Below are 55002 nucleotides of genomic sequence, written 5' to 3' on the forward strand. Positions count from 1 at the left end.
GGGGCTGCAGCCGCGACGGGTAGCGTGGCGAAGCCGGCTGGCACTGAGGCGGCTGCGTCCAGCGGTGCGGCGAGCGGCGCGTCGACGGCTTCGGCGCAGGTGGCCGGGCAGGCTGCGAATTCGGCGGCCGGTGCAGCATCGAGTGCGCCGGTGCGGGATCGTAGCAAGCCGGCGCCGTTGCCCTCGGTGCATGAGTCGGAAACTGGCGTGCCGGGCGAGGTCAAGGCGGCGGGGCAGGCGCGGCGGATTGCGGGCGTGTGGGTCGGCGCGGATGGCAAGGTTTTGAAGACGCCGCCACGCGAGGAAGCGGCCGAGGTGCCGGTAGGCGTGGCGCAGGCGTTGTTGCCGTTGGCGCCGCTGCCGCTGCCCAAGGGCGTCAAGCGGCCAGCGCCGGTTTCCTGCGCGCCGAGCGGCATCAGCGCCAAGGAATGCGTGGCGTTGGATAACCATAATGCCGAGCTGTCCAGCAAGCTGCTGGAGTTGGAAGGCAAGATGAAAGCCTTGCAGGGCGCGCTGGGTGGCGCAGCGCCGGCGGCTATTAGCGTCGCTGCGCAGCCGGGCAAGGCGGCTGCGGCGCATGGCGAGTCAGCCGCCAAGGCTGCATCTTCGCCGGCTGGCGCGGCGTCGCATGGCGCTTCGGCGGCTGCTAGTTTGTCGGCGCAGGGCGTCACGGAGATGAATGCGGCGAAGGCGGCTGCCGGAGTGGAGGGGAGTGCGTCGGCCTCGGCAGCCGCTGCATCCGCTTCGGCCTCTTCGTCGGCTGCTTCGGCAGCCGCGTCGAGCGAGGCGGCCAGTGTGCCGACCGGGCCGGTCAAGCAGATCCGCGTCTTACCCAAGCTGAAGTACAAAAAGGAAAAGCCACCTGAAACGCAGACCGATTACACCATGCCACTCGTCGCCGGCGCGGTCGGCCTGCTGGCGCTGCTGGGCGCTGGTTTCCTCTGGTGGCGCAAGAAAAAATCCGGCCGTGGCCCGCTGCAAATCTGGCAGGGCTTCCGCAAGAAAAAGCCAGCCACGCCTGATGCCGCCGCACCCGCCGCCGAGCCGGCGCCTGCACAGGCAGCCGAGTCGGTGGCCTCGTAATGCGCTAAACGCATAAGCTTATTGCTGGAAGCTCTGTCTTCACTCAAACGATCTGGGGTATAGTGTTTGGCGCTATTTTCCCACCATTGAAAGAGTCCCATGAGCGCAGCAGAACAATATCAGGCCTTCAAACAACTCGGCCTCAAACTCGACATGTCACGCGGCAAGCCAGCGCCGGAGCAGTTGGACCTGTCCAACGCCCTGGCCGAGGCGCTGCCGACCTACAAAGCGGCCGACGGCACCGATGCCCGCAACTACGGCGGCACCATCGGCCTGCCGGAAGCGCGCGCGCTGTTCGCCGAGTTGCTGGACGTGCCGGCCGCGCAAGTCGTGGTCGACAGCAGCGCCAGCCTGTCGCTGATGCACGATGTGATCGTCTACAGCCTGCTGAACGGCGTGCCAGGCCATGCGCCATGGGTGCAGAATCCAGTGACCTTCCTGTGCCCGGTACCGGGCTATGACCGTCACTTCGCCATTTGTGAGGCGCGCGGCATCAAGATGATCAATGTGCCGATGAACGCCGACGGTCCGGACATGGACCTGGTGGAAAAACTGGTGGCCGAAGACGCCAGCATCAAGGGCATGTGGATTGTGCCGAAGTACAGCAATCCGGGCGGCGTGGTGTACTCGGACCAGGTCGTGCAGCGCCTGGCGGCGATGAAGACGGCGGCGCCGGACTTCCGCCTGCTGTGGGATGACGCTTACCGCTTCCACCATCTGGGCGAGAAAAACCTGGCCGTGGCCAACATTCTGGCGGCGTGCGAGACCGCCGGCAATCCGGACCGGGCGATTGTGTTCGCGTCGTCGTCCAAGATCAGCTGGGCTGGTTCGGGCGTGGCGGCGCTGGCGGCTTCGCCGGCCAATATCGCCTGGTGGACCAAGCTGTCGGGCATCCGCAGCATCGGCCCGGACAAGATCAACCAGCTGCGCCATGTGCGCTTCCTGAAAGACCTGCCGACGGTGGAAGCGCTGATGGAACAGCATCGCCAGCTGCTGAAGCCGAAGTTTGACGCGGTGCTGGCGCAGTTCCAGGCGCTGCTGGGCGACGTGCCGGGCGTGTCGTGGACCCATCCGGACGGCGGCTATTTCATCGACCTGATTACGCCGGATGGCGCCGCCAAGCGCACCGTGGCGCTGGCCAAGGAGGCTGGCATCGTGCTGACGCCGGCTGGCGCGGCGTTCCCGTACGGCCTCGATCCGCTGGACCGTCATATCCGTATCGCGCCGAGCTTCCCGTCGCTGGCGGAAATCAACCAGGCGGCGCAGGGGATTGCGTTGTCGCTCAAGCTTGCGTTAGCCGGCTGAGCATAAAAAAAAGCGCCTTACGAGGCGCTTTTTTATTGGGGCGGCGGCTGCGCTTATTGGCGGGCCATGCCTGGGACGTTGTTCATCCAAGGATCGGTCACGTCGCGGATTTCGCGGTCGTTGGCCAGGATTTGTTTCAGCAGATCGATCTTGCGCAGGCGTTGGCCGCCGTTCAGGGCAGTCACGCCGGTGCTGGCAGCGCGTGCTTCCGTGGCGCATTGACCTTCCAGCTGGCTCAGACGGTCCATATCTCCCATGCGTGCAGCGGCAGCCATTTGATTGGTCAAACCGGCAATGTTTTCGTACATCGAGAGGACTTCGGAAGAGGTCATAATTCCACCTGGGCTAGTTAGCGCGGAGTACCGCATGTCTTGATTAACGTCGCCTTGAGCGGGAACTTTAGGGTTTTTTGAAAAAAAGTGAAAAAAAATCCGCCTGCGGTAAAACAGGCGGATTTTAATGTCGAAAGATTACCTTATTTGACCAGTTCTTCCAGGCCGGCGCTCAATTCGTCCGGCGGCGGCATGTCGTCGATCAGGGCGTTGTCTTCCAGGCCCAGCTCTTCAGCCAGGTCGGTTGGGTAGCAGGCGGCGATTTCTTCGTCGGTCAGCTCGGCCTGGGCCACGCGGGCGCGCCAGGCGGCCAGCGAGACCACGGCGGCCAGACGGTTCAGTTCGCCGTTGTGATGGGGTTCCGGGAAGGCCACGATGGTTTCCGAGAACGCGACCGGGAATTTCCAGCGCTTGGCCAGTTCGGCGCCGACGTCGGCGAAGGTGTAGCCCAGCGAGGCGCGCTCGGCGTCCAGGCGGCGGGCGTCCATCGGACCGGCGACTTTATCCAGCGCCATCGCCTGTTCCGGCGCGGCCGAGTGGATCACCAGTTGGCCGATGGCGTGCATCATGCCGATGGTGAAGGCGAGATCGGTGTTTTCCTTGGTCTTCTTGGCGATCCATTTGGCCGACACGGCGGTGTGCAGGCTGTAGCGCCAGAATTGCTTCAGGTCGAGGCCGGGCACGGTCTTGAAACCACTGACCAGGCCGGAGCTGATGACCAGCGTGCGCACAGTAACGAAGCCGAGCATCAGCACGGCGTCTTCGACGGTGCCGATGCTGCGCGAGACGTGGTAGTAGGCCGAGTTGGCCAGACGCAGCAGCTTGGCGCTCAGTACCGGGTCCGTCGACAATTTCTTCGCGATCTCTTCGGTCGAGACGCTGGCCTTGTCGAAACTGCTGATCAGCTCTTCCACGACTTTCGGCGCGGTAGGCAACGCAGTTGGATTCTGGAACAGGGCATCAAGTTTCATATTTAATCTCCTCGGTGTTAATTGCGTTGCTATAAGCTAACTATATAGGGAAACTTCGTATACCAGAAGAGATTTGGGGGCTTTCGTCGCTTTTCAGTGTAGCGGTATACTCGCAGCATGAAAATTGAAGACATTACCCAGACCACGCTGCGACATTACGAGCGGACCGCCGAGCAGTTTTTTGCCGGCACGATCGATCATGATGTGAGCCAGAATATTGCGGCTTTGCTGGAGGCGATCGAAGCGCCGACGCCGTATCGCTTGCTGGACCTGGGCTGCGGTCCGGGCCGCGATTTAAAGACTTTCAAGACGATGGGGCATGAGCCGATCGGCATCGATGGCTCGGCGAAGTTTGTCGAGATGGCGCGCGCCTACAGTGGCTGCGAAGTGTGGCAGCAGGATTTTGTTGAGCTCGATTTGCCGACGGCGTTTTTCGATGGCGTCTACGCCAATGCTTCGCTGTTCCACGTGCCCAGCGCCGCGCTGCCCAAGGTGCTGCGTGACTTGCATGCGGCATTGAAAACCGGCGGCGTGTTATTCAGTTCCAATCCGCGTGGCGATAACAGTGAAGGCTGGAACGGTCCGCGCTATGGCAGCTACTACGACTATGAAACCTGGCTGCGTTATCTAACCGAAGCAGGCTTTGCTGAGGTCCAACATTACTACCGTCCAAGTGGTCTGCCGCGTGAGCAACAGCCTTGGTTGGCCAGTGTATGGCGCTGCGTTCGTCAGCGCACGGAAGCATCGACTTGAGCGGCCTATAGTAGAACCCATGCACACAACACTGGGTTGTGTCACTAGCTACGAAGGAGTTCATCATGAACAAGGATCAAGTCAAAGGTACTCTGAAAGACGTCGGCGGTAAAATTCAGGAAGAAGCCGGTAAACTGGTCGGCAGCTCCGAGCAGCAAGCCAAGGGCCTGAACAAACAGGCTGAAGGTAAAGTCCAAAAGGGCTACGGCGACGCTAAAGAAGCCGTTAAAGATACCGTGAACGACATCAACAAAGGCAACCGCTAATTTTTAGCTGATGCCCCAAATAAAACAGCCGCTTTTCAGCGGCTGTTTGCTTTTTTACTTGGCAGCTTCAGGCTGCAAGTTCTTCTTGAAGAAAGCCTCGATGTTGCCGTACACATGGCGCTGCGGCGCGCGGCCGGAGATGCCGTGCTTGGCGCCTGGGTAGGTCATCAGATCGAAGTGCACGTTACGCTTGACCAGCGCGTCGATCATGCGCGTGGTGTTGGTGAACAGCACGTTGTCGTCCGCCATGCCATGCATCAGCAGCAGCGGCGATTTCAAACCATCCAGATGCGAGTACACGCCGCTGTATTCATAGCCAGCCGCGTTTTCTTTCGGCGTGCCCATGAACTGCTCGGTGTAGTGGGTGTCGTACAGCGACCAGTCGGTCACCGGCGCCACCGATACGCCCATGGCGATCTTGTCCGACGCTTCCGCCAGCAGGCGCAAGGTCATGAAGCCGCCGTAGCTCCAGCCGAACACGCCGATACGCTTGGCATCCACGAAGCTCTGCTTGCCCAGCCACTCAACGCCGGTCAGTTGATCTTCCACTTCCACGCGGCCCAGCTGGTGGTAGTTGGCGTCGGTGAAGGCGCGTTCGCGGCGCGACGAGCCACGGTTATCCAGGCGCCACACCACGAAGCCTTGCTGCGCCATGTACTGGTCGAAGAAGTTGCCCCATTTACGCGACACGTGTTGCGAGTGCGGGCCGCCGTAGGTCGACAGGAACACTGGATATTTTTTCGACGCGTCAAAGCCGCTTGGCTTGATGATCGAGTAGTACAGCGTCTGGCCGTCCTTGGCTTTCAGCGTGCCGTATTCGGTTTTCAGGTGCGCGTCCTGATACTTGGCGTATGGATGGCTGGCGTTCAGCTCGTTGTGTTCCAGCCATTCGATCATGGCGCCGTCCGGTTTGCGGATGCTGACTTGCGGCGGCGTGTCCGGGCTGGAATAGGTGTCGACAAACACTTCGCCGTTGCGGGCGAACGACGAATCGTGCCAGCCGTCGCCTTGCGTCACGCGGGTTGGCTTGTCGGCGGTGCTGCCGTCCAGCTTGAGCACATAGGTCTGGCTGTCGATGACAGCGTCGCGGTTCGACTGCACGAACACGCGGCCGCTTTTCTCGTCCAGCGCCAGCAGGCGGTCGATGCCCCACTTGCCTTTTGTGATGGCGTGCTTCAGCTTGCCGTCCAGACCGTACAGGTACAGGTGCTTGTAACCGTCGCGTTCGGACGACCAGATGAAGCTCTTGTTATCCGACAGGAAGCGCAGATCGTCGAAGATGCTGACCCAGGTCGGCGAGGTTTCGGTGATCAGCACTTTTTGCGCCAGCGTGCCAGCATCCACCGACACCAGTTCCAGTTTCTTCTGGTCGCGGCTCTGGCGCTGGAACAGCAGCGCCTTGCTGTTGGCGCTCCAGTCGGCGCGCACCAGGTAGATGTCCTTGTTGGCACCGAGTTCGACGTCGCGGATCGCGCCGGTCTCAGGCGAAACAATTTTCAGCTCGACCAGCACGTTCGGATCGCCGGCGGCAGGGTAGCGCTGCTCAACCACTTCGGTACGGTCGGCGAAGATTTCAAAGCGGCGCACCACTGGCACCGGCGCTTCGTCGTAGCGTTTATAGGCGATGGCGGAATCGTCCGGCGCCCAGTAGTAGCCGGTGGTTTGCGCCATTTCTTCCTGCGCCACGAATTCGGCTTCGGCATTGTGAATGGTGCCCTTGCCGTCGGTGGTCAGCTGCTTTTCCTTGCCGGTGTTGAGGTCGATGACGAACAGGTTCTGGTCGCGCACGAAGGACACATAACGGCCTTGCGGCGAAATCTTCGGATCGAGTACGTTGCCGGAAGCGACCATGCGCGCGCTGTCCGGTTTGGCGACGTCGATCAGGTACAGGTTGCCGGCGATCGGCACCAGCAGGCGCTTGCCGTCCGGCGACCAGCTGTAGCTCAGAATGCCTTTCAGGCTGGCGGTGCGGGCGCGCTCGCGGCGGGCCTTCTCGGCGTCCGACAGGTTTTCTTCCGGCACCAGCACTTTGGAATCGACCAGGCGGTGCGTGGTTTTGTCCTTGAGGTTGTATTCCCACAGATCCAGCTGGAACTGGTTGTCGTCACGGCCGCGCAGGAAGGTGACGCGGGCGCCGTCCGGCGACACTTTCAGGTTGCGCACGCCGGGGCCGCTCAGCGACGGATCGCTGTGAATGCGGTCCAGGGTCAGTTTTTCTGCGGAGGCGTTGGCGCCGGCCAGCAGGGCAAGGAAGCAAAGAATGAATCGCATGGTCTCTCTCTAATAGGCAGAATCCAAGACGATACCAGACGCACACGCCTGTGGCGAGACAGCAAGATTGGGAATCCGTACCGGAAAACCGTTTTTCCTTCGGCGTCAGGCTGCCTGCACGGCCGGCTAGGACTGCGCTGCCCGCACGCGCGCCAGCGACAGGCGGTGCAGCGACCAGCTAAGCAGCACCGCCGCCACCGTCAGGCCGATGGTCAGGCCGATCCAAAAACCGGCCGCCGCCATGTCGTGACCGAGTCCCAGCCAGCAGCCGAGCGGCAGCGCGAAGCCCCAGAACGCCAGCAGCTGGATCTGCATCGGCTGGCGCGTCACCTTGTAGCCGCGAATCGCGCTGGAGGTGGCCACCTGGGTGGCGTCCGATAATTGGAACAGCGCGGCAAACACCAGCAGATGGGCGCACAGCGCCTGCACCGCCAGGTCAGAGGTGTAGGCGGCGGCGATCTGGTGGCGCCAGGTCACCATCAGCAGCGCCGACAGCACGCCGAACGCCAGCGACATGCCGACGCCGACCCAGGCGACAAAGCGCGCCCGCACCGGGTCGCCTTCACCGACCGCCTGGCCGACGCGGGTGATCAGCGCGATGCCAAAGCTGAGCGGCACCATGAAGGTCAGCGAACTGAAATTCAGCGCGATCTGGTTGGCGGAAATTTCCACCACGCCGTAGCGCGCCACCAGCAGGCTGACCAGGCCGAAGGCGCTGACCTCGGCAAAATAGGTGATGCCGATCGGCAGGCCAAGGCGCAGCATCGGCTTGATCGCCGCCCACTGCGGGCCTTCCCAGTGGCTGAACGGGTAGGTGGCGCGGTAGGCCGGCGCGCGGCGTATCCACAGCAGCATGGCCCCGAGCATCAGCCACATGCACAGGCCGGTCGACACCGCGCAGCCAAGGCCGCCCAAGGCCGGCAAGCCCCAGTGGCCGAACACCAGCAGCCAGTTGACGAACACGTTGAACAGCAGGCCGAGGATGGCGATCACCATCACCGGCTTGGTTTCGTTGATGCTGGTGCTGTAGCCGTACAGCGCGCGGTAGGCGGCCAGCGGCGGCAGGCCGATGCTGATGATGTGCACGAACAGTTCCGCCTGCCGTTGCACGTGCGGCGCCAGCCGCAGGTAGTCGAACACCAGCGTCGCCAGATTGGCCAGCAGCATCGCCACCAGGCCGACGCCGAGCGCCTTCCACAGCGATTGGCGTACCGCGTGCGGGATCTGGGTCAGCGCGCCGGCGCCGACGTCGTGGGCGACGATGCTGTTAATCGCCATCATCACGCCGCTGACCGTGACCAGCACGATGGCCCACACCGAGGCGCCGAGCGACACCGCCGCCAGCTGGTCAGCGCTGGTGTGGCCGGTCATGGCGACATCGGCCACACCCATGCCGACCGTGGCCAGCTGGCCGACCAATACCGGCCAGGCCAGCTGCCACAGGGCGGCGCTTTCGCGGCGGATATTCGACAGGGTAAAGGTGTGCGGCATGGCGGCGATGATAATAAAGAGGTTACAGAAACGTACAATTTTACTGGGTTGCCAACACTTTTGCGCGCTATCATGCTCACTCAGCCCGATTCCGGAGATGCCATGCCCCCATTTTTCGCCACCGCCACCGTGGTGCTTGCCTGTTGCACCGCCGGCACGACCGCCTGGGCCGGCGACATCACGCTGTACACGCGGGCCCATCTGGGCGGGCCGGCGATCACGCTGCACGAGGCCACGCCGGACCTGGATCTGCTGGGGTTCAACGACAAGACTTCCAGCGTGGTGGTGCACAAGGGCACCTGGCAGGTGTGCGCGGAAAAGCATTACAAGGGCAAATGCATTCTCCTAAAGGAAGGCGAATACGCCGAATTGCCAAGCTTCGACAATATGATCTCCTCGGTGCGCGAGCGTGATCCCAAGTCAGAGAAGAAATAGCCTGGCTGTCACAATTGCTTGCAATTTGGCCACACACTGATGTCGTCGCAGCCGCGGCGGCGCGCGTTACAAGGCAAATCCTCTTCCATTCATCCCGAACTATCATGAACTCTTTCTTTTCGCGCCTGACTCAAACCATCTCCTTGCTGACCGCTACCACCTTGCTGGCCGCTGCCGCGCACGCCGGCGAAGTGACGCTGTACACCGACGATAACTTCGGCGGCCAGTCGGTAACGCTGCGCGGCGCCACGCCGGACTTGGTGGCATTCGGCTTCAACGACCGCACTTCCAGCGTGATTGTGCGCTCCGGTACGTGGGAACTGTGCGAACACGCCGGGTTCCAGGGTCATTGCATCACCTTGCAGCGCGGCGAATACCGCCGTCTGCAAGGTTTCAACGACGTCGTCTCGTCGGCGCGCGAAGTGGGCGAACGCCGCGATGATCGCAATGACCGTGACGGCCGCGATGGGCGTGGCGACCGTGGCGACCGTGGTGGTCCCGGCGGCTACGGCCGCCAGGAAGACATCATGCTGTTCGGCCAGGCCCGCTTCGGCGGCCGCCCGGTTAGCCTGCGCGGCGACGCGCGCACCCTCGACGACTACGACTTCAACGACCAGGCCGGCTCCGTCATCATCAACGAAGGCCGCTGGGAGTTGTGCGAGCACGCCGATTTCCGCGGCAAATGCATCATTCTTGGCCCAGGCCGCTATGAATTCCTGGACGATATGAATAACCGCATTTCGTCGGTCCGCCGGGTCCGCTAAAAGCACGAAGCAGCGGCACGTTTTGCAGGTTTGCGCTAGACTGGCAGGCAAGCAAAACGGGAGCCAGCAACGTGGAATACAAGGATTACTACCAAGCCCTGGGCGTGGCCAAGACGGCCACCGAGGACGAGATCAAGAAGGCGTATCGCAAGCTGGTCCGCAAATACCATCCGGACGTCAGCAAAGAGGCGGACGCCCAGGCCAAAACGCAGGAAATCAACGAAGCCTACGGCGTGCTGGGCGATGCCGAAAAGCGCGCTGCTTATGACGAGTTGGGCCGTGGTCATCAGTACCGCGCCGGCCAGGAATTCCGTCCGCCGCCGGACTGGGGCCGTGGCTTTGGCGGTGGCGGCGGTGGTCCAGGCGGCTCGGGGCAGGGCGGCTTCGGCGGCGTCGACAGCGACTTCTTCTCCGACCTGTTCGCCAACTTCGGTGGCGGTGGCGCTGGCCGCCGGCGTCAGCAGGCGCCGCAGCGGGGCGATGATAGCCACGCCACCCTGACCATCGACCTGGCCGACAGCTATCAGGGCGCGACCCGCACCATCAGCCTGACGGTGGCTGAGCGCGACGCCCAGGACCGCATCGTCACCCGCGAGCGCAACCTCAGCGTCAACATCCCCAAAGGCGTGACCGCCGGCCAGCAACTGCGCCTCAGCGGCCAGGGACAGCCTGGCGCGGCCGGGCCGGGCGATTTGTATCTGGAAATCCAGTTCCGCGCCGATGCGCGCTACCGCCTCGACGGCCGCGACGTCTACCAGACGGTACCGGTGGCGCCGTGGGAACTGGCATTGGGCGGCGAGATTGAAGTGACCACGCCGTCGGGCAAAGTCAACGTCACGGTGCCGGCGGCGTCGCAGAGCGGGCGCAAGCTGCGGCTGCGCGCACGCGGCCTGCCGGGCAAGGAAGCGGGCGACCTGTATCTGCTGCTGGAGGTGGTGCTGCCGCCGGCCACCAGCGACAAGGCCCGCGAACTGTATCAAACGATGGCGCGCGAGCTGGCCTTCAACCCGCGCGCGGGAGGATGAGCATGGCAACCACAATTCTGACCGCCGTGGTGATCGACGGCGACGCCGCGCTGACGCTGGAAGAACTGGCGCAAGCCTGCGCCGTGGAGCCGGACTGGGTGGTGGCGCGGGTGCGCACCGGCATTCTGCTGGACGAACGCGCCAGCGCCGAGCATAGCGACGGCTGGCGCTTCAGCAGCGCCGACCTGGTGCGGGCACGCCGGCTGTGCCAGATCGAACGGGCGTTCGACGCCAACGATGACGTAGCGGCGCTGGTGGTCGACCTGTCGGAAGAAATCCGCCGCCTACGCGGCAAGCTCAGCGCCGCCGGAGTGCAATAGGCGCGGCCACCGCCATGCCGGCCGGCGCTGCGGCGTTGGGCGGGCGAGGCAGGTCGGCCAGCGGCTGGCGGTCGGTCAGCGCGTGATAGGCATGTGGCGCACCGCCGACATAGGCGCCGGCGCCATGGGCGGCATGGGCGGCAGCCGCAGCCAGCTCGTCGGCCTCGCGCGCGTTCAGCGGCACCGGCATGCCGGGCTGGTCCAGTTCGAGGAATTGCTGCATCAGCCAGCGCGTGGCAGGGCCCGGTTCCTCGTCGCCACGGCGGATCACATACAGCGGGAAACTGAAGGAACTGCCCTCGGCGATTTGCAGCTGCACCAGGCGGCCGGCATCCAGATCCCATTGCACGAACTCGACCGGCATATTGCCCCAGCCGATGCCGTTGCGCAGCAGCGCATGCTTGGAGCTGAGGTCGCCCAGCCGCCAGTCGCGCAGCGCCAGCACGCCGAAATCCTGGCCGGCGGTCAGCTTGCTGCGGTCGGTCAGCACCAGTTGCGTATGTTCGCGCAGCACGGCGGTCGGCACGATACCCTCGATCTGCGCCAGCGGATGGTCGGGCGCCACCACCGGCACCATGGTCACAAAACCGCAAGCCTGGCGCTCGATCACATCCGGCGTGCCGGGCATCCAGCCGCTGATGCCAATGCGGCAAGTGCCGTCGGCCACCAACTCGGTTACCGCGCCGAGCGCCTCGGTACGCAGTCGCATCGACACGGTCGGAAACTCCTTCTGGAATGCGTGCAGGATGCGCACCAGCTTGCAGGTGGAGAACATCACATCGACCACCAGCGACACCTCGGCTTCCAGCCCGGCCGACAGCGCCTTGGCGCGGGCACGCATGCCGTCCACCTTGAGCGACACCGCGCGGGCGTCCGCCAGCAGCGCCTTGCCGGCTTCGGTCAGCGTCGGCTTGCGCTTGCTGCGGTCCAGCAGCGCCACATTCAGCTGCTCTTCCAGATTGGCAATGGTATAACTGATGACCGACTGGGTGCGGTGCAGCGCCCGTGCCGCATGGGCAAAACCGCCATGGTCGATGACGGCAATAAACACGCGCAGCTGGTCGAGGGAGGGGAGGCCGGGATCTCGCATAATCGATTTTCTCGATAAGTAGGATTGAAATAAACTGCATTTCATCGATATTATAATCGCTTTATGATGGCTGCAACTCCCACACAAAGGAAACACCATCATGGCCAACATCCTCCACATCGACAGCAGCGTGCGCAGCACCGGTTCCCTGACCCGCCAACTGGGCGGCGAATACATCGCCAAACTGAAAGCCGCCAACCCGGCCGCCAACGTGGTGACCCGCGACATCGTCGGCCAGCCGCTGCCGCACCTGACCGAACAACTGATCGGCGCCTACTTCACCCCGGCCGAGCAGCGCAACGCCGAACAAGCACACGCCATCAAGACCTCGGACACGCTGGTGGATGAGCTGCTGGCAGCCGACACCATCGTCATCGGCGCGCCGATGTACAACTTCTCGATCACCTCCGGCCTGAAAGCCTGGATCGACCACATCGCCCGCGTCGGCCGCACCTTCCAGTATGGCGCCAATGGTCCGCAAGGCCTGGTCACCGGCAAAAAAGTCGTGGTGTTCGTCGCCAGCGGCGGCGTCTACAGCGAAGGCCCTGCCGCCGCCTACGACCACGTCACCACCTACCTGCGCTCGACGCTGGGCTTCCTCGGCATGACTGACGTCAGCTTCGTGGTCGCCGAAGGCGTATCGATGGGTGAAGAAGCCGTCACCAACGCGATCGCCAAAGGCCGTGCCCAGATCGACGCCATCGCCGCTTAATTCGCGCCGTCTCCCCGACAAGCCCCCACCGCGCCCGGCGCCGTGGGGGCTTGTTGTATCATGAAGGCCTCTCGCCTTGGAGCCCTACATGAAACGCAACCTGCATCTGCTGCTGATCGACCCGCAAAACGACTTTTGCGACCTGCCGGCCGGCTATCTGCCGACCGACCCGGTCAGCCGCCTGCCGCTGGCGCCATCGCTGCCGGTGCCGGGCGCGCACCAGGACATGCTGCGCGTAGCCGGCCTGATCAATCGCGGCCGCGCCGGCCTGAGCGCCATCAGCGTCACGCTGGACTCGCACCATCGCTTCGACATCGCCCATCCGACCTACTGGATCGCCGCCGACGGCGCACCGGTGGCGCCGTTCACCGAAATCAGCGCCGCCGATGTGCGCGCCAGGCGCTATCTGCCGCGCCATCCGGGCGGCCTGCCGATCACGCTGAACTACCTGGACCGGCTGGAAGCGGCGGGCCGCTACAAATTGATGGTATGGCCGGTGCATTGCGAAATCGGCAGCTGGGGCCACAACGTTCACGCCGACGTGCGCGCCGCCTACGGTCACTGGGAAGAAGCGTCGCTGGGCATCGTCGCCAAGCTGGCCAAGGGTTCCAACCCGTGGACCGAGCACTACTCGGCGGTGCAGGCCGAAGTGCCGGACGCCGACGATCCTGACACCCAGTTCAACACCCGCTTCGTGCGCGGCCTGGCCGAGGCCGACCGCATCTATGTGGCGGGCGAGGCCGGCAGCCACTGCGTCAAGGCCACGGTCGAGCACATCGCCGATTACTTCGCCGCCGAATACGGCCCAGACTCGCTGGCCAAGCTGGTGCTGATCACCGACTGCATCAGCCCGGTCACCGGCTTCGACGCCCAGTACCAGGCCTTCCTGCAGGCCATGCAGGCGCGTGGCGTGCAGTTGATGACCGCCGCCGACGTGCTGCCGGAACTGCTGGATAATGCCGCTGCCGAGGCGGTGTCCGCATGAAAGAGCCGATCGTCCGCAGCCTGCTGGAAACCGACTTATACAAATTCACCATGTGGCAGGCGCTGCTGCACGGACATCCAAACTCGCACACCGAATACGAATTTGTCTGCCGCAACACGCCAACCTTCCCGCTGACCGAGCTGGTGGAAGACATCGAGCGCGAACTGGATCACCTGTGCTCGATGAGTTTCCGCGACGAGGAGCTCAGCTACCTGCGCTCGCTGCGTTACATGAAGAGCGACTTCGTCGACTTCCTCACCGTGTTCCGCTTCCAGCGCAAATTTATCGAAGTGCGGGCCGACGGCGACACGCTGAGCATCCACGCCGCCGGTCCGCAGGTGCACGTGATGGGCTTTGAAATTTACGTGCTGTACATCGTCAACGAACTGTACTTCCGCCGCTTCGACCAGGCCGCTGCGATGGTCGAAGGGCGGGCCCGGCTGACAGCCAAGATCGCCAAGCTGAAAGCGTTCGGCGCCGAGCCGGCGCGTCACTTCCCGTTTGAACTGTCGGACTTCGGCACCCGCCGGCGGTTTTCCGGTGTCTGGCATGACGAAGTGGTGCAGCGGCTGGCGCGCGAAGTGCCGGAGTATTTCAAAGGCACCTCCAACGTCTACCAGGCGATGAAATTCGGCCTGATCCCGATCGGCACCATGGCGCATGAATACATGCAATCGTTCCAGGCGTTCGGCGTGCGGCTGCGCGACTTCCAGAAAGCCTCGCTGGAGGCATGGGTGCAGGAATACCGTGGCGACCTCGGCATCGCGTTGACCGACGTGGTCGGCATGGATGCCTTCCTCGACGACTTCGACCTGTATTTTGCCAAACTGTTCGACGGCCTGCGTCACGACTCGGGCGATCCGGTGGTGTGGGGCGAAAAAGCCATTGCCCACTACGCGGCGCTGCGCATCGACGCGCGCACCAAGCGGCTGGTGTTTTCGGACGGTCTCAACCTGGATAGCGCGATTGCGCTGTATCGCCATTTTGCCGACCGCATCATGACCGGCTTCGGCATCGGCACCCATCTGACCAACGACGTCGGCCTGGCACCGCTGAATATCGTCATGAAGCTGGTGCAGGCCAATGGCCAGTCGGTGGCCAAATTATCGGACTCGCCCGGCAAGACGCTGTGTAAGGATGAAACCTTCCTGGCCTACCTGCGCCAGGTGTTTCATCACCCGCTGCCGCCTGCCGGTTGAGGTTGGTTTAAGCTTCGGTAGCGCCGAAGCCGCCGAGGATAGCGTCGGCCTTGGCGCTGTCGTCGTCATCGTAGACATCGATCGACAGCATGGCGCCGGCGCCGGCGTGTTGACGGGCGGCGGCTGCAGCGGCCGGACCGCCCGGCGTCAGCGAGTCGAGCAGATTGCCGACCATGCTGGTGGCGACGTCAGGCGGCAGCGCCGTATGCTTGGTCAGCTGCACGCTGGACTGAGGGAAGCCGTTGGCCAGTAGCGCACTGCGGGCGCTCTCGGCATCGGATAATTGTGGGAAATTGCGATGAATGGTGCGGGTCATGATGGCCTCCTGTTTTTGCTGTTTTAGAAACCGGCGATCGCGGTGGTGAAATGCTCGACCTTGGGCGGCTGGGCAAAGAAACCGCCCACCAGCGCGCGCCAGTCCTGGAAACCGGTGCTGCCACGAAACTCGACCGTGTGATGCTCCAACGTCGCCCAAGCGATGACCAGATGATAGGTGTCCGGGCTCTCGATGCCTTTGTCGAGGCGCATCGACTGGCAGCCGCTGGCCGCCTTGAAAATCGGCACCGCCTGCGTGACGGCCGCCTCGAACGCGGCGTGGGTATCGGGCTTGATGGTGATCTCGGCGATCTCGTAAATCATGGACAGTCCTGGCAGTTGATGATGCCCTATTGTGCCTCAACTGCGGCAGGCGTGCGCAGGATGAAACGCATCGCCTGGTGCGCCAGCTCACGCACATCGGCACCACTGCCGGGCTTGTACCACTGGACGGTCCAGTTGAGCGCGCCGAAAATCAGCAAGCGGTCGAATTGCGACGGCATCGCCCAGTCGCCCGAAAGGTGGAGTTCGGCGATGGCGCGGTCCCAGACCGCCTCGTAGCGGTCCTTGAGCTCTGTGATGCGCTCGCGTGAGTCAGCGTCCAGCGAGCGCCATTCGTACAGCAGCACGGCGATGAAATGGTGGTCGGGCGCCAGCAGCGTGTGCAGATGGGCCTCGACCAGCCGGTGCAGCATCACGCTGGGCGCCAGCGGCAGGGCGGCGATGGCCTCGATTTCGGCCAGCGAGCGCTGCATGCCCTGTTCCATGATCGCCGCCAGGATCTCCTGCTTGCTTTTGAAATGGTAAAACCAGCTGCCGGCCTGGATGCCGGCGGCGGCGGCGATATCGCGCACCGTGGTGTTGTCGTAGCCCTTGGTGCGGAACAGCAGCGCCGACTTCTCGATCAGTTCCGCGCGCAGGCCGCCGCCTTCGCCTTTCTGCGGGCGGCCCCGTTTCTTCGGGCTGGGAACAGCGGTCGCGGCGGCATCGGGCATGGCAGTGGTGTGCTGAAGTGATGACAATGTCATTCTAATGCAGGCCGCGCACCAGATTCATAAATCGGCTACCGTGTGCTGCAACGCAACAACAACCGCACCTTTGCGCTAGATCATGGGTGGTGCGAATTGCCATCCTAAGCTAATGCGACGACCAAGGAGGTAGACATGAACACCACCATCGATCAGTTGCAGATTGAGATGGCGCAGGCTTTCGTCAAATTAACTACGCGATAGACGCATTGCGCCAGCATCTGGCGTTGAGTATTGAGGCGATGCGCAGCGATATGGCGCTCAGAGACGATGCGCAGCGTGCTCACGTTAACCTGCGCCTGGAGTACTTGCGCAGCGAAATTAACCGGCATATCTACGAGCAAGGCAGGATGGCCCGGGATCGGGCCGAATCGCTGCAACAAGAATTGATAAGACTGGCATCGCAGCCATGACTTGCAAGAATTTGGTGCCGGTATATTTCCCGACCGCCGGCGCCGGTAGTAGCAGCCCCGGAGGGCGCTAATAAGTCGTTCTATGTGAGAACTGTGTGCATCATAACGCCCGAATATGACGGGCGTTTGACGTCAATGGCGGGGGACTGCAAAGTGCTGTAGAATACAAGTTCTGTGGGGCCGACCTGGTTTCGACGTGGGTTGCAAAGCAGAGCAGGGCATACCGAGGCCTGGTTACCTCGTAAATACACCCAGAAATCAATAACTGCAAACGATAACTCGTACGCACTGGCAGCCTAAGGGCTGTTAGCTCCTAAACGCTTCTTCCCTGGGGCGGACCGTTAAAAGTCAAGGAGTCATTTACAGGGAATCGCGCTGTGACGGGTCACTTGAAGCAGCGCTAAATCTAAGGTGAATCGCTTGTCCAGAACGTGCACATCCGTGCTGTACAGGTTAAATTAAATGATAGTGCTAAGTATGTAGAACTGTCTGTAGAGTGCTTGCGGACGCGGGTTCGATTCCCGCCGGCTCCACCACTCGGATTAAAAAGAAAGGCCCCGACGCGCAAGTGTCGGGGCCTTTTGTTTTTTATTCCGCTATCAGCACGTCCGGGGTCAAAGTCGACTCTCCCCCATCAAGGCGGCACATGATGTTGCTTTGCTCTTTCGCAAATCCTTAGTTTATCTACAGTCAATAATTCGCTTTTGGAATTTTAGTTCTTCTGTTCAATGAAGGAGGCTGTATGAAGCGCTACACGGTGACGCTCGGAGCATCGACTACCGCTGGAGGCAAGGTCATTTCGGCCAGCAGCCATGGCGCCATCAACGGCGTCCCGATTGCCTTGGAGAATGACGGCATCTTCTGCCCGCCTGTAAGTCGAATGGAAAAATCCTCTGTGTGGGGCCGCGAATTCCGGAGACTTGGAACGGAAAGCAGGTGGCGCTGGAAAATGACTTATGCATTTGTGGCTGCTTTCCTTCACCGCGCCTCCTTGCCAATCAGTCCTTGCGCAGCCAGGTTGCTGGTAACGGCACCGCAGCGGGCACACCTCCAACTGGGGACTGCGCCGCTCAAGCGTTGTCACCCGCTGCCAAGTCGTATGACTTGCACTTCCTGGTCATTGACCAGGCCGACGGATCGCCCGTTGCGGACTGGCCCTACATTATTGAATTGGCTGGCGGAAAGCATATCGCGGGGCGCACCGTCCGGGGCCGATCCTCAGCAGGCAATAGACGAGGCATATAAAGACTATCGGGGAGTGAGGAACGGAATTTACTACCGTAAGATCAAAGCCGCTGCGGACAAGCTTGTGGACAAGCCAGATTCTATGCAAATACTACGGAACATGGTCAAATGAAAATTCTCCTTTACGTTGTTTGCATGATGACGGCTGTAGCGACGCACTCGGCAGAACTGGTGGCCTCCTGTCGCTTGGGAAGTGGCGCCGCGCAGAGCGTGGCAGTGATGCGGGATTCGCCGGCCGCCTCAACGCACATTTATTACCTGCAGCAGGGGCGCAAGCGCACGGCATTTTTTGGCACGACCGAGCAATCCAGGGGCTCATCGGTTCTGGTTCAATGTGTCGGTAACAAACATCGTGCGCTTATTATTTCAGGTGAATTTACGGCAAATGCCGTGCAAGGCTTTGTACTGACTTACCCGTTCGGGCAGGCCTCTCCGGAGCGATTGGATTTTGCTGAGAAAAGTCGCCCGGGATGGCTGTATTTGGGATCTGACGAAATGAGAGTCGTAGTTACCACTGGTGGTTACGGCGAGACCAATGCGAAATACGTGATGTACCGCCATGTCATAGGACAAGCCGACGATGAGCCAGCTCGCGCGATAAACGAGCTGCCATCATCAGCTGGATTTGAAATGATAAGTTTGAAAGATTCTTCTCGGTAGCGTTGCCAAAGGTGGAGAAGCCGCGTTCTTCTGATTTAGAACCCTGGCGCTGGCACTTCCGGGATCTGGTTGTGCAGGCTGGCGTTAATCGCGTTCCAACCCCGGATGACAGCGATCGCGTAGCTCAGTTCTGCGATTTCGTTGTCGGTGAAATGTTCTTTCAGTTCGCCGAAATCGGCGTCACTCGGCTGGCGGTGGGGCAGGGCGTTGACGGCTTCGGCCCAGTTTAGCGCGGCGCGTTCCAGTGCGCTGAAGAATGGGGCTTCGCGCCAGCCGGCGACGGCGTTCAGGTGGCGCGGTTCGGCGCCTTGCTTGATCAGGTCGCGCCAGTGCATGTCGATGCACACGCCGCAGCCGTTGAGCTGCGACACGCGCAGGTTGATCAGTTCCACCAGCCGGGCACCCAGCGAGCTTTTCTTGACCGACGCCGACAGCGCGATCATGGCCTGCAAATTGGCAGGGGCGAGTTGGAAGAAGGGAATACGGGCAGCTTGGGTCATGATGACGCCTTTCACAGTATGCGGCAGGCACACCATGCGCCTGTCATATCCTGTAAGACGCGCCACCTGCACCGCTTGTGACAGCTTTTAGAAAATAGTCTGCGGCACACCCGCCAGCTTGTCCGGGTTGCGGACGATGAAGACGGCGACGATGCGGTCGTTGTCGATCAGGAAGGATTGGGCCGATTCCAGCTTGCCGCCGACGTAGCGCAGCAGTCCCGGTTCGCCGTTGATGCGCGCCTGGCGATATATTACTTGCTGCGGATATTGGTGTTCCAGCGACCAGAACGACCCCGCCACGCGGCCGGCGCCGTGCAATACGCGCAGGTAGGAATTGACTTTGCCGCCGCCATCGGCCACCAGTTGCACGTCATCCGCCAGCAGGGTTTTCATGGCGGCGCGGTCGCCGTTCTGGGCGGCGGCCATGAAGCGTCCCAGCAGCGCCTGATGCTGCTCCCTCGGCACGGCAAAACGCGGCTGTTGCTGCTGCACGCGCTGCTGCGCCCGGTGCACCATCTGCCGGCAGGCCGCTTCGCTCTTGCCCAGCATGTCGGCGATGTCGGCGTACTCATGCTCAAACACCTGCCGCATCAAGAACGCCGCCCGCTCCTCCGGCGACAGGCGCTCCAGCACCCACATGAACGCCATTGATACTTCACTGGCCAGCTCGGCGCTGCTTTCCGGCGTGCGTTCGTCCAGTTCGACGATCGGTTCCGGCAGCCACCAGCCGACATACGCGCTGCGCTCGCTCAGCCGCGCGCGCAGGCGGTCGATCGCCAGCCGGGTGGCGATGGTCACCAGCCACGCTTCCGGCGATTGCACTTCGGTGCGGTCGCTGCCGTGCCAGCGCAGCCAGGCGTCCTGCACCACGTCGTCGGCGTCGGCGCGGGTGCCCAGCATGCGATAGGCGATAGCGAACAGGCGCGGCCGCAGCGCCGAAAACAGGGAGGAGTCAGTCATCATGAACCTTAGACGCGCCAGGCGGTCAATCTGTGACAGCTTACCTTATCCGGAATGCGCATTTGCTTTTTTGGAATCATTCGTCGTCAGGCCGCTGCCTTCGCGCTACCTTGGGAAGGCCAACTAAGGAGACAAAATGAAACTCGAAACCATCGCCGTCCACGGCGGCTACAGCCCCGATCCCACCACCCGCGCCGTCGCCGTGCCGATCTACCAGACCGTGGCCTACGCCTTCGACGACACCCAGCACGGCGCCGACCTGTTCGACCTGAAAGTGCCGGGGAATATCTACACCCGCATTATGAATCCGACCCAGGACGTGCTGGAACAGCGCGTCGCTGCGCTGGAAGGCGGGGTGGCGGCGCTGGCGCTGGCGTCCGGCCAGGCCGCCGTCACCTATGCGATCCAGACCATTGCCGAAGCCGGCGACAACATCGTCGCCGCCGCCACGCTGTACGGCGGCACCTACAACCTGTTCGCGCACACGCTGCCGCAGTACGGCATCACCACCCGCTTTGCCGATGCCCGCGATCCGGCCTCGTTCGGCGAGTTGATTGACGAGCGCACCAAGGCAGTGTTCATCGAATCGATCGGCAACCCGCTGGGCAATATCACCGATATCGCGGCCATTGCCGCCGTCGCTCACGCACACGGCGTGCCGCTGATTGTCGACAATACCGTCGCCACGCCGTACCTGCTGCGGCCGATCGAGCACGGCGCCGACATCGTGGTGCATTCGCTGACGAAATACTTGGGCGGCCACGGCAACTCGATCGGCGGCGCGATTGTCGATTCCGGCAAGTTCCCGTGGGCCGAGCACAAGGAGCGCTTCAAGCGCCTCAACGAACCGGACGTGTCGTATCACGGCGTGGTCTACACCGAGGCGCTGGGGCCGGCTGCCTACATTGGCCGCGCGCGCGTGGTGCCACTGCGGAATACCGGCGCGGCGCTGTCGCCATTCAACGCCTTCCTGATCCTGCAAGGCATCGAGACACTGGCGCTGCGCATGGAGCGGATTGTCGACAACACGCGCAAGGTGGCGCAGTTCCTTGGGCAGCACAGCAAGGTCAAGTGGGTCAACTACGCCGGGCTGGAAGACCACCGGGATCACGCGCTGGCCGTCAAATACCTGGGCGGACGGCCGTCCGGCGTGCTGACATTCGGCGTGCAGGGAGGAGTGGAGGGCGGCGCGCGCTTCCAGGATGCGTTGCAACTGTTCACGCGGCTGGTCAATATCGGCGACGCCAAGTCGCTGGCCTGTCATCCGGCCTCGACCACGCACCGCCAGCTCAACGAGGAAGAATTGGCCAAGGCGGGGGTGACGGTGGATACGGTGCGGCTGTCGATCGGGATCGAGCACAGCGACGATCTGCTGGCCGACCTGGAACAGGCGCTGGCGGCGGTGTAGGCGGTCTAGAGGTCGGGCCGGGGATCAGCCCTTTTTCTCCGGCACCGAGACGCGCTCGACGATAACGTGGCCGTCGACCACCCGGCAGTCGATCACGTGGTTGCGCGAGACGCTGGTGTGGCGCGAGTGGAGGTCGTGGTATTTGCCGGCCTCTTCCAGCCGCAAGTCGATGCGGAAGCTCTCCAGATTATTGCTGCGCGCCACTTCGGCCACGCGCTGCTTGCGGATATCGGCTTCCTTGTCGCTGCGGCCGTGCATTTCCGGCCCTTCGAAGTAGCGGATCAGCGCGCATTCGATGACGTCGATGCGGTCCTTCAGCAGCATGTCGGTGGCGACCGGATTCTGGTTGACGTCCAGCTCGGCCGGATCGCCGTCGGCCGACATCACTTCCACATTCATGCGCTGGATCAGCAGCAGCATGTCGTTGTCTTCGCTCTGGCGCTGGTGCACGCGCTGCACCGGCATCAGGCGCGCGCGCGCCAGCCGGCCCAGCGGGTCCTTGGTCTGGCCGACGTACAGCACTTCGCTGGCGAAGTTGTACGGATTGTCGTACTGCTGCAGCAGGTCGTGGATCGACAGCGCCTCGATCAGGCCGCCCCAGTTGAGCGTGATGAACTGGTCGGTCAGCACCACCGTCGGCTTTTTCAGCGTGGCGGCAAACGGCACCGTCAGCTCGATGGTCAGCGTATCTTTTTTCTCTTCCGTGCCCACCAGCAGCGGCACCGTCAGCTTCAGCGAAAAGAAGCCCCAGCTGGTGTTACGCGACGGGTCGAAACGCACGCGTGGGCGGCTGATGGCGAAATACAGCAGCCGCTTTTCGCTGGTGGCTTCCAGGTCGAACTGCATGCGGCGCAGATGGCGGCCGACCGGGTCGCGGATGTCCGGCACCGGCGGGAAGCCGGCGATCAGGTCGTACCAGTGGAATTTGGCGTCGGCCACGGTGACCACCCAGGTCTGCGGCGCGGCGGTGCGTTGCGGCATCAGCGGCAGCAGCTCTTCCATGTCGTCCGGCGGCGGCGCCAGCAGGTCATGGAAGGGTTCGGGCGCTTCCTCGAACAGCGCGCCTATGCCCAGCTCTTCCGGCGACGGATCGGGATAATCGTCGTCGTCATTGCTCATTTGCGCGCTCCGTGGGTGTCATAGTCCGGTGATTATAGTGCTTCCGATCTGATATTTCCATGTGGAAATGTGTCGGCGCATCAAGAATCTATCCAATGTAACACTACTCAGGACTTGCCGCCTTTCGCCGGCGCCGGCAGTGGCATCGACGCAACCTGGGCCTGGCCGTCGGCGATGAAGCAACTCAGTATATGGCGCTTGGCCGAGCTGACAAATTCCGAGCTTAAATAATTATAGAAGCCGGCGTCCGGCAATTCCAGATCGATGGTGTACTGGGCCAGATGGTTGCTGGCCTGCACCGCCGTCAGCCGCTCGCTGCGGGCCTTGCGCTCGTCCAGTTGGCGCAGGCGCGGCGCGCTACCCTCGAAGTAGCGGATCAGCGCCGCTTCGATCACGTCCACGCGCTCGGCGTGCAGGATGTCGGCCGGCAGCGCGTATTCATTGTGCGGCAGCGCGGCCGGGTCGCCCTCGGCGCAATTGACTTCGACCTCGACGCCCAGCACCAGGATCAGCGTGTCGTAATCCATGCCGAACTGGGCCCGCAGCTTGTGCATGGCGCCCAGCCGGCCTTTGCCCAGCCGGCCGTCCGGATCGCGGGTCTGGCCGACATAGCTGACCTTGCTGGGCAGCTTGAGCGTATGGGCATAGGTTTGCAGCAGGTCGTGCACGGAAAACACCTCGACCAGGCCGCCCCAGTTGAGGCTGATGAAGCTGTCGGTCAGGATCACGGTCGGCTTCTTCATGGTGGCCGCGAACGGCACCTTCAGTTCCACCGTGATGGATTCCTTGGTTTCTTCGGCGCCCATCAGCAGCGGCAAGGTCAGCTTGAGCGAAAAGAAGCCCCACTGCACCACGCCGGTGATGTCGAAGCGCACGCGCGGGCGGGTCACGGCGAAGAATAAATGGCGTTTTTCGGCCGTGGCCTCCAGCTCGAACTGCATGCGGCGCATATAGCGGCCGATGGGATCGCGGATGTCCGGCTTTTCAGCGAAGCCGGCAATCAAATCGTACCAGTGATATTTGGCGTCGGCCACGCGCACCATCCAGCTTTGCGGCGCGGTGGTGCGCTGCGGTAGGGTGGCGAAGGAGTCTGTTAATGAACCAGCATACGGCTGCGGGAGTTGGGCAGCCTGCTCAGGAAAATTCATTTTGCACCTGATCGGAAAAGTTGAGTGTCGGCGACTGGCTCTCTTTCCGATCAGCGGGGTCTTGGCTTTTAGGAAATAAGTAGTGCTACGCAGTCATGCGGGGAGACTACGCCTACTCTGTCCGTACGGCAACAAAAATCCGTTGTGCAATGCGCCCTGGCGGCGCCAAACCAACAGATCAGGCCGCCAGTGCGTCGCCGGCCAGGGCCGCCTGGATCAGCGCCAGCAGTTCTGCCGGCTGCTGGAACAGGTAATCGGCCTGCCAGCTTTCCGGCGACGTGGCGCCGCAATAGCCCCAGCTGCAGGCGATGGTCAGCATATTGGCGGCCTTGCCGGCCTGGATGTCGCGCAGGTCGTCGCCGACGTACCAGCACTGTTCGGGCGCCAGCTTGAGGCGGCTGGCCGCTTCCAGCAGTGGCGCCGGATGCGGCTTGGCGTGCGCCGTGGTGTCGCCGGAAATCGCGCAGGCTGCGTGGCCGAGACCGATCTGCGGCAGCAGCGGGTCGGTAAACCGCTTCGACTTGTTGGTGACCACGCCCCATTGCAGCCCGGCCGCTTCGATGCCGGCCAGCAGTTCGGGGATGCCGTCGAACAGCCGGCTGTGCACCGCGATGGCGGCTTCGTAATTGCTGAAGAACTCATCGCGCAGCGCCAGGTAGCCGTCGTCGTCCGGCGTCAGGCCGAACGAGGCGCCGATCATGCCGCGCGCGCCGGCCGAGGCGGTCGGACGCAGGATCTCGTAGGCGGTCGGTTCCAGCCCGCGCGTGCTGCGCAGCAGGTTGACGGCGGCGGCCAGGTCGGGCGCGGTGTCGGCCAGCGTGCCGTCGAGATCGAACAGGATGGCGCGTGGCGCAGCGGGTGTGGTCATGGTCATATCAAAAATCAAAGCGGACGACGGGCAGCCACCAGGTAGTTGACGCTGGTGTCATCGTTGAGCGAATAAATCTTGGTCAGCGGGTTGTAGCCCATGCCCTTGAAGCCGGCCACTTCCAGCCCGGCGCTGCGGATGTATTGCGACAGCTCGGACGGCGTGATGAACTTGTCGTAGTCGTGGGTGCCTTTCGGCAGCATGCGCAGCAGGTACTCGGCGCCGATCACGGCAAACAGATAGGCCTTGGGATTGCGGTTGAGCGTGGAGAAGAACAGGTGGCCGCCCGGTTTGACCAGCGCGGCGGCGGCGCGCACGATGGCGCCCGGGTCCGGCACGTGTTCCAGCATTTCCATGCAGGTCACTACGTCGTACTGGCCCGGCTCCTGCGCGGCCATGTCTTCGGCGGCGATCAGCTTGTAGCGCACCGCCACGCCGGATTCCAGCGAGTGCAGGTCGGCCACTTTCAGGGCTTTTTCGCCGAGGTCGATGCCGGTGACGGTAGCGCCCTTGCGCGCCATCGATTCGGTCAGGATGCCGCCGCCGCAGCCGATGTCGATCACGTTCTTGCCGGCCAGCGACGCGCGCGCGTTGATCCATTCCAGGCGCAGCGGGTTAATTTCGTGCAGCGGGCGGAACTCGGAGGTCGGATCCCACCAGCGGTGGGCGAGTTCGGCGAATTTTTGCAGTTCTAATGGGTCGGCGTTCATGTGTTTGTGTGCAAATGGGATGCGCTATTCTACTCCGTAGGATAAAAAAAAGCCCCGCCGGAGCGGGGCTTTCCTTGTAGCGGTCAGCGATTACTTGCTGGTGCCGACTACTTCGATTTCTACGCGACGGTTTTTAGCGCGGCCTTCTGCAGTTTTGTTGTCTGCAACTGGCTGTTTCTCGCCTTTACCTTCGGTGTACACGCGGTTAGCTTCAACGCCTTTGGAGATGATGTAGGCTTTGACAGCTTCAGCGCGGCGTACCGACAGCTTCTGGTTGTACTCGTCCGAACCCACCGAGTCGGTGTGACCGACAGCGATGATGACTTCCAGGTTGATCGAACCCAGTTTCGAGGTCACGTCGTCCAGCTTGGCTTTGCCTTCTGGTTTCAGGACGGCCTTGTCGAAGTCGAAGAACGCATCAGCTGCGAAGCTGACTTTTTGTGCGGTTGGCACTGGTACTGGCACTGGTGCAGGGGCTGGAGCCGGTGCTGGCGCAGGAGCTGGTGCCACTGGTGGCGGAGGTGCTACGCACTTGCCGTTTTCCAGCTTCTCTGGCTCTACGCACAGTGGCAGATCGCAACCTGGCACGGCATCAGCCGGGGTCCAGTAGCCGGTGCGCCAGCACAGGCCGAATGGGTCACGGGCGATGATGCCGCGGGCATCTTGCACGTAGGCGCTCTTAGGCGTCGACGCTTTGATGTCCTGGGTCACTGGCGCGTACGGAGGGGCGGTCGGCGCAGTTTGCGCGATAGCCGAGCCGGCAAATGCAGCCGAAATAGCCAGCATCGAAATCAGTTTTTTCATATTTTTCTTCCTTTCGGGGGTGATATCCGCAGAAAACTGCGCGACTTTGTGTTGCGTGGGGAGAATTCTACCACGCAGGGGCGTCACACTCATTTCCCGCTTGCGAATCAAGCAATTGACTTCTCGTCCATTTTGCCACAAGCGACTTGGGTCGTAAAAAAAGCTCCAACATGGCGGCTTTTCGCGTTCAACCAAAATGTTGTTTTGTTGCAACGTGATTGTCGATAATAATTGAGTAATGTGTCATGAATATTACAACTTGTTACGTGCGTACAGTGTGCGCTACACCGCATGAATGCGGCCTCGGCGCGGAAATGCGCTAGTTGCCTTGCGCGCATGCTAAAATCGACCGCTTGCCTGTCTCTTGGGAGAGGCTTAATAAACCACAGTAAACGACCGGCCAATGGATCAATTCGCAAAAGAAACAATCCCTATTTCCCTCGAAGAAGAGATGCGCAAGAGTTACCTCGATTACGCCATGAGCGTGATCGTGGGGCGCGCCTTGCCGGATGTGCGTGACGGGCTCAAGCCTGTGCACCGCCGGGTCTTGTACTCGATGCATGAATCGAATTACGTCTGGAACCGCGCGTACGTCAAATGCGCCCGCGTGGTCGGCGACACCATGGGTAAGTATCACCCGCACGGCGACGCGTCGATTTACGACACGCTGGTGCGGATGGCGCAGCACTTCTCGCTGCGCTATATGCTGGTCGACGGCCAGGGTAACTTCGGCTCGGTCGACGGCGACGGCGCGGCAGCAATGCGTTACACCGAGTGCCGTCTCGACAAGATTTCCAGCGAACTGCTGGCCGACATCGACAAGGACACGGTCGACTTCCAGCCCAACTACGACGGCAAGGAAAAAGAACCGACCGTCCTGCCGACCCGCATTCCCAACCTGCTGATCAACGGCTCGTCGGGTATCGCCGTGGGTATGGCCACCAACATTCCGCCGCACAACCTGCATGAAGTGATTGCCGGCGCGCTGCACGTGCTGAACAATCCGGACTGCTCGATCGACGAGCTGATCGAACTGATCCCGGCGCCGGACTTCCCGACCGGCGGCACCATCTATGGCGTCTCGGGCGTGCGCGACGGTTACCGCACCGGCCGTGGCCGCGTGGTGATGCGCGCCAAGACCCACTACGAAGAGTACGGCAAGGACGGCGGCCGCACCGCCATCATCGTTGACGAACTGCCGTACCAGGTCAACAAGAAATCGCTGCTGGAACGCATCGCCGAAAACGTCCGCGACAAGAAGCTGGAAGGCATCAGCGACATCCGCGACGAGTCCGACAAGTCGGGCATGCGCGTGGTTATCGAGCTGAAGCGTGGTGAAGTGCCGGAAGTGGTGCTGAACAACCTGTACAAGCAAACCCAGCTGCAAGACACCTTCGGCATGAACATGGTGGCGCTGGTCGATGGCCAGCCTAAGCTGCTGAACCTGAAGGAAATGCTGGCGTGCTTCCTGTCGCACCGCCGCGAAGTGGTTACGCGCCGCACCGTGTTCGAGCTGCGCAAGGCGCGCGAACGCGGCCACGTGCTGGAAGGCCTGGCGGTGGCGCTGGCCAACATCGATGATTTCATCGCCCTGATCAAGGCCGCGCCAACCCCGCCGGTGGCGAAAGCCGCCCTGATGGACCGCGCCTGGGATTCGTCGCTGGTGCGCGAGATGCTGGCCCGTACCGGCGAAGGCACCACCGTCGGCGGTATCGAAGCCTTCCGTCCGGAACACCTGCCGAAGCACTACGGCATTCAGGCCGACGGCATGTACAAGCTGTCCGACGACCAGGCGCAAGAGATTCTGCAGATGCGCCTGCAACGCCTGACCGGTCTGGAACAGGACAAGATCGTCAACGAGTACAAGGACGTGATGGCGGAAATCGCCGACCTGCTGGACATTCTGGCCACGCCATCGCGCGTGACCACCATCATCACCGATGAAATGACGTCGGTAGTGACCGAGTTCGGCGATCCTGCCAAGGACCCGCGCCGTTCCAACATCGAGCACAACGCCAGCGACCTGAACACGGAAGACCTGATCACGCCGCAGGACATGGTGGTGACCCTGTCGCACACCGGCTACATGAAGGCGCAACCGATCTCCGAGTACCGCGCGCAGAAACGCGGCGGTCGCGGCAAGCAAGCCATGGCCACCAAGGACGAGGACTGGATCGACCAGCTGTTCATCGCCAACACGCACGATTACATCCTGTGCTTCTCCAACCGCGGCCGTCTGTACTGGCTGAAGGTGTGGGAAGTGCCGCAAGGCTCGCGCAACTCGCGCGGCAAGCCGATCGTCAACATGTTCCCATTGGCGGACAACGAGAAGATCACCGTGATTCTGCCGCTGTCGGGCGAGAACCGCACCTTCCCGGAAGACCACTACGTCTTCATGTCCACCAGCCTGGGCACCGTGAAGAAAACGCCGCTGAAAGACTTCAGCAATCCACGCAAGGCCGGCATCATCGCGGTCGACCTGGACGAGGGCGATTTCCTGATCGGCGCCGCGCTGACCGATGGCGAACACGATGTGATGCTGTTCTCCGACTCCGGCAAGGCCGTGCGCTTCGACGAGAACGACGTGCGTCCGATGGGCCGTAACGCCCGCGGCGTGCGCGGCATGAACCTCGACGAAGGCCAGCGCGTGATTGCGCTGCTGGTGGCCGAGAACGAGCAGCAATCGGTGCTGACCGCGACCGAGAACGGCTTCGGCAAGCGCACCCCGATCACCGAGTACACCCGTCATGGCCGCGGCACCAAGGGCATGATCGCGATCCAGACCTCCGAACGGAATGGTCGCGTGGTGGCGGCAACGCTGGTGGAACCGACCGATGAGATCATGCTGATCACCACCGGTGGCGTCCTGATCCGCACCCGCGTGTCGGAGATCCGCGAGATGGGCCGCGCGACCCAGGGCGTGACCCTGATCGCCGTGGAAGACGGCACCAAGCTGTCCGGCCTGCAGCGCGTGGTCGAGACCGACATCGACGAAGTCGAGCTGGAACCGGGCCCGGATTCCGCCGCCGAGTAACGTTCAACGCCGTTGAACCAGCGGGGCCAAGACTATTGCGCGACAATAGAAATGGCCCCGTTATTATTTTAAGGAGACGATATGAAGCAATTCGTAGCATGCGTGGCCACCGCGCTGGCGCTGATCGGCGCCCCCGTGATGGCGCACGCGCAGGCCGATGCGGCGTCCACCGCAGCCGCCAAGGAATTGTTCGACTCGATGAACTACCGCGCGCTGATGACGGACATGATGCGCCAGATGTCACAAAACATCACGCCCACCATGCGCTCCACGCTGGAGGCGGCGATCAACAGCGACAAATCGCTCAGCGCTGAACAGCGCAAGCTGGCGCTCGGCAAGATCGACAAGCAGCTGCCGCAGATCACCCAGGCGATCGCCGAATTCATGAACGATCCGGCGCTGGTGGACGAGATGCTGGAGCAGGCGGTGCCGGTGTATGCGCGCAATTTCAGCGCCGATGAAATCCACCAGATCGCGGCGTTCTACCGCACGCCAGTGGGCGCCAAGATGCTGGCGGTGATGCCGAAACTGGCGTCTGAAAGCATGCGGGCAAGCCAGCAGGTCATGCTCAAACGCATGGATGCATTGATGAAGAAGCTGCTTGGAGCGCTGCAGAATTAAAGTAATCATTTAAAGGAACGTCATGACTCACATCTATAACTTTTCCGCCGGCCCTGCCGTACTGCCGAAGGAAGTGCTGACGCAAGCAGCCGCCGAAATGCTGGACTGGCACGGCAGCGGCATGTCGGTGATGGAGATGAGCCACCGCGGACCGGAGTTTATGTCGATTTACAAGGCGGCCGAGCGCGATCTGCGCGAGCTGCTGGCAGTACCGGACAATTACAAGATCTTGTTCATGCAGGGCGGCGGACTGTCGCAGAACGCCCTGATCCCGTTGAACCTGCTGGGCCACAAGCCCGCCGGCGCAACCATCGATTTCATTCACACCGGTTCGTGGTCGGGCAAATCCATCAAGGAAGCCGGCAAGTACGCCAGCGTGAACATCGCCGCGTCGTCGATGACGTCGGTGCCGCCTCAAGCCGAGTGGCGGCTGACGCCCGGCGCGGCCTATCTGCACATGTGCACCAACGAGACCATCGACGGCGTCGAATACAACTTTGATGGCGGCGTGCCGGATGCGGCCGACCCGCGTCTGGCCGGCGTGCCGCTGGTGGCCGATATGTCGTCGCACATTTTGTCGCGCGTGATCGACGTCGCCAAATACGGCGTGATCTTCGCCGGCGCGCAGAAGAACATCGGCCCGGCCGGCGTCACCATCGTCATCATCCGCGACGACCTGCTGGGCCAGGCGTTGCCGGCCTGTCCGTCGGCGTTCGACTTCAAGCTGGTGGCCGACAACGAATCGATGTACAACACGCCGCCGACCTATGGCATCTATATCGCCGGCCTGGTGTTCCAGTGGCTGAAAGCGCAGGGCGGCGTGGCCGAGATGGAGCGCCGCGCGCGCGCTAAGGCCGAGTTGCTGTACGCGGCGCTGGACGCCGACGATTTTTATCAGAATCGCGTGGCGCTGCACAACCGTTCGCGCATGAACGTGCCTTTCTACCTGAAGGACGAGAGCAAGAACGAAGCATTCCTGGCCGGCGCCAAAGCGCGCGGGCTGCTGCAACTGAAGGGCCACAAGTCCGTCGGCGGTATGCGCGCATCGATCTACAACGCGATGCCTATCGAGGGCGTGCAAGCGCTCGTAGACTACTTGAACGAATTCGCTGGCCGATAATCTATGAACGACAAACTCAAACCTCTGCGCGAACAGATCGACTCGATCGACGCCCAAATCCTCGACCTGCTGAACCAGCGCGCGCGCGTCGCGCAGGCAGTAGGCCATGTCAAAGCCGAAACCGGCGCGCCGGTGTTCCGCCCCGAACGCGAAGCGCAAGTGCTGCGCGGCGTGGCCGACCGCAATCCCGGCCCGATGGGCAACGCCGAGCTGCAAACCATCTGGCGCGAAATCATGTCCGCCTGCCGCTCGCTGGAAAAGCGCGTCACCGTGGCCTTCCTCGGCCCGGCCGGCACCTACAGCGAACAGGCGGTGTACGAACAATTCGGCACCGCCGTCGATGTGCTGCCGTGCGCGTCGATTGACGAAGTATTCCGCGCCACCGAAGCCGGCACCGCCGAATTCGGCGTGGTGCCGGTCGAGAATTCGACCGAAGGCGCCATCGGCCGCACGCTCGACCTGCTGCTGCATACGCCGCTGACCATCAGCGGCGAAGTGTCGATCGCCGTGCGTCATAGCCTGCTGACCGGCAGCGGCAATATGGACGGCGTCACCGCCATCTGCGCCCACGCGCAGGCGCTGGCGCAGTGCCAGATCTGGTTGAACAACAACTACCCGGACATCGAACGCATCGCCGTGTCGTCCAACGCCGAAGCGGCGCGCATGGCGCGCGACGACCACAAGCTGGCGGCGATTGCCGGCGAACGCGCCGGCGTGCGTTACAGCCTGGGCACCGTCAAGGCCAACATCCAGGATGATCCGCACAACCGCACGCGTTTTGCGGTGATCGGTTCCTTGCAGGCCGGCCCGTCGGGCGAAGACCGCACCTCGCTGGCGCTGGCCGCGCCGCACAAGGCGGGTTCGATTTACCGCCTGCTTGGATCGCTGGCGCAGCACGGCGTGTCGATGACGCGCTTTGAATCGCGTCCGGCGCGCACCGGCACCTGGGAATACTACTTCTACGTCGACGTGCAAGGCCATACGCAAGATCCTGCTGTGGCCAGCGCGCTGGCCGAATTGCAGAGCAACGCTGCCTTCTTCAAGGTGCTGGGTTCCTACCCGGTCAGCCTGACCTGATAATAAAGAGAGACACCATGACCAAGAACTACGGCCCGGAATACATCCGCGCTATCGCTCCTTACCAAGCCGGCAAACCGATCGCGGAAGTCGCGCGTGAATTCGGCCTGAATGAAGCCAACATCATCAAGCTGGCGTCGAACGAGAATCCGTTCGGTGTGCCGGAATCGGCCAAACAGGCCATGGCCGCAGCCGTGGCGGAACTGGGCCGCTACCCGGACGCCAATGGCTTCGATCTGAAAGGTGCCCTGTCCAAGCGTTACGACGTGCCGGCCGACTGGATCACGCTGGGCAATGGCTCCAATGACATCCTGGAAATCGCTGCGCATGCGCTGGTGGAACGTGGCCAGTCGATCGTCTACTCGCAGTACTCGTTCGCGATTTACGCGCTGGCGACGCAAGGAGTCGGCGCGCAGCACATCGTGGCGCCGGCCAAGGCCTATGGCCACGACCTGCCGGCCATGCTGGCGGCGATCCGCGACGACACGCGCCTGGTGTTCATCGCCAACCCGAACAACCCGACCGGCACCTTCATCCCGGCCGCCGAAATCGACGCCTTCCTGGCCAAGGTGCCGTCGCATGTAGTGGTGGTGCTGGACGAAGCCTACAACGAATTCCTGGCGCAGCAAGACCAGTTTGAGTCGGCGGAGTGGGTGAAGAAGTATCCCAACCTGCTGGTATCGCGCACCTTCTCGAAAGCATACGGCCTGGCCGGTCTGCGCGTGGGCTTCGCGATTGCGCAGCCGGCGCTGACGGATCTGCTGAATCGCGTGCGTCAGCCGTTCAACGTCAACTCGCTGGCGCAGGCTGCGGCCATCGCGGCGCTGAACGACAAGGACTTCCTGCAAAAAGGCGCGGAGAACAACACCGCCGGCTACCAGCAATATGTAGCGGCGTTCGACAAGCTGGGACTGGAGTATGTGCCGTCGTACGGTAACTTCGTGCTGGTCAAGGTTGGTGACGACGCCGGCGCCGGCACGCGCGTGAATCTGTCGCTGCTGAAGCAGGGCGTGATCGTGCGTCCGGTGGGCGGCTATGGCCTGCCGGAGTGGCTGCGCGTTTCCATCGGCCTGCCGGAAGAGAATGAAGCTTTCATCGAGGCGCTGACGGTCGCGTTGGCGGAGTAAATGCTGAACAAAGTCGTTATTTTTGGCGTTGGCCTGATTGGCGGTTCGTTTGCGCTGGCGCTGAAGAAGGCCGGCGCGGTGCGCGAGATCGTCGGCGTCGGCCGCTCGGCGACGTCGATGGCGCGGGCGCTGGAGCTGGGCATCATCGACAGCATTGGCGTGAGCGGCGAACCATCGCTGGCTGCCGCGCTGCATGATGCGGACCTGGTGCTGCTGGCCGCGCCAGTGGCGCAAACCGCAGCCATTCTGGCGTCGATAGCGCCGCATCTGGCGGCAGGCACCGTCGTCACGGACGCCGGCAGCACCAAGTCGGACGTGGTGGCTGCCGCGCGCCAGGTGTTGGGTGACAAAGTCGCGCAGTTCGTACCCGGCCATCCGATTGCCGGCCGCGAGACCAATGGTCCCGACGCCGCCATCGACCATCTGTACATCGGCAAGAAAGTGGTGCTGACCGCGCTGGCGGAAAATGACGAGGCGGATGTCGAGCGCGTGGCCGCTGCGTGGCGCGCCTGCGGTGCGCTGATTCATCGCCTGACGCCGGAAGAGCATGACAAGGTGTTTGCGGCGGTGAGTCATCTGCCGCATTTGCTGGCTTACGCGCTGGTGGATGATGTCGCCAACAAGCCGCATGCGGATTTGCTGTTCCAGTACGCCGCCAGCGGCTTCCGCGATTTCACGCGCATCGCCGGCTCGTCGCCGGAGATGTGGCGCGACATCAGCCTGGCCAACCAGCCGGCGTTATTGGCGGAGCTGGACGCGTACATGGCACAATTGACGCAGTTGCGCACGCACCTGGCAGCCCATGACGGCGCCGCGCTGGAGCGCGTCTACAGCAACGCCCAGCACGCCCGTCACCAATGGATCACCGCGATCGAAGCCGCCGAGGCGCCGCAGTCGCCGGATAAAGCAGGATAAAGAAGATAGCCGCCGTCGCTCCCGCGCAGGCGGGAGCCTATAGAACGCGCGCTCAGCATGGATTCCCGCCAGCGCGGGAATGACGGTGCGGGCGCTAAAGGAACAATATGACTCACGAATACCTCGACCTGCAAACGGTCTCCCACGTTGAAGGCACGGTGCGTTTGCCGGGCTCGAAATCCATTTCCAACCGCATCCTGCTGCTGTCGGCGCTGTCGCAAGGGCAGGTCGCCATCGTCGACCTGCTGGCGTCGGACGACACCGCCGTCATGCTGGCGGCCTTGCGCTCGCTCGGCGTGCAATGGACCGAGGAGCAGACCGCCACCGGCACCATCCATCACGTCACCGGCGTGGCCGGCGTGCTGCCGAATAAATCGGCCGATCTGTTCATGGGCAACGCCGGCACCGCGATCCGTCCGCTGACCGCCGCATTGGCCGTCATCGGCGGCGACTACACGCTGCATGGCGTGCCGCGCATGCACGAGCGTCCGATCGGCGATCTGGTCGACGCGCTCAACGCCGCCGGCACCAATGTCGAATACACCGGCAACCCAGGCTTCCCACCGCTGCACATCAAGCAGGGCAAGATCACCACCCAGCGCCTGTCGGTGCGCGGCGATGTGTCAAGCCAGTTCCTGACCGCGCTGCTGATGGTGGCGCCGCTGATGGCCAAGGACCATGCGATCACCATCGATGTCATCGGCGAACTGATTTCCAAGCCCTACATCGAAATCACGCTGAACCTGATCCGCCGCTTCGGCGTGCAGGTCGAGCAGGATGGCTGGGCCTCGTTCACCATCCAGCCCGGCCAGGTCTACCAGTCGCCGGGCACCATCCACGTTGAGGGCGACGCGTCGTCGGCGTCGTACTTCCTGGCGGCCGGCGCGATCGGCGGCGGTCCGGTGCGGGTCGAAGGCGTGGGTAATAACTCGATCCAGGGCGATGTCCGCTTCGCCGCCGCGCTGGCGCAGATGGGCGCGCAGATCACCATGGGCGACAACTGGATCGAAGCCAGCGCCAATGGTCCGCTGAAGGCCATCGATGCCGATTTCAATCACATTCCCGACGCCGCCATGACCATCGCCATCGCCGCGCTGTATGCGGACGGCCCGTCGACGCTGCGCAATATCGCCAGCTGGCGCGTCAAGGAAACCGACCGCATCGCCGCCATGGCGACCGAATTGCGCAAGGTTGGCGCCATCGTGGAAGAGGGTCCGGATTACATCAAGGTGACGCCGCCGGCCGCGCTGTCGCCTGCTACTATCGACACCTACGACGATCACCGCATGGCGATGTGCTTCTCGCTGGTGTCGCTGGACGGCGCCGCGCGCAAGGGCGCGCTGACCCGCATCAACGATCCCAAGTGCGTGAACAAGACTTTCCCTGAGTACTTCGCCGCCTTTGCCAAAATAGCACAATAACCGATATGCCAACTTCCCAGATTCCTGTCATCACCATCGACGGCCCGACCGCTTCCGGCAAGGGCACGGTCGCGCATCGCGTTGCCGACCAGCTCGGCTTCCACTATCTGGATTCCGGCGCGCTGTATCGCCTGACGGCGTTGTCGGCGCTGCGCCGCGCCACCGACCTGGCTGACGAGCATGCATTGGCCAAGCTGGCCGAGCATCTGCATTGCAGTTTCCAGGGCGGCGACATCATCTTGTCGCATGAAAACGTCACCGACGCGATCCGCGCGGAAGAGGTCGGCAACACGGCCTCCAAGATCGCCACTTTCCCGGCCGTGCGCCATGCGCTGACGGGGCTGCAACTGGGTTTCCGCAAGGCGCCGGGCCTGGTCGCCGACGGCCGCGACATGGGCTCGGTGATCTTCCCGCACGCCCAATTGAAGGTGTTTTTGACAGCCTCCGTGGCAGCGCGCGCGGGGCGCCGTTATAAGCAATTGATAGACAAGGGTTTTTCTGCTAATATGGAAGACCTCCTGATGGATTTGCAGGCCCGCGATGACCGTGATACGAAACGGACCATCGCGCCGCTGGTCCCGGCAGAAGGGGCATACGTGCTCGATACCTCGGAAATGAATGCTGATGAAGCAGTCGCCCAGGTCTTGAAATGGTATGCCGGTAGCACCAAGTAGTACCTTTTATTAACCTAACCCAGTTGAAGACGCATACCGCGAACCTTACTGGTAACCTGGAAATACAATGTCTAATATGGAAAGTTTTGCAGCCCTCTTCGAGGAATCCCTGTCGCGTCAAGACATGCGTTCGGGCGAAGTTATTTCGGCTGAAGTCGTTCGTCTGGATCACAACTTCGTGATCGTCAACGCAGGCCTGAAATCGGAAGCTTTCATCCCTGTTGAAGAATTCAAAAATGACCAAGGCGAACTGGAAGTCAAAGTAGGTGACTTCGTTTCCGTGGCCATCGAATCGCTGGAAAATGGTTTCGGCGATACCATCCTGTCGCGCGACAAAGCCAAGCGTCTGGCTTCGTGGCTGGCACTGGAAAAAGCAATGGAATCGGGCGAGATCGTCGTCGGTACCGTGAACGGCAAAGTCAAGGGCGGCCTGACCGTTCTGACCAACGGCATCCGTGCCTTCCTGCCAGGTTCGCTGGTCGACACCCGTCCGGTCAAAGACACCACCCCATTCGAAGGCAAAACCCTCGAATTCAAAGTTATCAAACTGGACCGCAAGCGTAACAACGTCGTTCTGTCCCGCCGCGCCGTCATCGAAGCTTCGATGGGCGAAGAGCGTCAGAAACTGATGGAAACGCTGAAAGAAGGCACCGTGGTCACCGGCGTGGTGAAAAACATCACCGACTACGGCGCGTTCGTGGATCTGGGCGGCATCGACGGCCTGCTGCACATCACCGACCTGGCATGGCGTCGTGTGCGTCACCCATCGGAAGTGCTGACCGTTGGTCAGGAAATCACCGCTAAAGTCCTGAAATACGATCAAGAGAAAAACCGTGTTTCGCTGGGCGTGAAACAACTGGGCGACGATCCTTGGACCGGTCTGTCCCGTCGTTACCCACAAGGCACCCGTCTGTTCGGTAAAGTGACGAACCTGACCGACTACGGCGCGTTCGTAGAAGTCGAGCAAGGCATCGAAGGCCTGGTTCACGTGTCCGAAATGGACTGGACCAACAAAAACGTCGCTCCAAACAAAGTTGTCCAACTGGGCGACGAAGTAGAAGTGATGGTTCTGGAAATCGACGAAGAGCGTCGTCGTATTTCGCTGGGCATGAAACAGTGCAAAGCCAATCCATGGGACGACTTCGGCGTGACCCATAAGAAAGGTGACAAAGTCCGCGGCGCGATCAAATCGATCACCGACTTCGGCGTGTTCATCGGTCTGGCTGGCAACATCGACGGCCTGGTGCACCTGTCCGACCTGTCGTGGACCGAGTCCGGCGAAGAAGCCGTGCGCAAGTTCAAGAAAGGTGACGAACTGGAAGCCATCGTTCTGGCCATCGACGTTGAGCGTGAGCGCGTGTCCCTGGGCGTTAAGCAACTGGAAGGCGATCCATTCAACAACTACGCCGCCATGAACGACAAAGGTTCGCTGGTGACCGGTACCGTTAAATCGGTTGAGCCTAAAGGCGCCGTGATCCAACTGTCGGAAGAAGTTGAAGGCTACCTGCGCGCTTCGGAAATCTCGCGTGACCGCGTGGAAGATGCTGGCACCCACCTGAAAGTCGGCGATTCCGTCGAAGCTCTGGTGATCAACATCGACCGTAAAGCACGTTCGATCCAGCTGTCGATCAAAGCGAAAGACTCGGCTGATACCGCTGAAGCGATGAAGAGCATCGCTTCGGACAGCAGCGCCGCTTCGGGCACCACCAGCCTGGGCGCACTGCTGAAAGCCAAGCTGGACAACAAGAACTAAGAACTAGTCGATGACTAAGTCCGAACTGATCAACCGCCTGGCTGAGCGTTATTCTCAGCTGGTGGCCAAGGATGCGGAATATGCCGTCAAGACCATTCTGGATGCGATGACCAACGCTTTGTCGACCGGTCAACGCATCGAGATCCGCGGTTTTGGCAGCTTTGCCCTCAACAGCCGGCCACCGCGCATCGGACGCAATCCGAAGTCGGGCGATAAAGTGATGGTGCCCGAAAAAAGGGTGCCTCACTTCAAACCGGGCAAGCAGTTGCGTGAACGGGTTGACGCGATGGTCGGGCAACCGATCATCGAGGACTGAAGCATTCCATAGTTAAGTAAAAGCGGCGTCCGATGGATGCCGCTTTTTTTTTGTTGGCCGAGGTGCGATACTGGCACCCTCGTACACCACTCCACAGGACAACGGCTGATGAAATTCATCTCCACCCTTATTGGTTTTGTCATCTTCATCCTGTTTTTCGGCTTCGCGCTGAAGAACACGCAGGAAGTCGACCTGCATCTGTTCCTGCACTATGAGCTGCGCGGCCCGCTGGTGCTGATGCTGCTCGGTTTCTTCGTGTCCGGCGCCGCGCTGGGCGTGCTGGCGCTGACGCCGACCGTGTTCCGCCACCGCCGCGAAACCAATAAACACAAAACCACCATTAACACGCTCCAAAGCTCGGCGCAGCAGGTCACCCGCCAGCCGCAGCCCGACAGCGTCATTACCGAATAACAGCACGAGCACAATAACAAACACATGGAATTTGAACTCTGGTGGTTACTGGGCATCCCGGTCTTCTTCGCCCTCGGATGGCTGGCGGCCCGCGTCGATATACGCCAATTGATTTCGGAGTCGCGCACGCTGCCGCGCGGCTATTACAAGGGCCTGAACTTCCTGCTCAACGACCAGCAGGACCAGGCGGTCGACGCCTTCATCGAGATCCTGCAGCTGGACCCGGAATCGGCCGACATGCACTTCGCCCTGGGTAGCCTGTTCCGCCGTCGCGGCGAGACCGAACGCGCGATCCGCGTGCACCAGAATCTGCTGGCCCGTCCCGACCTGCCGCAGCTGCAGAAGGAGCAGGCGCAGTATGAACTGGGCATGGACTACCTGAAGGCCGGCCTGCTGGACCGCGCCGAGGAAACCTTCAACACCATGCTGCAAGGGCAGTACGGCGTGCAGGCGCGCCGCGCGCTGCTGGAGATCTTCCAGCGCGAGAAGGAGTGGCCGCGCGCCATCGAAGCGGCGATCGGCCTGCAGGAAGCCGGCGCTGGCTCGCGCCAGAAGCAGATCGCGCAGTTCTACTGCGAACTGGCGCAGGACGCGCTGGTGCACCTGCATCCGGAACAGGCGCTGGAGCTGCTGGAGAAGTCGCTGCAGGCCGACCGCGTGAACGTCCGCGCCACGCTGCTGACCGGCGACGCGCAGCTGGTGCAGGGCGATGTCGAAGGCGCGCTGATGACCTGGCGCCGCGTCGAGCAAATCAGCGTGCCACACGTGGCACTGGTGGCGCAGCGGCTGATGGACGGTTACCGCAAGGTGGGACGCCCGCAGGAAGGCGTCAACCTGCTGAAATCTTATCTGGAACAGGCCTCGTCGATCGATCTGATCGAAGTGGTCTACAAGGCGGTGCTGGAACTGGACGGCGTCGACGCCGCCAAGCAGCTGATCTCGAATGAGCTGCGCCGCACGCCGACCCTGCTGGGCCTCGACAAGCTGCTGGAAGCGCGCCTGATGGATGCGCCGGCCAACCTGGTGTCCGAGCTGTCGATGGTGAAGAACCTGGTGCACGGTTATACGCAGAAGCTGGCGCGCTATCAGTGCAGCCATTGCGGTTTCAAGGCGCGCCAGTTCTACTGGCAATGCCCTGGCTGCAGCCGTTGGGAAACTTACCCGCCGCGCCGCACCGAAGAATTGAATGTTATGAATTGAGGTTTAACGCACTATGAAAATCACGATTATCGGCACCGGCTACGTCGGCCTGGTTACCGGCGCCTGCCTGGCGGAGCTGGGCAACGATGTGTTCTGCCTGGACGTTGACCAGCGCAAGATCGACCTGCTGAACAGCGGCGGCATCCCGATCCACGAACCGGGCCTGGAAGAAGTCGTGGCGCGCAACCGCGCCGCCGGCCGCATCCAGTTCTCGACCGACGTCGCCGCTTCGGTGGCGCATGGCGATGTGCAGTTCATCGCGGTCGGCACGCCGCCCGACGAAGACGGCTCGGCCGACCTGCAATACGTGCTGGCGGCCGCGCGCAACATCGGCCAGCACATGACCGGCTTCAAGGTCATCGTCGACAAGTCCACCGTGCCGGTCGGCACCGGCGATCGCGTCAAGGCGGCGCTGCAAGAGGCGCTGACCGCGCGCGGCGTCGATGCCACCTTCTCGGTGGTGTCGAATCCGGAATTCCTGAAAGAGGGCGCGGCGGTCGAGGACTTCATGCGTCCGGACCGCATCGTCATCGGCCATGACAAAACGCCGGAAGGCGAAAAAGCCGCGGCGATGATGAAGAAGCTGTACGCGCCATTCAACCGCAATCACGAACGCACCTTCTGGATGGACGTGCGCTCGGCCGAATTCACCAAATACGCCGCCAACTCGATGCTGGCCACGCGCATCTCGTTCATGAACGAACTGGCCAACCTGGCCGACCGCGTCGGCGTGGATATCGAAGCGGTGCGTCATGGCATCGGCTCCGATCCGCGCATCGGCCACAGCTTCCTGTACGCCGGCGCCGGCTACGGCGGTTCGTGCTTCCCGAAAGACGTGCAGGCGCTGGAGCGCACGGCGCGCCAGTACGATCAGGACTTGCTGATCCTGCGCGCGGTGGAAGCTGTCAACGACAAGCAGAAGCTGGTGCTGGGCCAGAAGGTCATCAAGCGCTTCGGCGCAGATCTGAACGGCCACCATTTCGCCATCTGGGGCCTGGCCTTCAAGCCGAATACCGATGACATGCGCGAAGCGCCGGCCCGTGTGCTGGTGCGCCAGCTGCTGGACGCCGGCGCCACGGTGGCGGTGTACGATCCGGTGGCGATGGAAGAAGCCAAACGCGTACTGGCGCTGGACCTGAACGCGGCCGAACTGGCGCGCGTGCGCTTCGCCACCAGCCCGACCGATGCGCTGAGCGGCGCCGAGGCGCTGGTGATCGTCACCGAGTGGAAGGCCTTCCGCAGCCCGGACTTCGTCAAGATCAAGACGCTGCTCAAGCATGCGGTGATTTTCGACGGCCGTAATCTGTTCGCGCCGGAAGCGATGGCGGAGGCGGGCTTCGAATACCACGGCATCGGCCGTTCCATCCTGACCCGCAGCTGAACGAGGCCTAATGTGACGACGAATCTGGATAAAGTACGCATTCTGGTGGTGGGCGACGTCATGCTGGACCGTTACTGGTTCGGTGACGTTAGCCGCATTTCGCCGGAAGCCCCGGTGCCGGTGGTGCGCATCGCGCGCCGCGAAGCGCGTCTCGGCGGCGCCGCCAACGTGGCGCGCAATGCCGCCGCGCTGGGCGCGCAGGCCGGCCTGCTGGGCATCGTCGGCGATGACGAGGCGGGCGACGAAGTGCAGCTGCTGCTGGAAGACGGCGGCATCCGCAGCTACCTGAAACGCGACGCCGCGATTTCCACCATCATCAAGCTGCGCGTGATCGGCCGCCAGCAGCAGATGGTGCGCATCGATTTTGAAGAAGCGCCGACCGACACCGTGTTGCGCGACAAGCTGGAACAGTTCAAGACGCTGCTGCCGGACTACGATGTGATCGTGCTGTCGGACTATGCCAAGGGCAGCCTGGTGGCGGTGGCCGACATGATCGCCGCCGCGCGCGCGGCCGGCAAGGTGGTGATGGTCGATCCGAAGGGCGACGATTTCACCCGCTACGCCGGCGCCACGGTGCTGACGCCGAACAAGTCGGAATTCAAGCTGATCGCCGGTTCGTGGAGCACCGAGGAGCAGCTGACCGCCAAGGCGCAAGCCATGCGCGCGGAGCTGAAGCTGGACGCGCTGCTGCTGACCCGCTCGGAAGAGGGCATGACGCTGTACACCGACGGCGCGCAGTTCCACATGCCGGCGCAGGCGCGCGAAGTGTTCGACGTCTCCGGCGCCGGCGACACCGTGATCGCCACCATGGCCTGCATGCTGGGCACGGGCGCCGGTTGGCAGCAAGCGGTGGAAACCGCCAACCGCGCCGGCGGCATCGTGGTCGGCAAGCTGGGTACGGCGACCGTTACGCGCGAGGAATTGTTCGCGTCCTGATTGTTCTGGCAACCAGCCCAAGGCCCCGCAGCGGTGAGAACCGTGCGGGGCTTTTTTCTATTTGATGTGATAATTATTTACTAACATCAAGAGGGGAGTGCGAGATGGGCCGTTTTTGGATATTGCTGATGTGGGCCTTGCTGGCGCAGCAGGTGCAAGCGGATACCGTGCAGGAGCGCACGATTGCGTCCGCCACCTCGCCGCATCAGGCCTACCGCAGCGGCAAGCCGGTGACAGTGCACTACGCGCGGCTGGACGGCTATGCCAACCTGGGCGACGGCAACGATGGGCTGCTGGCCTCGCTGAAACAAAGCGTGCAGGATTGCGCCAGGCACAATCCGTCCGCCAAGCCGGTGACGGAATGGCCCGTGCTGATGTGGCCGCACCGGCAGGAAGTCTACGCCACCGCCAACCGCCGCATCGAATATGAAATGGGCGCCACTTTTCTGCTGCATCCGACCGATTGCACGCTGATGAGCGAGGTGGTGTCGAATGCCACGCTGCGTTCGCCCGGCCGCATCTGCATGATCGACCTGGTCAAGAAAATCGCCAGGGGCGACTGCGGCCGCAACGGCCAGGCCGATGCGCCGATCCCGCCCAAGCCGACCGAGAGCCTCGAGCAGGTCATGAAGCGCATGGCGCAGAATCCTGCCATGGCCGCGCAGGTGAAGATCATGGAAAGCGTCACGGCGACCCGCACCGGCGAACGGCGCGTGATCAAGGGCGCCAGCTGCGATGTCTGGCGCCAGAAGATGGGCACGCTGGGCAGCGATTCCACCTATTGCATGTCGAGCGGCGGCTCCTTCATCCCCGCCCAGGCATTCGAGGTGGGCGGCATGGGTGGCTTGATGCTGGACAACGACAATCCCAAAAGCTGGCGCATGCATGCGACCGACGTCAAGATCGACACCCAGGTCAACGACGCGGTGTTCACGCCATATCTGGCGGGTGGTTATACGTTTGAAAAATAAGCGGCTTGATCTGGCTCAGGCGGGCGCGTCAACGCTGGCGTAGTGGTGTCGTTATGGTCGGAGCAAGCTGCGATGGTCGCGCTTGCAGATAACCAAGGAGACATCATGATCAAGCAACTGATACTGGCGGTGGCCGCGCTGGCGGCCAGCATCACGCTGGCCTGGGCCCAGGTCGACGTCAACAAGGCCGACGAAGCCGCGCTGGACAGCGTACGCGGCCTGGGGCCGGCCAAGACCAAGGCCATCCTGGAAGAGCGCAAGAAAGGCGAATTCAAGGACTGGGCCGACTTTGAACAGCGCGTCAAAGGCGTCGGCGAGAAGAGCGCCATTCGCCTGTCGGAAGCCGGCTTGCAGGTGAATGGCAAATCGAAAGACGGCGCCCCGGCCAAGGCGAACGCCCCTGCCAAGACCACCAAGTAGCAGCCAGGCCGCGCACCGGATGACGCCGCGCGCGGCGCATGAGATGATGCGGGCTATGAAAATCTCCCGCATCCTCCACGCCGGCTACGTCTTTGAAAGTGGCGCCACGCAGATCCTGTTCGATCCGGTGTTTGAAAATCCGTTCAGCCGGAACTGTCACGCGTTCCCGGACGCGCGCTTCGACCTGGAGCAGGTACGCCAGCTGCGGCCGGACGCGGTCTTCATCTCCCACTTCCACGACGACCACTGCTCGATGGAGAGCCTGGACCTGCTGGATCGCGCCACGCCGATTTACCTGTACTGCGTCTTCGACGAACTGTTCGCGATGATACGCGCGCTGGGCTTTGCCGACGTGCAGGCGCTGGCGGTGGATGTGCCGGTCACCATTGGCGCCTTCGAAGTGATCCCGCGCCGCGCGCTGGACGCCGATGTCGACTCCATGTTCCAGATCCGCGCCGAAGGCCTGAATGTGCTGAACGTGGTCGACGCGTGGATGGACCCGGAGACGCTGGAACAGCTCAAGCCCTACGCGCCATGGGACATGGTGCTGTGGCCTTTCCAGACCATGCGCGAAGTCGACGTGATCGCGCCTTCACGCGCCGAACCCGGACCGGTGGCGTTGCCCGAAGAATGGCCGCAGCAGTTGCAAACGCTGGCGCCGCGCTACGTGGTGCCGAGTTCCTGCCAGTTCCAGCAGGAGCCGTGGTCGTGGTACAACCGCGCGATGTTCCCGATCACCTATCAGCGCTTTGCGCAGGCAGTGGGCGAGTGGCTGCCGTCGGCGCAGGTGCTGCGGCTGAATCCATCGGTGTCGGTGCTGCTGACTGCCGATGCGCTGACGCCAGCCGCGCCGCTGCCGTGGGTGCTGCCCGTGGGCGATCAGGATATCGATTTTCAATACGACGAAAACATCGTGCCGCCCGCCACCGCCGACATCGCGCGCCACTTCGCGCCGCTGACGGCGGAGCAGGCCGCGCTGGCGCTGGACTTCTGCCGCACTGGCCTGATCGAACGCTATGAAGAAATGGAGCTGCCGGACGACAGCTACTTCGCCACGCCGTGCGTGTGGCAGCTGTCGGTCTACGATCATGCGGGCGGCGTACAGCAGTTCCGCTACCGCGTGCATGGCGACAGCATCGCCCTGGTTGGCGACGACGAAGCGCCGACATGGACCACCGAAATTCCGCTGGCAAAGCTGTACGCCGGACTGGCCCTGGGCGAGTCGCTGACCTCGATGTACATGCGCATCGCCGGCGCGCCGGAAGACGCCGACATCGTCGACGATCCGCTGATTCGCTGCCTGTTCAACGACGCCATCGGCGCCTATCAAGCCGCGCAGCTGCGGCGCCTGGGGATCACGGTATGAAGAAGATGCTTCGCCTGCTGGCGTTATGTGCCGCCACCGCGTTCACCGCAACCGCGCACGCGCAATCGGTCGCCTTCACGTTCGACGACGGCCCGCGGCTGGAGGAGACGCCGCTGCTGTCACCGCAACAGCGCAACCAGTCCTTGCTGGATGCGCTGGCTGCGCACAAGGTATCGGCAGCGCTGTTCGTCACCTGCGGCAACGGTGCCGACCAGCCGGCCGGCTACGCGCTGGCGCAAGCCTGGGGCAGGGCGGGACACGCGATCGGCAACCACACCATGACTCACCCGGACTTGAACAGCACCGACGTCACGCTGGCGCAGTACCAGCAAGAGATCACCGACTGCGACCGCATCACCTCCACGCTGCCGGGCTATCAAAAATGGTTCCGCTTCACCTTCCTGCGCGAAGGCAATACGCCCGAGAAGCGCGACGGCATGCGCGCCTTTCTCGCGCAAACCGGCTACCGCAACGCCTACGTTAGCCTGGACACCAGCGACTGGCGGCTGGACGAAAAATTGAACGAAGTGCTGCGCGCCAACCCCAAAGCCGACCTGACGCCGATCCGGCAAGCCTACCTGTCACACCTGCGCCAGCGCGCCGATGCCTACCGCGACCTGTCGCGCCAGCTGGTCGGGCGCGACATCCCGCAAGTGCTCCTGCTGCACCACAACCTGATTAACGCGCTGTGGCTGAAAGACGCGATCCAGCAATTCAAGGACATGGGCTGGACCATCATCACGCCAGCGGAGGTGTTTGCCGATCCGATCTACCAGCAGCCGCCGGAAAAACAGAACGGCGGCCAAAGCCTGCTGTGGTCCATCGCCCGCAGCAAAAACCAGCGCAAATTCCCCGGCTGGGAGCGCCTGGTGGACGACGGCGATTTCGAAATCGACGCGCTCAAAGCGCAAGGCCTGTAATCATTGCAGCGCCGCAGCAATCGGCATTGTGTTAATCGATGTCCTCCAGCAGATCCCACGAGCGGCGGTATTTGGGCAGGCGGCGTTCCTGTGTGTTCTGCGCTTGATCGTTGGCATGGGCGACCAGGGTGACGGCTGTGCTAAGGGCGTCACTCATGGCCTTGGCGGCGATCGTCATTGCCTCTGCTGCGGTAGCCGGAGCCTTCATAGACGCGCATGCGCAGGCGCGTGCCTTCCGGCAGGAACAGTTGCTTCCATTGATAGCCTCGTTAGGCACCCTATGTATATCCTCCTTGGCTAAATACGATACGATCATGACATGGGCATATTAAGAAACCTCTCCGGCGCGCTTTCGTCTTACCAGCGGCATCTCAATGAGGTGTTGCAGATGATCGCCAGTTCGGACTCGGTTCCGTTGCTGGCCGAATATTCGCGTGATGGTTCCGGCTATGTGCGGCAGGCGGTGCTGGCCCGCTGCGTGGAACTGGCCCGGCCGGAGTTGCTGGCCGTGGTGGCGGAACGCCTCAACGACTGGGTGCCGCAAGTGCGTAGCGCCGCGCGGACCGCGTTGGTGGCGTTGTTACCGTTTGTGCCTGCACCGCAATTGATGGCGGCTCTGCCCATCATACTGCGCTTGCACAGCGTCGGCAGGGGAGATTATGCCGACTGGCTGGAAGACTTTGAGCAGACGCTGTTGCAATCGGTGGCGGTCGACGATATCTGCGCAGCGGCTCGTGGCAGCGATCTTCAAGCTGCGCGCGCCGCAGTGCATTTGCTCGACAAGCACGCCTTGCTCGAACCTGCGGCTGTGATTGAACTCATCCTGCATCGAAGTGACGACATCGTACTTGCCCTGCAAGGTGCCGGCATGTGCAGAAGGCTGGCGCCGGCACAGCAGGAAACGTTGTATCGCGTCGCGGCGCATTCCCACTTCGGCGCTGTCAGAACGGTGGCCCTGCGCGCCTTGCTGAGTACCGCCGGTGTAGACCGCATGGAAATTGCCATCGCCGCGCTAATGGATAAGCAATCATCCGTCCGTCACACCGCCGCGCATTACCTGATCGCGCAGGATTTCGATGTGGCTGCGCATTATCGAAGCTTGTTGGAACAAAGCGACTCCACGGTCAAGCGCCTGCAAATGAGCCTGATCATGCTTGCTGCCTTGCGCGACACTGACAGCCTGCCGCAGGTGCAGTTGTTTGTGCGCAGCGCATATCCAGCGCTTCGCCTGACAGCATTGTCGGCCTGGTTCAAACTGGCGGAGCGTCACAAGGATGCAATTGCATTGGTAGCCATGCACGATGCGTCGCCGCGCGTTCGCAAATTTGCCGTGCAACTGGTGCTGCGCTACGGCGCGTACATTCCGTTCTCCGCCATTCTCCAACAACTGGCCGTCAGCGAGGATGTGCTGCTGGTGATGCAGCTCGCCAGAACGAATCGCTGGAACTGGCTGGAATGTGCAGCGCGTGTTTGCTTGCAGCGCGGCGTGGACGAGGCGCGAAGATTGGGATTGGTGGAGGCATTGGCGGGGTGGCTTACCAGGTCGCAGTGGTACGAGCCAGACCATGAACAGCGCCAGTTCCTGCTATCGGAACTGGTAATGTCTGTGTTCGGCCAGCTCCTATCGCCGCAACAGCTGGTGCTGCTCCAGCACGATTTACTGCGCTAGTCGGGGCCGCTAAAAGCGTTCACCAGTGAAAGCATAGGCCAGCGCTCAATAAGTCTTTTCGACGTTACACGTTGCATGAAGACGTCTGCGCTTGCTCGCGTGGCGTTGTGTCGAAGCTTTAAGTCAAACAGGTCCTGGAGGCCATGCGGCGCAATCACCTCGATGGTATCGTCCGCGTTGAGCTTAACGCCGACACAGGTGGCGTACTCCGGCCAGGTTGCAATCCCATCTTCCAGTGAGCGCAGCGGCGTCACAATTTGGCTGTGCGCTTTCAAGAACCATTTATGGATCAAAGCCTGGTTCGTCACCTCCCAGCGGACCGAGGGGGAGATGGCGAGGAGTCGCCTGGTGAGTTCCTCATCTTGCTTTTCGTTGGCGGACTTGTCGTAATACGTCACATCAACATCATCGTAATGAGACGGCTCACTGAATCCATGTAGATGGTCCCACACCAGTCCCCTCACGACTCCCGCGCCAATACACCAGGATTCCAGATGAAGACTTCTGACCGCTGCCAGCAGCGCCATCAAGGTGGAAGAAGAACGTACCATCCGGCTCAGGCGTTCTTCCAGTTCCTGTTTATGGTCGCTCATCCGGCGTTATTGCGCCACCTTGTCAGCCGGCAGGTTGGCAAGGAACTGGTGGATCTGCGACACCACCGCCGCGCCTTCGCCCACCGCCGCCGCAACGCGCTTGGTGGACGACGCGCGCACGTCGCCGATGGCGAACACGCCCGGCACGCTGGTCTCCAGCGCCGCCCGGGACGGCAGGTCGCGCGGATAGACGCCGTTGGCGAAGTTGGCCTTGCACTGCGACTTGGTGACGTCGAAACCGGTGCGGATGAAACCATGCGCATCGACATCCACGCCGCAGTCGCCCAGCCAGCCGGTATTCGGATCGGCGCCGATGAACAGGAACACGCGGCAAACGTCGTAATCGCATTCCTGCCCGCTCTTCGCATTGCGCGTACGCACTTGCTTCAGGCCGTCTTCGTCACCTTCCAGTGCAACGATCTCGGTGGCGGTGTGCAGCGAGATATTCGGCGTGGCGGCGATGCGGTCGATCAGGTAGCTGGACATGGTGGACGACAGACTGTCCTTGCGGATCAGCATGTGTACCTTCTTGGCATAGCCCGCCAGGAACACCGCCGCCTGCCCAGCCGAGTTGCCGCCGCCGACCAGGATGATTTCCTCCGTCTTGCACAGGTTGGCCTCGACCGGCGACGCCCAGTAGTACACGCCATTGCCCTCGAACTGCTTGAGGTTGGCCAGCGACGGCCGGCGGTAGCGCGCGCCGCACGACAGCACCACGGTCTTGGCCTTGAGCATTTGCAGGCTGCCGCACATTTCCACTTGCAGCGGATAGGTGTCGCACACCAGCCGTCCCGCCGGCGCCGGAATGGCAATCTCGACGCCGAATTTCTGCGCCTGCACGTAAGCGCGTCCGGCCAGCGCGCGACCGGAGACGCCGGTCGGGAAGCCGAGGTAGTTTTCGATGCGCGCGCTGGCGCCGGCCTGGCCGCCGTAAGCGCGGGTTTCCAGCGCCAGCACCGACAGGCCTTCCGACGCCGCATACACGGCAGTCGCCAGCCCGGCCGGACCGGCGCCGACCACGATCACGTCCCACACCTTTTCGGTATCCAGTTCCGGCAGCATGCCGAGGCAGCGGCCGATGTCGACCACGGTCGGATTTTTCTTGACCGCGCCGTCCGGGCACACCACCAGCGGCAGCTCTTCCGACTTCGGTTCGTAATGCTTCATCAGGTCGGCGGCCTGCTGGTCGTGTTCCGGATCGAGTACCACGTGCGGATGGCCGTTGGCCGCCAGGAAAGTTTGCAGCGTGTGAATGCGGCCATGGCCGCGCGGACCGACAATCACCGGTCCGCCAGAAGCCTGCTCGATCAGGCCGACGCGGCGCAGGATCAGCGCGCGCACGATGCGCTCGCCCAGATCGGCATGCGCCACCAGCAACTGGCGCAGCGACTCCGACGGCACCACCAATACTTCCACATCGCCCACCGCATGGCCGTTGCCCAGCGCGGGCCGGCCCGACAGCTGCGCCACTTCGCCGCTGAACTGGCCGGGCAGGTGGGTGGTCACATACGAGGTGTTGCCGAGGCCGTCATAGCGGTTGACTTCGATGCCGCCCTTGAGCACCAGCATCAGGCCGAAGCTGGTCTTGCCGGCCTCGAAAATCGTCTCACGGTCCTTGAAGCAGACCACATGGCCGAAGCGGTGCATGTGGCGGATGTCGGACGCACTCAGCGTCGGGAAAATCTGGTGTGCGCGCTGCTCCAGATCGAGCGTGGTGCGAGGGATCGGCTCGTCCGGAGTTTCTTCCGGCAGGAGTTCGGAGGGGGAGGTAGCCATGGTGAATCCGGGGGTATGAAGATGGTTGCACAAGTGTTGCCAGTCTAGCCGATGCGGCACCCTCCGTGCAAAGTCTTATGAGGTAGTCGGCCGCTTTCAGGCAACTCGGCTAAAATGGTTGTTTTGGCGAACCTACACATAATAAGACGATGGCTTACAAGACCCTGCAAGATACGATCGGTAACACGCCGCTGGTGCAGCTGACGCGCCTGCCCGGCGCCGATGCGGCCGCCCGCAACAACATCATCCTCGGCAAGCTGGAAGGCAACAATCCGGCCGGATCGGTCAAGGACCGCGCCGCGCTGTCGATGCTGATGCGGGCCGAGGAGCGCGGCGACATCAAGCCGGGCGATACGCTGATCGAAGCCACCAGCGGCAACACCGGCATCGCGCTGGCCATGGCGGCCACCATTCGCGGCTACAAGATGTTGCTGCTGATGCCGGAAAACCTCAGCGTCGAGCGCCGCCAGAGCATGGCCGCCTACGGCGCGCAAATCATGCTGACGCCGAAAACCGGCGGCATGGAATACGCGCGCGACATGGCCGAGCAGCTGCAGAAAGATGGCAAAGGCATCATCCTCGACCAGTTCGCCAACCAGGACAACGCCCGCGCGCACTATGAAGGCACGGGCCCGGAAATCTGGCGCGACACCGACGGCCGCGTGACCCATTTCGTCAGCGCCATGGGTACCACCGGCACCATCATGGGCACCTCGCGTTACCTGAAGGAACAGAATCCGGAGATCCAGATCATTGGCGCCGAGCCGGAAGAGGGTTCGTCGATTCCCGGTATCCGCAAATGGCCGGAAGCCTACCTGCCGAAAATTTATGACCGTTCGCGCGTGGACCGCGTGGAGGCGGTGTCGCAGGCGGCGGCCGAGCGCATGGCGCGCCGCATGGCGGCCGAGGAAGGCATCTTCTGCGGTATTTCGGCGGCCGGCGCTTGCGAGATTGCATTGCGCATCTCGCAGACGGTGGAGGACGCCACCATCGTGTTCATCGTCTGCGACCGCGGCGACCGCTATCTGTCCACCGGTGTATTTCCTGCCTAAGCGCCAGCTTAAAACGCCAGCGTAAACGCAACAACGCCCTCGTCCCTTGCGTAAAGGGAGGAGGGCGTGCTGACAGGACTAAGTAACGCGGGCTGGATTAGCCGTTGTTGCTGCCGCCTGGGGTTTCGCCTTCTTTAGGCTTGAATTGCTTGTCGCTGATGCGGAACTTGTTGCGGCGGTCGCCCATCAAGTAACGCAGGTCGCGAATGCTCAGATCGCTTACTTCGTGCATGCGGATCAGCAGCGATGCGCCGACCGGCAGGCGGTGGTGACGGATCTTGCTGATCACAGGCGGTGCGACTTCCAGCGCGCGCGACAGCGCTGCGTCGTTTTTCAGGCGCAGGTTCTCGATCAAAGTATCGAGCAGGCGGTTGGGATTGTATTGCAGCAGATCATCGCCATCCGCATCGTTGTTCATGTCTATGCCGACTTGGTTTGTCATGTCGTCTTTTCCTTCTGTAAAGTTGTCCTGCAAAGTACAACACTCGGAGCTTTGCTGCGTCAATGTCCATCCTTACCAAGGGAGAATTCACACACGGACACGGATTTCAGGATAACAAGTTTCATAATATATACACAATTGTACAACACTCCGCAATCTAATACTCAGCAGCAATACAAAAAAGCTCTTCCCGCATGGTATTGTTGTCGGTCTGCAACATTGTGTGAGAATTATACACCGAGTTGTGTGATAAGCTCAGTCGTGCACGCTTTGTTTATCGATTAAAGTTAATTGTATAACAATTGCGTTGTAAAGCAGCTCACTGAAGGCTGTCAATACCGCAAGTTTGACCAAACTATTGCCAAGTGTCAACAAAACAATACCGCGCATGACTGCACGGTACAAGTCGATTTACGCTTGCTTACATTCCTGAAGCGCTCGTTGACGCCGAAGGGGCAGCTGCAACGCCGCTGCGCGCCAGCTTCACAGTCCGTCCCAACTCCACCACCGACATCGCGTAGAAGTAGCTGCGGTTGTACTGTGTGATGGCAAAGAAGTTGGCGTTGGCCAGCCAGTATTCGGTCGGCTCGGCGCCGTTCTGCAAATCCACCAGACCATACAATTGATCGGGCGCCGGCGTGGCGGTGGTGACGCCAGCCGCGCTCAGCTCGCCGTTGCGGTACTTCGCCACCAGCCCCTGGTTCAGCAGGCTGTCCCAGGCGCGGTTGGGCGACACGGTGGCCGCGTACACCGGCGGTCCGGCCAGCTCGCGCTGCCAGCCGTGCGCCGCCAGGAAGGCCGCCACGCTGCCGATGGCGTCGCTCGGGGAGTTCAGCAGATCGATGGTGCCGTTGCCGTCGAAGTCCACCGCATATTTCATCAGGCTGCTCGGCATGAATTGCGGCATGCCGAGCGCGCCGGCAAACGAGCCTTTCAGCGACAGCGGATCGGTGCCGCTCTGGCGCGCGAACAGCAGCGTGGCTTCCAGTTCGCCGCGGAAGAATTCCATGCGCTCACGGCGCTGCGGCGCTTCCGGATACGAGAACGCCAGCGTGGTGATGGCGTCCAGCACGCGGAAGCGGCCGGTATTGCGGCCATACACGGTTTCCACGCCGATGATGCCGACGATGATTTCGGCCGGCACGCCGTACAGCGATTCGGCGCGGTTGAGCGCCTCGGCGTTGTCGTTCCAGAACTTGATGCCGGCGTCGGTGCGCACCGGATCGATCATCAGCTTGCTGTAGGCTTGCCAGTTCTTCGGCTTGCCGGGCGGCGCCGGCTTGACCAGCTGCACGGCGGCGTCCACATAGCGGACTTGATTGATCAGCGTGGTCAGCTCGGCGCGGTCGAAGCCGTCGCGGCTGGCGATGTCGTCGAGGAAGGCGCGTACCTCTTTCCAGTCGCCGAAGTTGACGAATTCGCCGGTGTAATCGACCGCCGGCGTGGCTTTCTTGACGGGCGCTTTCTTGGCTTTCTTCTTGGACTGCATGCTGGGCGGCAGCTTGTAGCCGTACTGGTCCACCGGAGCGGCGTGGCTGGCGGCAAGGGTGGCTGCGCTCAGCAGCAGGGCGGTGATCAAAGTCTTCATCGGCATAAGGGTAGCAAGGTTGTCAGCGTCGCCAGCGACGCGGAACGTGATTCGGTCCCGCCGGCGCCATACTTCAGCATACCGTACAGGTGTAAAAACTGCTCCATGGCAGCGTGTTTTTCCGTGCTGGCGGGCATGGTCCGCAGCCGCGCCGCATAGCTGCGCGGGCCTTCGGACGGCGCCCGGCCGTAGCCGTGGCGCAGCTGCTGCTTGCAGAAGGCCGCGTACAGCGCCTCCAGCGCATCGGCCGGGCGGCGCGCGCGCTGCCAGCGCAGCACGGCCAGCAAGACCGCCACCAGCACCGCACCGAGTGCCATGCGCCAGTGGCCGAACATGCCGCTTAGTTCCTCAAGGAAACTCCGCTGCCTATCGGGATTGTAATCCAGTACCCATTGATTCCATGAATTATTCAGTGCGGCATAGGCGAATCTGAGTTGCGCCAGCCACGAATCGGGATTGTTTTGCAGGTCCAGCAACGGCGCCAGGCCGAACGGGGCTGGACGCGGCAAGGCGCGCGCCAGGTTGCGCTCGACCCGTTCTGGGGCGACGGCGGCGGTGGGGTCGACGCGCTGCCAGCCGGTTTGCTGGCTCCAGATCTCGGCCCAGGCGTGGGCGTCGGACTGGCGCACGGTGAGGTAGCCGTCGACCGGATTGCGTTCGCCGCCCTGGTAGCCGGTGACCACCCGCGCCGGCACTCCCATGGCGCGCATCAGCACCACGTAGGCACCGGCGTAGTGTTCGCAAAAGCCGGCGCGGGTAGTGAACAGGAAATCATCGACCGCGTTGGCGCCGGTGAGCGGCGGCTCCAGCGTGTAGCTGTAGTCTTGCGTACGGAAGCGGGTCAGTATGGTGTTGCTGAGTTGCTGGACCGGCGCGTCGGCGGGGGCTGCGGCGCGTAGCTGTTGCGCCAGCGCCAGCGTGCGCGGGTTGAAGCCGGCCGGCAGCTCCAGCCAGTGCGTCATGCGCTGCGGGCTTTCTCCGGCCTGTAGCGTGTAGTCCAGATAAGCCGCCGCGTCGTAGCGCACGCGGTGGGTGACCGGTTCGGTAGTGAACTGCTCCATCTCGTCGCTGTCGCGCAGGCGGAAGCCGGGCACGCTGAGATTCGGCGCGGCCAGTTCCAGCAGCGCCAGCCAGCGCGTGTTACTGGGCTCCATGGTGGTTTCGTAGCGCACTGGTGCGCCGCGCGCGTGGATCGCCACTTCCAGCCGTTGCAGGCCGCGTTTGCGCGGCACGCGGGTCCAGGTGCGGCCGTCGTAGTCGCCCAGCACGATGCTGCGCCAGTACAGCTGCTGCTGCGCCGGCACCGCGCCGGCAAAGCGCACGCGGAATGCGATGTCGTCCGACTGCGCCAGCGACGACAGCGTGCCAGGCGCCATGCTGTCGCTCAAGCCCGAGCGGGCGCTGTTGGCGTCGCCCGGCAGTCCCCACAGCGGCCCTTGAATGCGCGGGAAGGCGACAAACAACAACAGCGCTAGCGGCGCGGCCAGCGCGCCGACCTTGAACGTCGTGCGCAGACGGCGCGCCAGCGGCGGCACCAGGCCGGTGTACTGGAACGACTGTTGCGCGGTCAATAGCATCAGCAGCGCCAGCACCGTCCACAGCGCGGTCGGCATCGACTGCGAGTAGAGGAAATTGGTCAGCAGGACGAAGAAGCTTAGGAAGGTCACCACGAACAGGTCGCGTCTGGCGTGCATTTCCAGCAGCTTGAAGGCCAGCAGCAGCACCAGCATGGCGACACCGACCTCGCGGCCCAGCAGCGTGTGATAGCTGCGGTAGACGCCGGCCATGGCCGCCACCGCGATCGGCACCAGCAGCCAGGTTGGCGGCATGCGCTTGCCCAGCCAGGTGATGGCCGCGCGCCACAGCAGCGTGGCGCAGGCGAGGGCGCTGATCCACAGCGGCAGATGGGCGAAATGCGGCGCCAGCACCATCAGCGCGGCGGCCAGCAACAGCAGCGTATCCGACTTGTCGCGCGTCAGCCTTAGCGCCAGCCGTGCGCGTGGCCCGCTGGTCGCGCCATGGGCCGGCCCAGCGGGCTG

At 62.5% G+C, this 55002-nt stretch carries 56 protein-coding genes and 1 other RNA gene; 36 read left to right on the forward strand and 21 right to left on the reverse strand.

Annotated features, from left to right (window positions below):
- Nucleotides 1-1083, forward strand: a 1083-nt coding sequence (locus GTP69_RS27430; RefSeq protein ID WP_229261176.1) for an LPXTG cell wall anchor domain-containing protein, incomplete at its 5' end; no start/stop codon positions are given.
- Nucleotides 1084-1182: 99 nt separating this feature from the next.
- A complete protein-coding gene (locus GTP69_RS27435) occupies nucleotides 1183-2388 on the forward strand; it encodes an aspartate aminotransferase type Ic (protein ID WP_161057860.1) in 1206 nt (401 codons plus the stop codon).
- 53 nt (nucleotides 2389-2441) lie between these two features.
- Here GTP69_RS27435 and GTP69_RS27440 read toward each other — a convergent pair whose 3' ends face one another.
- Both GTP69_RS27440 and GTP69_RS27445 read right to left on the reverse strand, forming a co-directional pair.
- The gene (locus GTP69_RS27440; protein ID WP_161057861.1) at nucleotides 2442-2720 is read right to left on the reverse strand and encodes a flagellar protein FliT; all 279 of its coding nucleotides are present in this window, start codon (nucleotides 2718-2720) and stop codon (nucleotides 2442-2444) included.
- Between the two features lie 143 nt (nucleotides 2721-2863).
- On the reverse strand, nucleotides 2864-3691 hold the full coding sequence (locus GTP69_RS27445) for an HDOD domain-containing protein (RefSeq protein WP_161057862.1): 828 nt from the start codon (nucleotides 3689-3691) through the stop codon (nucleotides 2864-2866).
- Nucleotides 3692-3808: 117 nt separating this feature from the next.
- Here GTP69_RS27445 and GTP69_RS27450 point away from each other — a divergent pair, with 117 nt between their 5' ends.
- Both GTP69_RS27450 and GTP69_RS27455 read left to right on the forward strand, forming a co-directional pair.
- Nucleotides 3809-4444 (forward strand): class I SAM-dependent methyltransferase, encoded by a 636-nt coding sequence (locus GTP69_RS27450; RefSeq protein ID WP_161057863.1) that lies wholly within the window; start codon nucleotides 3809-3811, stop codon nucleotides 4442-4444.
- A gap of 65 nt (nucleotides 4445-4509) precedes the next feature.
- Complete coding sequence (locus tag GTP69_RS27455) at nucleotides 4510-4710, forward strand: CsbD family protein (protein WP_110846884.1); 201 nt, start codon at nucleotides 4510-4512, stop codon at nucleotides 4708-4710.
- Between the two features lie 54 nt (nucleotides 4711-4764).
- Here the strand turns inward: GTP69_RS27455 and GTP69_RS27460 are convergent, their stop codons facing one another.
- Complete coding sequence (locus GTP69_RS27460) at nucleotides 4765-6981, reverse strand: S9 family peptidase (RefSeq protein ID WP_161057864.1); 2217 nt, start codon at nucleotides 6979-6981, stop codon at nucleotides 4765-4767.
- A 126-nt stretch (nucleotides 6982-7107) separates the two neighbouring features.
- Nucleotides 7108-8472, reverse strand: coding sequence for an MATE family efflux transporter (locus tag GTP69_RS27465; protein ID WP_161057865.1), 1365 nt, complete (start codon nucleotides 8470-8472; stop codon nucleotides 7108-7110).
- Between the two features lie 102 nt (nucleotides 8473-8574).
- On the opposite strand from GTP69_RS27465, the gene GTP69_RS27470 reads away from it, so the two are divergent.
- From GTP69_RS27470 to GTP69_RS27485, 4 genes are all read left to right on the forward strand, one after another.
- Nucleotides 8575-8907: a beta/gamma crystallin-related protein gene (locus GTP69_RS27470; protein WP_161057866.1), complete on the forward strand. Its 333-nt coding sequence runs from the start codon at nucleotides 8575-8577 to the stop codon at nucleotides 8905-8907.
- Nucleotides 8908-9011: 104 nt separating this feature from the next.
- Nucleotides 9012-9671 carry a beta/gamma crystallin family protein gene (locus tag GTP69_RS27475; protein WP_161057867.1) on the forward strand — a complete coding sequence of 220 codons (660 nt, stop codon included), beginning with the start codon at nucleotides 9012-9014 and terminating at the stop codon, nucleotides 9669-9671.
- 71 nt (nucleotides 9672-9742) lie between these two features.
- Nucleotides 9743-10696 (forward strand): DnaJ C-terminal domain-containing protein, encoded by a 954-nt coding sequence (locus GTP69_RS27480; RefSeq protein ID WP_161057868.1) that lies wholly within the window; start codon nucleotides 9743-9745, stop codon nucleotides 10694-10696.
- 2 nt (nucleotides 10697-10698) lie between these two features.
- Nucleotides 10699-11016 (forward strand): chaperone modulator CbpM, encoded by a 318-nt coding sequence (locus GTP69_RS27485; protein WP_161057869.1) that lies wholly within the window; start codon nucleotides 10699-10701, stop codon nucleotides 11014-11016.
- Here the strand turns inward: GTP69_RS27485 and GTP69_RS27490 are convergent.
- Nucleotides 10994-12106 carry a LysR family transcriptional regulator gene (locus GTP69_RS27490; protein ID WP_161057870.1) on the reverse strand — a complete coding sequence of 371 codons (1113 nt, stop codon included), beginning with the start codon at nucleotides 12104-12106 and terminating at the stop codon, nucleotides 10994-10996. The two genes, GTP69_RS27485 and GTP69_RS27490, sit on opposite strands and share 23 nt — an antisense overlap.
- A gap of 100 nt (nucleotides 12107-12206) precedes the next feature.
- Between GTP69_RS27490 and GTP69_RS27495 the strand changes: the two genes are divergently transcribed.
- The 3 genes from GTP69_RS27495 (at nucleotide 12207) to pncB (ending at nucleotide 15002) form a co-directional block, all read left to right on the forward strand.
- Nucleotides 12207-12818 (forward strand): FMN-dependent NADH-azoreductase, encoded by a 612-nt coding sequence (locus GTP69_RS27495; RefSeq protein WP_161057871.1) that lies wholly within the window; start codon nucleotides 12207-12209, stop codon nucleotides 12816-12818.
- An 88-nt stretch (nucleotides 12819-12906) separates the two neighbouring features.
- Nucleotides 12907-13803, forward strand: a complete 897-nt coding sequence (locus tag GTP69_RS27500; RefSeq protein WP_161057872.1) for a cysteine hydrolase family protein — start codon at nucleotides 12907-12909, stop codon at nucleotides 13801-13803.
- Nucleotides 13800-15002, forward strand: coding sequence for a nicotinate phosphoribosyltransferase (pncB, locus tag GTP69_RS27505; protein WP_161057873.1), 1203 nt, complete (start codon nucleotides 13800-13802; stop codon nucleotides 15000-15002). Before GTP69_RS27500 ends, pncB begins: the two co-directional genes overlap by 4 nt.
- A gap of 7 nt (nucleotides 15003-15009) precedes the next feature.
- Here the strand turns inward: pncB and GTP69_RS27510 are convergent, their stop codons facing one another.
- The 3 genes from GTP69_RS27510 to GTP69_RS27520 are packed head-to-tail and all read right to left on the reverse strand — an operon-like array spanning nucleotide 15010 to nucleotide 16312.
- Nucleotides 15010-15318 (reverse strand): hypothetical protein, encoded by a 309-nt coding sequence (locus GTP69_RS27510; protein ID WP_161057874.1) that lies wholly within the window; start codon nucleotides 15316-15318, stop codon nucleotides 15010-15012.
- Nucleotides 15319-15341: 23 nt separating this feature from the next.
- Nucleotides 15342-15641 carry an antibiotic biosynthesis monooxygenase family protein gene (locus GTP69_RS27515; RefSeq protein ID WP_161057875.1) on the reverse strand — a complete coding sequence of 100 codons (300 nt, stop codon included), beginning with the start codon at nucleotides 15639-15641 and terminating at the stop codon, nucleotides 15342-15344.
- A gap of 26 nt (nucleotides 15642-15667) precedes the next feature.
- Nucleotides 15668-16312 (reverse strand): TetR/AcrR family transcriptional regulator, encoded by a 645-nt coding sequence (locus tag GTP69_RS27520; RefSeq protein ID WP_161057876.1) that lies wholly within the window; start codon nucleotides 16310-16312, stop codon nucleotides 15668-15670.
- Between the two features lie 242 nt (nucleotides 16313-16554).
- On the opposite strand from GTP69_RS27520, the gene GTP69_RS27525 reads away from it, so the two are divergent.
- The 4 genes from GTP69_RS27525 (at nucleotide 16555) to GTP69_RS27540 (ending at nucleotide 18663) form a co-directional block, all read left to right on the forward strand.
- On the forward strand, nucleotides 16555-16758 hold the full coding sequence (locus tag GTP69_RS27525; RefSeq protein WP_161057877.1) for a hypothetical protein: 204 nt from the start codon (nucleotides 16555-16557) through the stop codon (nucleotides 16756-16758).
- 176 nt (nucleotides 16759-16934) lie between these two features.
- Nucleotides 16935-17294, forward strand: a transfer-messenger RNA (tmRNA) gene (ssrA, locus tag GTP69_RS27530).
- Between the two features lie 206 nt (nucleotides 17295-17500).
- Nucleotides 17501-18115: a PAAR domain-containing protein gene (locus tag GTP69_RS27535; RefSeq protein WP_229261177.1), complete on the forward strand. Its 615-nt coding sequence runs from the start codon at nucleotides 17501-17503 to the stop codon at nucleotides 18113-18115.
- Nucleotides 18112-18663, forward strand: coding sequence for a hypothetical protein (locus tag GTP69_RS27540; protein ID WP_161057878.1), 552 nt, complete (start codon nucleotides 18112-18114; stop codon nucleotides 18661-18663). The genes GTP69_RS27535 and GTP69_RS27540 overlap by 4 nt, the downstream gene beginning before the upstream one ends.
- Before the next feature lie 35 nt (nucleotides 18664-18698).
- On the opposite strand, the gene GTP69_RS27545 is transcribed toward GTP69_RS27540, so the two are convergent.
- Together GTP69_RS27545 and GTP69_RS27550 are read right to left on the reverse strand one after the other, a co-directional pair.
- Entirely contained in the window at nucleotides 18699-19163 is a 465-nt protein-coding gene (locus GTP69_RS27545; RefSeq protein ID WP_161057879.1) for a carboxymuconolactone decarboxylase family protein, read from the reverse strand.
- Nucleotides 19164-19250: 87 nt separating this feature from the next.
- Nucleotides 19251-20123, reverse strand: a complete 873-nt coding sequence (locus tag GTP69_RS27550; RefSeq protein ID WP_161057903.1) for an RNA polymerase sigma-70 factor — start codon at nucleotides 20121-20123, stop codon at nucleotides 19251-19253.
- Nucleotides 20124-20259: 136 nt separating this feature from the next.
- On the opposite strand from GTP69_RS27550, the gene GTP69_RS27555 reads away from it, so the two are divergent.
- Nucleotides 20260-21531: an O-acetylhomoserine aminocarboxypropyltransferase/cysteine synthase family protein gene (locus GTP69_RS27555; RefSeq protein ID WP_161057880.1), complete on the forward strand. Its 1272-nt coding sequence runs from the start codon at nucleotides 20260-20262 to the stop codon at nucleotides 21529-21531.
- Between the two features lie 24 nt (nucleotides 21532-21555).
- Here GTP69_RS27555 and GTP69_RS27560 read toward each other — a convergent pair whose 3' ends face one another.
- The 5 genes from GTP69_RS27560 to ompA form a co-directional block, all read right to left on the reverse strand.
- Complete coding sequence (locus GTP69_RS27560) at nucleotides 21556-22650, reverse strand: hypothetical protein (RefSeq protein WP_161057881.1); 1095 nt, start codon at nucleotides 22648-22650, stop codon at nucleotides 21556-21558.
- Nucleotides 22651-22757: 107 nt separating this feature from the next.
- Entirely contained in the window at nucleotides 22758-23798 is a 1041-nt protein-coding gene (locus GTP69_RS27565) for a hypothetical protein (RefSeq protein WP_161057882.1), read from the reverse strand.
- Between the two features lie 178 nt (nucleotides 23799-23976).
- Nucleotides 23977-24666 carry an HAD family hydrolase gene (locus GTP69_RS27570; RefSeq protein WP_161057883.1) on the reverse strand — a complete coding sequence of 230 codons (690 nt, stop codon included), beginning with the start codon at nucleotides 24664-24666 and terminating at the stop codon, nucleotides 23977-23979.
- A gap of 14 nt (nucleotides 24667-24680) precedes the next feature.
- Entirely contained in the window at nucleotides 24681-25376 is a 696-nt protein-coding gene (ubiG, locus tag GTP69_RS27575) for a bifunctional 2-polyprenyl-6-hydroxyphenol methylase/3-demethylubiquinol 3-O-methyltransferase UbiG (protein ID WP_161057884.1), read from the reverse strand.
- Nucleotides 25377-25466: 90 nt separating this feature from the next.
- Complete coding sequence (gene ompA, locus GTP69_RS27580) at nucleotides 25467-26180, reverse strand: outer membrane protein OmpA (protein ID WP_161057885.1); 714 nt, start codon at nucleotides 26178-26180, stop codon at nucleotides 25467-25469.
- A gap of 403 nt (nucleotides 26181-26583) precedes the next feature.
- On the opposite strand from ompA, the gene gyrA reads away from it, so the two are divergent.
- From gyrA to GTP69_RS27670, 18 genes are all read left to right on the forward strand, one after another.
- Entirely contained in the window at nucleotides 26584-29214 is a 2631-nt protein-coding gene (gene gyrA / locus GTP69_RS27585; protein ID WP_161057886.1) for a DNA gyrase subunit A, read from the forward strand.
- A gap of 81 nt (nucleotides 29215-29295) precedes the next feature.
- Nucleotides 29296-29835, forward strand: coding sequence for a DUF2059 domain-containing protein (locus GTP69_RS27590; RefSeq protein WP_161057887.1), 540 nt, complete (start codon nucleotides 29296-29298; stop codon nucleotides 29833-29835).
- Between the two features lie 22 nt (nucleotides 29836-29857).
- Nucleotides 29858-30955, forward strand: coding sequence for a 3-phosphoserine/phosphohydroxythreonine transaminase (gene serC, locus GTP69_RS27595; RefSeq protein WP_161057888.1), 1098 nt, complete (start codon nucleotides 29858-29860; stop codon nucleotides 30953-30955).
- Nucleotides 30956-30958: 3 nt separating this feature from the next.
- A complete protein-coding gene (gene pheA, locus GTP69_RS27600) occupies nucleotides 30959-32032 on the forward strand; it encodes a prephenate dehydratase (RefSeq protein ID WP_161057889.1) in 1074 nt (357 codons plus the stop codon).
- A gap of 17 nt (nucleotides 32033-32049) precedes the next feature.
- A complete protein-coding gene (gene hisC / locus GTP69_RS27605) occupies nucleotides 32050-33159 on the forward strand; it encodes a histidinol-phosphate transaminase (protein ID WP_161057890.1) in 1110 nt (369 codons plus the stop codon).
- A complete protein-coding gene (locus GTP69_RS27610) occupies nucleotides 33160-34074 on the forward strand; it encodes a prephenate dehydrogenase (protein WP_202424595.1) in 915 nt (304 codons plus the stop codon).
- Nucleotides 34075-34181: 107 nt separating this feature from the next.
- A complete protein-coding gene (gene aroA, locus GTP69_RS27615) occupies nucleotides 34182-35495 on the forward strand; it encodes a 3-phosphoshikimate 1-carboxyvinyltransferase (protein WP_161057891.1) in 1314 nt (437 codons plus the stop codon).
- 5 nt (nucleotides 35496-35500) lie between these two features.
- Complete coding sequence (gene cmk, locus GTP69_RS27620; RefSeq protein ID WP_161057892.1) at nucleotides 35501-36169, forward strand: (d)CMP kinase; 669 nt, start codon at nucleotides 35501-35503, stop codon at nucleotides 36167-36169.
- A gap of 76 nt (nucleotides 36170-36245) precedes the next feature.
- Nucleotides 36246-37922 carry a 30S ribosomal protein S1 gene (rpsA, locus tag GTP69_RS27625; RefSeq protein ID WP_110846857.1) on the forward strand — a complete coding sequence of 559 codons (1677 nt, stop codon included), beginning with the start codon at nucleotides 36246-36248 and terminating at the stop codon, nucleotides 37920-37922.
- Nucleotides 37923-37932: 10 nt separating this feature from the next.
- A complete protein-coding gene (locus tag GTP69_RS27630) occupies nucleotides 37933-38238 on the forward strand; it encodes an integration host factor subunit beta (protein ID WP_072787195.1) in 306 nt (101 codons plus the stop codon).
- 108 nt (nucleotides 38239-38346) lie between these two features.
- Nucleotides 38347-38649, forward strand: a complete 303-nt coding sequence (locus GTP69_RS27635; protein WP_161047053.1) for a LapA family protein — start codon at nucleotides 38347-38349, stop codon at nucleotides 38647-38649.
- A gap of 24 nt (nucleotides 38650-38673) precedes the next feature.
- A complete protein-coding gene (lapB, locus tag GTP69_RS27640; protein ID WP_161057893.1) occupies nucleotides 38674-39849 on the forward strand; it encodes a lipopolysaccharide assembly protein LapB in 1176 nt (391 codons plus the stop codon).
- A gap of 13 nt (nucleotides 39850-39862) precedes the next feature.
- Nucleotides 39863-41230: a UDP-glucose dehydrogenase family protein gene (locus tag GTP69_RS27645; RefSeq protein ID WP_161057894.1), complete on the forward strand. Its 1368-nt coding sequence runs from the start codon at nucleotides 39863-39865 to the stop codon at nucleotides 41228-41230.
- 12 nt (nucleotides 41231-41242) lie between these two features.
- Entirely contained in the window at nucleotides 41243-42166 is a 924-nt protein-coding gene (gene rfaE1 / locus GTP69_RS27650) for a D-glycero-beta-D-manno-heptose-7-phosphate kinase (RefSeq protein WP_371868158.1), read from the forward strand.
- A gap of 104 nt (nucleotides 42167-42270) precedes the next feature.
- Complete coding sequence (locus tag GTP69_RS27655; RefSeq protein WP_161057895.1) at nucleotides 42271-43137, forward strand: hypothetical protein; 867 nt, start codon at nucleotides 42271-42273, stop codon at nucleotides 43135-43137.
- Between the two features lie 105 nt (nucleotides 43138-43242).
- Entirely contained in the window at nucleotides 43243-43557 is a 315-nt protein-coding gene (locus GTP69_RS27660) for a ComEA family DNA-binding protein (RefSeq protein ID WP_161057896.1), read from the forward strand.
- A 55-nt stretch (nucleotides 43558-43612) separates the two neighbouring features.
- A complete protein-coding gene (locus GTP69_RS27665; protein WP_161057897.1) occupies nucleotides 43613-44923 on the forward strand; it encodes an MBL fold metallo-hydrolase in 1311 nt (436 codons plus the stop codon).
- Complete coding sequence (locus GTP69_RS27670) at nucleotides 44920-45843, forward strand: polysaccharide deacetylase family protein (protein ID WP_229261179.1); 924 nt, start codon at nucleotides 44920-44922, stop codon at nucleotides 45841-45843. The genes GTP69_RS27665 and GTP69_RS27670 overlap by 4 nt, the downstream gene beginning before the upstream one ends.
- Before the next feature lie 31 nt (nucleotides 45844-45874).
- Here GTP69_RS27670 and GTP69_RS27675 read toward each other — a convergent pair whose 3' ends face one another.
- Nucleotides 45875-46021, reverse strand: coding sequence for a hypothetical protein (locus tag GTP69_RS27675; RefSeq protein WP_161057898.1), 147 nt, complete (start codon nucleotides 46019-46021; stop codon nucleotides 45875-45877).
- 141 nt (nucleotides 46022-46162) lie between these two features.
- Between GTP69_RS27675 and GTP69_RS27680 the strand changes: the two genes are divergently transcribed.
- The gene (locus GTP69_RS27680) at nucleotides 46163-47512 is read left to right on the forward strand and encodes a hypothetical protein (protein WP_161057899.1); all 1350 of its coding nucleotides are present in this window, start codon (nucleotides 46163-46165) and stop codon (nucleotides 47510-47512) included.
- Here GTP69_RS27680 and GTP69_RS27685 read toward each other — a convergent pair.
- A complete protein-coding gene (locus tag GTP69_RS27685) occupies nucleotides 47509-48105 on the reverse strand; it encodes a nucleotidyltransferase family protein (RefSeq protein WP_229261180.1) in 597 nt (198 codons plus the stop codon). The genes GTP69_RS27680 and GTP69_RS27685 overlap by 4 nt on opposite strands.
- Before the next feature lie 6 nt (nucleotides 48106-48111).
- Nucleotides 48112-49881, reverse strand: coding sequence for an FAD-dependent oxidoreductase (locus GTP69_RS27690; protein WP_161057900.1), 1770 nt, complete (start codon nucleotides 49879-49881; stop codon nucleotides 48112-48114).
- Between the two features lie 149 nt (nucleotides 49882-50030).
- On the opposite strand from GTP69_RS27690, the gene cysM reads away from it, so the two are divergent.
- On the forward strand, nucleotides 50031-50933 hold the full coding sequence (cysM, locus tag GTP69_RS27695; RefSeq protein ID WP_161057901.1) for a cysteine synthase CysM: 903 nt from the start codon (nucleotides 50031-50033) through the stop codon (nucleotides 50931-50933).
- A 97-nt stretch (nucleotides 50934-51030) separates the two neighbouring features.
- Here cysM and GTP69_RS27700 read toward each other — a convergent pair whose 3' ends face one another.
- From GTP69_RS27700 to GTP69_RS27710, 3 genes are all read right to left on the reverse strand, one after another.
- Entirely contained in the window at nucleotides 51031-51375 is a 345-nt protein-coding gene (locus tag GTP69_RS27700) for a hypothetical protein (protein WP_110846846.1), read from the reverse strand.
- Between the two features lie 421 nt (nucleotides 51376-51796).
- Entirely contained in the window at nucleotides 51797-52969 is a 1173-nt protein-coding gene (gene mltB, locus GTP69_RS27705) for a lytic murein transglycosylase B (protein ID WP_161057902.1), read from the reverse strand.
- Entirely contained in the window at nucleotides 52960-54954 is a 1995-nt protein-coding gene (locus GTP69_RS27710; protein WP_229261181.1) for a transglutaminase TgpA family protein, read from the reverse strand. Before GTP69_RS27710 ends, mltB begins: the two co-directional genes overlap by 10 nt.
- Nucleotides 54955-55002 lie beyond the last annotated feature (48 nt).

This window comes from Duganella levis (genome assembly GCF_009857605.1).
Taxonomy (GTDB): Bacteria; Pseudomonadota; Gammaproteobacteria; order Burkholderiales; family Burkholderiaceae_D; genus Rugamonas; species Rugamonas levis.

Coding starts and splice junctions, on each gene's coding strand:
- GTP69_RS27635 (WP_161047053.1), top strand. CDS start 38,347: ATGAAATTCATCTCCACCCTTATTGGTTTTGTCATCTTCATCCTGTTT.
- GTP69_RS27565 (WP_161057882.1), bottom strand. CDS start 23,798: ATGAATTTTCCTGAGCAGGCTGCCCAACTCCCGCAGCCGTATGCTGGT.
- GTP69_RS27460 (WP_161057864.1), bottom strand. CDS start 6,981: ATGCGATTCATTCTTTGCTTCCTTGCCCTGCTGGCCGGCGCCAACGCC.
- GTP69_RS27490 (WP_161057870.1), bottom strand. CDS start 12,106: ATGCGAGATCCCGGCCTCCCCTCCCTCGACCAGCTGCGCGTGTTTATT.
- ompA (WP_161057885.1), bottom strand. CDS start 26,180: ATGAAAAAACTGATTTCGATGCTGGCTATTTCGGCTGCATTTGCCGGC.
- GTP69_RS27555 (WP_161057880.1), top strand. CDS start 20,260: ATGAAACTCGAAACCATCGCCGTCCACGGCGGCTACAGCCCCGATCCC.
- GTP69_RS27520 (WP_161057876.1), bottom strand. CDS start 16,312: ATGCCCGATGCCGCCGCGACCGCTGTTCCCAGCCCGAAGAAACGGGGC.
- GTP69_RS27550 (WP_161057903.1), bottom strand. CDS start 20,123: ATGACTGACTCCTCCCTGTTTTCGGCGCTGCGGCCGCGCCTGTTCGCT.
- serC (WP_161057888.1), top strand. CDS start 29,858: ATGACTCACATCTATAACTTTTCCGCCGGCCCTGCCGTACTGCCGAAG.
- GTP69_RS27660 (WP_161057896.1), top strand. CDS start 43,243: ATGATCAAGCAACTGATACTGGCGGTGGCCGCGCTGGCGGCCAGCATC.
- GTP69_RS27535 (WP_229261177.1), top strand. CDS start 17,501: ATGAAGCGCTACACGGTGACGCTCGGAGCATCGACTACCGCTGGAGGC.
- GTP69_RS27435 (WP_161057860.1), top strand. CDS start 1,183: ATGAGCGCAGCAGAACAATATCAGGCCTTCAAACAACTCGGCCTCAAA.
- GTP69_RS27495 (WP_161057871.1), top strand. CDS start 12,207: ATGGCCAACATCCTCCACATCGACAGCAGCGTGCGCAGCACCGGTTCC.
- GTP69_RS27685 (WP_229261180.1), bottom strand. CDS start 48,105: ATGAGCGACCATAAACAGGAACTGGAAGAACGCCTGAGCCGGATGGTA.
- GTP69_RS27470 (WP_161057866.1), top strand. CDS start 8,575: ATGCCCCCATTTTTCGCCACCGCCACCGTGGTGCTTGCCTGTTGCACC.
- gyrA (WP_161057886.1), top strand. CDS start 26,584: ATGGATCAATTCGCAAAAGAAACAATCCCTATTTCCCTCGAAGAAGAG.
- GTP69_RS27665 (WP_161057897.1), top strand. CDS start 43,613: ATGAAAATCTCCCGCATCCTCCACGCCGGCTACGTCTTTGAAAGTGGC.
- GTP69_RS27655 (WP_161057895.1), top strand. CDS start 42,271: ATGGGCCGTTTTTGGATATTGCTGATGTGGGCCTTGCTGGCGCAGCAG.
- GTP69_RS27500 (WP_161057872.1), top strand. CDS start 12,907: ATGAAACGCAACCTGCATCTGCTGCTGATCGACCCGCAAAACGACTTT.
- rpsA (WP_110846857.1), top strand. CDS start 36,246: ATGGAAAGTTTTGCAGCCCTCTTCGAGGAATCCCTGTCGCGTCAAGAC.
- ubiG (WP_161057884.1), bottom strand. CDS start 25,376: ATGAACGCCGACCCATTAGAACTGCAAAAATTCGCCGAACTCGCCCAC.
- GTP69_RS27690 (WP_161057900.1), bottom strand. CDS start 49,881: ATGGCTACCTCCCCCTCCGAACTCCTGCCGGAAGAAACTCCGGACGAG.
- cmk (WP_161057892.1), top strand. CDS start 35,501: ATGCCAACTTCCCAGATTCCTGTCATCACCATCGACGGCCCGACCGCT.
- GTP69_RS27610 (WP_202424595.1), top strand. CDS start 33,160: ATGCTGAACAAAGTCGTTATTTTTGGCGTTGGCCTGATTGGCGGTTCG.
- GTP69_RS27670 (WP_229261179.1), top strand. CDS start 44,920: ATGAAGAAGATGCTTCGCCTGCTGGCGTTATGTGCCGCCACCGCGTTC.
- cysM (WP_161057901.1), top strand. CDS start 50,031: ATGGCTTACAAGACCCTGCAAGATACGATCGGTAACACGCCGCTGGTG.
- pncB (WP_161057873.1), top strand. CDS start 13,800: ATGAAAGAGCCGATCGTCCGCAGCCTGCTGGAAACCGACTTATACAAA.
- hisC (WP_161057890.1), top strand. CDS start 32,050: ATGACCAAGAACTACGGCCCGGAATACATCCGCGCTATCGCTCCTTAC.
- GTP69_RS27440 (WP_161057861.1), bottom strand. CDS start 2,720: ATGACCTCTTCCGAAGTCCTCTCGATGTACGAAAACATTGCCGGTTTG.
- GTP69_RS27445 (WP_161057862.1), bottom strand. CDS start 3,691: ATGAAACTTGATGCCCTGTTCCAGAATCCAACTGCGTTGCCTACCGCG.
- GTP69_RS27455 (WP_110846884.1), top strand. CDS start 4,510: ATGAACAAGGATCAAGTCAAAGGTACTCTGAAAGACGTCGGCGGTAAA.
- GTP69_RS27560 (WP_161057881.1), bottom strand. CDS start 22,650: ATGAGCAATGACGACGACGATTATCCCGATCCGTCGCCGGAAGAGCTG.
- GTP69_RS27675 (WP_161057898.1), bottom strand. CDS start 46,021: ATGACGATCGCCGCCAAGGCCATGAGTGACGCCCTTAGCACAGCCGTC.
- aroA (WP_161057891.1), top strand. CDS start 34,182: ATGACTCACGAATACCTCGACCTGCAAACGGTCTCCCACGTTGAAGGC.
- GTP69_RS27570 (WP_161057883.1), bottom strand. CDS start 24,666: ATGACCACACCCGCTGCGCCACGCGCCATCCTGTTCGATCTCGACGGC.
- GTP69_RS27630 (WP_072787195.1), top strand. CDS start 37,933: ATGACTAAGTCCGAACTGATCAACCGCCTGGCTGAGCGTTATTCTCAG.
- mltB (WP_161057902.1), bottom strand. CDS start 52,969: ATGCCGATGAAGACTTTGATCACCGCCCTGCTGCTGAGCGCAGCCACC.
- GTP69_RS27545 (WP_161057879.1), bottom strand. CDS start 19,163: ATGACCCAAGCTGCCCGTATTCCCTTCTTCCAACTCGCCCCTGCCAAT.
- GTP69_RS27700 (WP_110846846.1), bottom strand. CDS start 51,375: ATGACAAACCAAGTCGGCATAGACATGAACAACGATGCGGATGGCGAT.
- GTP69_RS27465 (WP_161057865.1), bottom strand. CDS start 8,472: ATGCCGCACACCTTTACCCTGTCGAATATCCGCCGCGAAAGCGCCGCC.
- GTP69_RS27540 (WP_161057878.1), top strand. CDS start 18,112: ATGAAAATTCTCCTTTACGTTGTTTGCATGATGACGGCTGTAGCGACG.
- GTP69_RS27515 (WP_161057875.1), bottom strand. CDS start 15,641: ATGATTTACGAGATCGCCGAGATCACCATCAAGCCCGATACCCACGCC.
- GTP69_RS27450 (WP_161057863.1), top strand. CDS start 3,809: ATGAAAATTGAAGACATTACCCAGACCACGCTGCGACATTACGAGCGG.
- GTP69_RS27680 (WP_161057899.1), top strand. CDS start 46,163: ATGGGCATATTAAGAAACCTCTCCGGCGCGCTTTCGTCTTACCAGCGG.
- GTP69_RS27485 (WP_161057869.1), top strand. CDS start 10,699: ATGGCAACCACAATTCTGACCGCCGTGGTGATCGACGGCGACGCCGCG.
- GTP69_RS27590 (WP_161057887.1), top strand. CDS start 29,296: ATGAAGCAATTCGTAGCATGCGTGGCCACCGCGCTGGCGCTGATCGGC.
- GTP69_RS27475 (WP_161057867.1), top strand. CDS start 9,012: ATGAACTCTTTCTTTTCGCGCCTGACTCAAACCATCTCCTTGCTGACC.
- GTP69_RS27645 (WP_161057894.1), top strand. CDS start 39,863: ATGAAAATCACGATTATCGGCACCGGCTACGTCGGCCTGGTTACCGGC.
- lapB (WP_161057893.1), top strand. CDS start 38,674: ATGGAATTTGAACTCTGGTGGTTACTGGGCATCCCGGTCTTCTTCGCC.
- GTP69_RS27510 (WP_161057874.1), bottom strand. CDS start 15,318: ATGACCCGCACCATTCATCGCAATTTCCCACAATTATCCGATGCCGAG.
- pheA (WP_161057889.1), top strand. CDS start 30,959: ATGAACGACAAACTCAAACCTCTGCGCGAACAGATCGACTCGATCGAC.